This is a genomic window from Paenibacillus sp. FSL P2-0136 (assembly GCF_037975325.1).
GTDB classification, from domain to species: domain Bacteria; phylum Bacillota; class Bacilli; order Paenibacillales; family Paenibacillaceae; genus Paenibacillus_AQ; species Paenibacillus_AQ silagei.
In genome coordinates, this window is the sequence record NZ_CP150244.1 from 1440309 (window position 1) to 1497979 (window position 57671).

Consider the following 57671-nt stretch of genomic DNA (forward strand, 5'->3'; position numbering starts at 1 on the left):
TATATGCGGAGACCCGGAAGGTCAGCTCTTATATTGCCGGAGAGGATGCCGGGCTGATTACACTTGGCTACGACGATTATATGGGACTGATGGATATGAGCTGGGCCACCCGGCAGAATCTGCCCGGCCCGCTAACTCTTCCGGTGCTGCCGGACCATAAGGAGCAGCTGATTATTGAAGGCGATCAGGCTACAATTAAGCTGTGCAGCAGCGGCACACTCAGCCTGATTGATAACTATGGGCTGGAGACGGCGATTTCGGAGGATAACGGCCTTGATTTTGAAGAGAGCCATTACCGGCTGCAGTCGCATTTCATTGAATGCCTGGACACTGGCAGGGAATTCCAGACGAGCGGCGAAGATAATCTGAAGACGCTGGAGCTTGTATTCGGGACCTACCGAAGTGCGGAGGAGCATGAGGTCATTCATTTAGCTTAACTCCAAGGTGGCGGCGTGGATAATGGGCGAGTGTACAGGTACGTTCAAATATACGAAGAGCCGGAGAGCTGTTGTCCGGTTCTTCGCCATGCTTACCGGCAAGATTGGCTGATCGCCGGGGAATAGCGTACACTGGGTGGATAGAGTCATTACTGAACTTAAGCTGCGGGGTGAGAAGGATGGACAAGCTGCTGGAGCAGATCACGGGCGAGCTGCTGGGACAGGTTAGTATTGAGAGCGTGAATCCGCTGGAGCCGGTGAAGGTCAGCGGTGTACCAAAGCCCTGGAGTGTGCTCGGAACCGGAAATTATGCGGCTGTCTTCTGCCGGCAGGGAGCTGAGGAATTCGCAGTGAAGATCTACGCGCCGGGCAGGCCGGGCATTGAGGAAGAAGCAGAGGTATACCGCCGCCTCGGGCACCATCCGGCCTTCTCGGAGTGCTATTATGCCGGAGCGGATTTCCTGGTTCTCAAAAGGCTGGGCGGAGTCACCTTCTACGATTCCATGCAACGCGGCATTCTCATTACCGGACAGGCTATTGAAGACATTGACAACGCGCTTCAATATGCAAGGTCCCGCGGGTTGCGTCCGCATGATATCCATGCCAAGAATGTGATGCTCCGGGACGGGCGGGGACTGATTGTAGATGTCTCGGATTTCCTGAAAGATGACGACTGCAGCATGTGGGAGGATTACAAGCGGCTGTATTACCGGTTGTACCAGCCGGTGGCTTCCCGCCGGGTATTTCCGGTTCCCCGTCTGATTCTGGAGACGGTCCGCAGAGGGTACCGGTTATGGCGTCGGCGGAAGCAGAGGCGGAGCGGCTTCAATCATTTGAAAAGGTAACTATATAACATCTGTACGGAACTAAGCGCGGCCATGTCTGGATTTTGCTATTCCCGTGACTTGAAAGTGAAGGTTTGGCCGAGCGATTCCAGATATAATCGATATAGAACCTAGAATTCAATTGAAAATGGACAGGAGCGCGGCTTCATGCACTATACCAATCCCATCATATCCGGTTTCCATCCCGATCCCAGCATCTGCAGGGTAGGGGATGATTATTATCTGGTAACCAGCACATTCGAATATTATCCGGGAGTACCAGTCTTTCACAGCAGGGATCTTGTCCACTGGCGTCAGATTGGCCATTGCCTTACAACACCCAGCCAGTTGCCGCTGGAGAATTCGTGGAGCTCAGGCGGAATATTCGCGCCGACCCTCCGTTACCATAACGGCTGGTTCTATATGGTGACCACGAATGTAAGCGGGATGGGCAATTTCTTCGTCAAAACACAGCATCCGGAAGGCTCCTGGTCGGAGCCCTATCTGGTTGCGCAGAGCGGAATTGATCCTTCCCTGTACTTCGATGAGGACGGGCGCGTATATTTCCAGTCCGCCATGGACGGCGGACAGGGGAACGGGATCTACCAGTGCGAGATTGATATCGGGACCGGGGAAATGCTGACCGGGAGCGTGCTCATCTGGACAGGAACGGGCGGCGCTCATCCCGAGGCTCCGCATCTGTACCGGAAGAACGGCTGGTATTATCTGATGATCGCCGAAGGCGGAACGGAGTATGGGCATATGGAGACCATCGCCAGAAGCCGCCAGCCTTACGGCCCGTATGCTGCTTGTCCCCATAATCCGATTCTGTCCAACCGCAGTACGGCAATCAGCATACAAGCCACAGGCCATGCCGATCTGGTTGAGGCGCAGGACGGGAGCTGGTGGGCGGTGTGCTTAGGCATCCGTCCGGTCTCCTATCCGATGGGCCATCATCTGGGCAGAGAGAGCTTCCTGGCTCCCGTAACCTGGACATCCGAGGGTTGGCCGGTTATCGGGAACGGCGGCCACATCGAGCCGGTTATGGACTCGCCGCTGCTGCCGGAAGTCCGCTGGCCGGCGAAGCCCGTAAGAGACCATTTCGATGATACCCGGCTGGGGCTGGACTGGACTTTTCTGCGTAATCCGGCAGAAGGAAGCTGGTCGCTTGAAGAACGGCCGGGCCATCTCGTTCTGCATGGCCACGAGGCTACGCTGAATGAAGCCGCCGCACCTGCCTTTGCGGGCCGCCGCCTCAGCCACTTCACGGCCAATATAGCAGCAGAGCTGGATTATGAGCCGCAGCATGAAGGGGAAGAAGCCGGAATTGCAGTGTACAAGAACGAGAAGCATCATTATGAGCTGGTGATCCGCTCTGTCAGCGGGCGGAGAGCCGCCGTGTTCCGGCGGACGGTCGGTTCACTCCGGGTGGAGCATGTGGAGGAGTGTCCTGACGGGCCGGTCATCCTGAGAATCAAGGCGCTGCCCGGCAGCATAGAAGCCTCGGTTGAGGCACCGGATTGCGGGGTGATCGAGCTTGGGGCTGGAGAGACACATTATCTCAGCACCGAAATTTCAGGAGGGTTCACCGGGGTATTCGTTGCCATGTATGCAACGTCCGTGACGGGACATGGCGCTCCGGCAGCGTATGACTGGTTCGATTATGAGCCGCTGGATCAGCCGGCGGTATAAGTTGTGAGCAGCAGTTCCTTGGGACATGCTGCTTTTTTTTGCGTTAAACGACGTATGGACCTGGCTGCTGCACAACTACTGCTGATTGCGGTAGGCCTTCGGGGACTTGCCGTACGTTTTTTTGAAGAGACGGGCGAAGTAGTTACTGTCATTAAATCCGCACCTATAGGAGATGTCTGTAATAGGGTGTCTGGTGTGCTTGAGCAGTGAGCATGCATGTTCCAGCCGGAGACGCTGAATATAAGCAATCGGTGTAGTCAGATAATACGCCTGGAATATCCTGTTCAAATGACGGACGGAAATATCCGATTTGGCGGCAATGGCATCAAGAGTAACCGGTTCATGATAGTGATCCTCAATATAGGAGATCGCACTGGCGAGGTGCATCAGGCTGTTGTCCACGCCCTTCTCCTGAATGTCATAATGTCTGGACAGATACACGACCAGCTCCATGAATTTGGAGGCGAGCATGGTCTGATAGCCGTGCTGCTTCTGTTCATATTCGGTAATCATGCCGGCCACAAGCGATGAGACAGCCTCCAGGCTGACGATGGGGAGGTTCATTTTGCTTTTATAGGCGTTAATGCTGCGGTAAAAGGGTTCTAAGACAAACAGCGCCTGGTAGCCGTTCAGCGTTCTTAAGTCCGGTCCAGCCAGCTTAAGCATGCCTGATTTGTACATAATGTTGCAAATTCTGAAATCATAAGGGTCCTTATAGGCATGGGGAGTGCCGCCGTTAATCACGAATACATTGCCTTTCTTGATAAAAGCCTCTTCGTCGTTGACGATATGCGCAGCATGTCCGTTCAGCACAATGACAAGCTCGGAGAAGTCTGCATGCTGATGGAGGGAGGTGTCTTCTTCGTGCCCGCCATATTGGATAAAGAAAGGAAAATGCTCGTCAGTCGTGAACCAGTTCAAATATACATTGCTCACAAAGCTCCCACCTCAGAAATACGTATTTGTCTATATAATGCTAGTCTGCGACTTGAAAATCAAGGTTATCCGCCAAAGGTGACGCTAAAATATAACTGTAAACGCATTCAACCAAAGGGGATGAGACGGATGAAAAAACAAATGCCAAGAAGATTAGGGATGGGTCTGCTGGCAAGTATGCTGCTCATTTCGGCAGGCTGCAGCAACAGCAGCAGTGCCGGAAATAACACAAAGAATATAACGAACGGAAATAACAGCGCAAATGATACAGCTCCCGTAACGTTTACCTTCTTTGGCGCCGATGCCAGTCCGAATTGGAACAGGATGGAGGATGATATCGGCAAGGAGATTGTTGCCAAAACAGGTGTTACCCTGAACGCGGAATATGATGTGGGCAGCGGAGGGGGACAGGACAAAATCTCAATGATGGCAGCCAGCGGAGAGTATCCTGATATGATCTATGCCAAGGGAGAGCTGGGCAAGCTGGTGGATGCCGAAGCCATTATCGACCTGACCGAGCTGATTGATAAATATGCTCCGAATATAAAGAAAGTCATGGATGGGAACATGAACCGGATGAAATACAGCAAGGATAATCAGGCGATCTATTCGATCCCGACGAATGTCGGCATTGATCAACAGAGCTTCGATGCGACGAACGGATTTCAGATTCAGCACCGCGTATTGAAAGAGCTTGGATATCCCGAAGTCCGGACGGTGAAGGATTTCGAGAATGTCCTCAAGGCGTATGTGGCTAAGCATCCAACGACGGACGGGCAGCCGACCATACCGCTGACCGTCAATGCTGACGGCTGGAAGATCATGATTACGGTGACCAACCAGGGCGATATCACCACCGGAGGAACCAATGACGGCGAATATTATGTGAACCCTGAGACGTACGAGACGATGCTGCATTATAAGAAGCCTGAAGAGAAGGAGTACTTCCGCTGGCTGAACCATATGTACAATGAAGGGCTGCTCGACAAGGAATCCTTTGTTCAAAAGGATGACCAGTACAAATCCAAAATCTCCAGCGGCCGGGTGCTGGGGCTCACCTCAGTGGAATGGGAGTATCAGGATGCGGAGAACGCCCTGAAGGCTGCGGGCAAAGACGAATATACGTACGCCCACTTCCCGGTTACGCTGAGTGAGGAGTACAAGGATCACGCCATGCAGTCTGTCGGAGTAGACGGCTACGGGATCAGTATCACCACGGCTTGTAAAGATCCGGTCCGCGCGATTAAATTCCTGGACTGGCTCTCCTCGGAAGAAGGCCAGGTGCTGAGAAACTGGGGGATCGAAGGCAAGCATTATAATGTGGAGAACGGGAAGCGCGTCATCCCTGCCGACATTCTCGATCAGAAGGTCAACGATGCAGCAAGTTTCACCAAGGCGACAGGGGTGGGATTGTATTCCACGCTGGGAGTCCGTTACGGGGACGGTGTGAAGGATTCTACAGGTAATTACTATACAACGAACTTCCCGGAACAGATTCTGGCCGAATATTCGGGTGCGGAGAAGGAGAGTCTGGCTGCGTATAACGCAACAACCTGGAAAGACCTGTTCCCGGCGGAGGATGAATTCCCGGTCAAGGAATGGGGCGCGCTGTACAATATGCCGGTGCCGACAGATGGGGATTATCAGGTAATCTATCAAAAGACGCAGGATATCGTCCATAAAAGGATTCCCGAAGCCATCCTCTCCCGCACAGCCGATTTCGATAAAATCTACGACGATTTCATTGCGGAGCTGAATAAAGCGGGTGCAGAGAAAATGGAGAAGGAATATACGGAGCTGGTTAAAGCGAGAGTCTCGCTGTTTACCGGGAAGGAGATTGAATAGCAGAGCCGCTTAGCTTACGCGGCAGAGATATTCAGAGATATTCAAAAAGGGCATTTCTGCGGCTAAGAAATTAGCCTGGAAAGCCCTTTTCGTTCGAGTACAGATTTAGCCCTTCGGGATCTTCCGGTAGCTTGAAGGAGAGAACCCCGAAATCTTCTTGAACAGCCTGGAGAAGTAATAAGGGTCGTTGATCCCTATTGCGGAGCCGACCTCCTTAATGCTGAGCTCGGTGAGATCGAGCAGATGGCCTGCCCGCTGGATTTTGAGCCGCAGGAAATACCCGATCGGGGAGACCCCGGTCTCGGCGTTGAAGATATAGATCAGATGCTGCTTCGACACGCCGACCTGCTTAGCCAGCTCAGGCAGAGTGAGGTTGCTGCCCAGCCGTCCGTTCATATACTGGATCGCCTGTTCCAGATACGTCCCGCGTTTCTTCTCCTGCGCGGATGGGCCTGCCGTAATGCCGATGCCGGAGAGCAGCTGTCTGGCCGTCTGGGCGATGTGCACATGGGTAGCCAGGGCGTAGGTCCGCTCAGCCAGCAGCTCATAGGCAGGAACGAACCATTCGATGAGCCGGGCCTTGCCGCTCGGGGCCAGGGCGAGGGGAGCGCCCGACAATCCGAACAGCTTCACCAGCCGGTCCGCATGATTTCCTTTGAAATGGAACCAGTAAATGCTCCATGGCTCTTCCTGCATGGCCCCGTACCGGTGCGGGGTGTGTGGAGGAATAATGACCATGTCCCCCGGCTGCATGGTCATCTGCTCCCCATGATTCAGCTCCACCCAGCCCTCCCCCGCTTCACACAAGATCAAGATATGCGACGGGCTGCCCTCCAGGCGTTCCCTGAAATGATAACGGGCATTCGGGAAATAACCAATGTCCGTAATGAACAAGGAGGCGGTCAGCTCCTCCTGCTCCAATTCCTTCATCCAGTACTCCGGCAGCACATACAGCTTCTCCTCCACAAACCCTTCCGGCTTGCGGATATGGTCTTGATTCATGCCGCTTCCCCCTCCTGAATAGATCGTATATAAACCAAACGTTAGACACCCTGGCCCAACAACTAACTTTCCAATCTCTTCTCGTAGGCATCAGCGTATTCCTTCGAAGGCTTAGAACGGGATATCCCCTTCCAAAAGAAGTGCAATTGAGTTTTTTGGGAGCCGTAGAGACTGAATATAGGGAATGCGAGATGCTTGGGTGCTGGAATGCTAAGATGCTTCGGTGCTCGGTGCTCGGTGCTCGGTGCTCGGTGCTCAGTGCTGGGATGCTGAGATGATGAAAATGTTGCACATTTTGTAAGCGTGTTGATTTCCCAAAAAAAGGGACAAGAAAGGCCGCCATTTCGGGTAATGGTAAGTACGACCAAACCAAACCGAAATGAGGCGACCTCATGAATAATAATACCCCATTCCTGGCCGTGTTCAAACAAGTATTAACTCCGGAAGAAGTCGAAATGGTGACTGGGCAAACCAAGAACTACGAGGATACAGGAATCAAAATGACTGTCGGTGTGTTGTTCGACTACTTTATCCAAGCCTGCTACCACAAATGGGATGGCTTTCGTCAAAGTGCTCGGGTGGGCTCGAACTACGATTTGCCCAAGGTTCATTACTCCACTCTTTCGGGCAAAGCCGGTGAAGTGCCTTACGATATCTTCAAGCGTTTGTTTCAAATGCTCGTCCAGAAATGTAACCGGCAAACCCGGCGGCACCTGAATCTGCCTAAAGATCTTCTGCTTATTGACTCTACGACGGTTACGGCGGCAAACTCCCGTATGTCTTGGGCTCCGTATAAAAAATTCAGAGGAGGTATCAAGCTGCATGTGGCCTTCTCGCATGGACAGCATTCACCCGTGAAGGTGGTCGAATCGATTGCCCGGCGCAATGACGCTCCATTTGGAGAAGTCTTGGCCGATAAGGACTACCTTCTAGTCCAGGATCGGGCATATGGAAAAATCGGTCGATTGGATCAATATGTGCAGCAAGGTCAGTCCTTTGTGATTCGTTTGAAAGACAATCTCCACTTGGTGTTGCCGCGAAAACGTCAGCGACCGGCAGAGGGAGACAGCAAAATTGTACGCGATATCACCTGTTATATCGGTCAAGGGAAACACCGATCCGCCCAGCGCCACCGCGTCGTTGAATTTGAAAATGACCGGGGCGAAGTCGTACGGGTCGTCACTGATTTGAGAAAAGAGTCCGCTCACGTGATTGCTGAAATTTACAAAGCACGCTGGGAGATTGAAGTCTTTTTCCGCTGGGTGAAACAGCATTTGAATGTCCCTTGTCTGTTTGGAACCACCGAAAATGCAGTGTATAGCCAATTGTTTGTGGCCCTTACCGCGTATGTGCTTCTGAAATACATTTTTGATGAAATTCATCCGAAGGTACCGGTCTTTGCTAAGCTGACTCTATGGGAATTTATGCAGTACTGGCGTATATTTAATCTTCCGCTGGAGTGGCAGGTTCAGCTTAATCAGCTCAGGCGTAAAGAACATTTAGGTGTTTTTGTCATCCCATAATATGGGTAATCAACACGCCTGCACATTTTGCAATTTTGATTCTCTGGTACAGTGGTGGCAGGGCGGATTGTTGCACAAAATGCAGGGATTTCCCCGTTTGGCCTCAGGAAGGAGGGCAGATGTTGATTTTTGTGCAACAATTCCGGTTTAAGGCTGAATTCAGGAGCGGAATGTTGCATTATGGGCAGGATTTATCCCAACCCCAACCCCAACGGTTGGGAAAGCGTATGCTCATCGCAGTGACGCCCGAAATCTAAGCTTACACAGAATAAGAATATAATCCATCACTTCCCGCATTTCGTCAATTGGAAACTCCCCGGCCAGCGGCTAGAGTAGAACTATCAAGTCAAGGGAGGCAGTGAAGGGCATGCAGTATGCAGGTGGGGGCAAGATGCCGGAGGCAGCCGGGGACAACGCTGACTACGGTGGCAATGGGGACAATGCGGATAATGTGGACAATCCGGACAACACGTACAATGCGGGCAATGCAGACAACACGGACAATACGGACAGCGCGGACAGGGTGCAGGTACGGGAGACCAGTGTGATGATACCAACCTATGAGGCAGGTGCCGCTGATCCAAATCCTATGTTTCTGGAGAAAAGAGTCTATCAGGGAAGCTCGGGGCGGGTGTATCCGCATCCTGTGATTGAGAGCATCTCGAATGTGAAGCAGGATAGGGCGTACAAGCTGATTATTCTGGAGAATGAATATCTGCGCATAGAGATCATGCCGGAGCTTGGGGGGCGGATCTACCGGGCGCTCGACAAGACGAACAATTATGATTTTGTCTATTATAACCGTGTAATCAAGCCTGCGCTGGTCGGCCTTGCAGGTCCCTGGATCTCCGGGGGCATTGAGTTCAACTGGCCGCAGCATCACCGCCCCAATACGTTCGGCCCGGTTGAATATAAGCTTGAGGCTGCTGAGGATGGAAGCGCTACCGTATGGGTGAGCGAGATTGACCGGATGTACGGAACGAAGGTTACGGCTGCGTTCAGACTCTATCCCGGGAGAGGCTATCTGGAGGTCCATGCGCAGTGTTATAACCGGACGCCGCTGCCGCAGACCTTCCTCTGGTGGGCCAACCCGGCGGTTGCGGTGAATGATCAGACGCAGTCTGTTTTTCCGCCTGATGTCACAGCCGTCTTCGATCATGGCAAAAGGGATGTATCGCGGTTCCCTATTGCGACCGGTACCTACTACAAACAGGATTATTCGGAAGGCGTGGACATCTCCCGCTATAAGAATATTCCGGTTCCGACCTCCTATATGGCCTACAAGTCGGATTATAATTTCGTCGGTGGATATGATCACGGTGTCCAGGCGGGGCTGCTGCATGTGGCTGATCATCATATCTCACCGGGAAAGAAGCAATGGACCTGGGGGAACGGGGAGTTCGGCCAGGCCTGGGACCGCCAGCTGACCGATGAAGACGGACCTTATATTGAACTTATGACAGGTGTGTACACCGATAATCAGCCTGACTTCACCTGGCTGCAGCCGTATGAGGAGAAGAGCTTCACCCAGTATTTCATGCCGTACAAGGGCATCGGTCTGGTGAAAAATGCCTCGGTAGACGCTGCGGTCAATCTGGAGGTGGATGCGGCATTAGCTCAGGCGGTGGTGAAGGTATACGTGACCTCACGGCTGGAGCAGGCCGTGATCAGCTTAAGCGGAGCCGCAGGCGAATATCTGCGGGAGACTGCAGATCTGTCTCCCGCAGAGGCTATAGAGCGTACGGTTATGCTGGACCATGGAGAGCAGGAGCATGACCTCAAGCTGACGGTCCATAGCGGGGAGGGCAGGCTGCTGGTCGCCTATCAGCCGAAGCGTCCGGAGATTGGGCGTATCCCTGAGGCGGCGAAGCCGCTGGCCCCGCCGGAAGAGCTGCGCTCAGCAGAGGAGCTGTATCTGGCCGGCCTGCATCTGGAGCAGTACCGGCATGCCACCTTTGAGCCGGAGGCCTATTATCTGGAGGGGCTTAAACGGGACAGCGGGGATATCCGGCTGAATGTAGCGTATGGAACGCTGCTGCTCCGCCGCGGGCAATATGCGCAGAGTGAGCCTTTGCTCCGCCGCGCCATTGAACGTCTAACCTCGCGTAATCCTAACCCGTATGACAGCGAAGCCTATTATCAGCTGGGGGTTGCCCTGCGCGGTCAGAACCGCCTGGATGAGGCTTTTGCTGCTTATTACAAAGCGGTATGGTCGGCAGCCTGGCAGGATGCAGGGTATTACTCACTAGCTCAGATTGCCTGCCGGCAGGGCCGGTATGCCGAGGCGCTGGAGCTGGCGGAGCGTTCGCTGATCCGCAATGCGCGTAACTATAAGGCGAGGAACCTCAAGTCAGCTCTCCTGCGGAGGCTTGGCCGGCCGCAGCAGGCGAGGGGATTCGCAAGTGAGACTGTGCAGCTTGATCCTGCTGATTTTGGCGCATATAACGAACTGGCCCTGGCCCTTGCAGCACTGGGTGACCCTGCTGCGGCAGAAGAGGCGCTGACAGAATTGGAACGGCTTATGCGTGATGATGCACACAATTACCTTAATCTTATGGCAGATTATATGGGCTGCGGACTGTATGCGGAAGCTCTTGCTGTAGGGGAGAGGGCGGCCCAGCGGGGCAGACCCGGATCTGAAACCGGATTCAAATCTGAACCTGAATCCGTCTATCCGATGCTGCATTATGCCCTTGGCGAATGTTATGAGTGTACGGGACAAGATGAGCAGGCACGGGAGGCCCGCCGCCAGGGGCAAGCAGCCTCCCCGCTGCACTGCTTCCCGAACTCCCTGTCCGAGCTTGAATGGCTGTTAAGTGCCGTCCGGGCGAATCCCCTGGATGATAAAGCCTATTACTATCTCGGCAATCTCTATTATGACAAGAAGCGGCCGGAGGAAGCGGCGGCAAGCTGGGAACGTTCACGTGAACTGAGAGGGGATTTCGCCATCGTTCACCGCAATCTGGCCCTGGCCTATTACAACAAGCAGCACAATCCTGAGGCGGCGCTCGCTTCACTGGAGCAGGCCTTCGCCTGTGCGCCGCAGGATGCGCGGATTCTGTATGAGCTGGATCAGCTGCGCAAGAAGCTCGCGTGGTCCGCCGGGGAACGGCTGGAACATCTTGAATCACGGCGCAGCTTGGTGGAGCAGCGGGATGATCTGTATATCGAATATGTAACGATGCTTAACCAGCTTGAGCGCTATGACGAAGCGGTTAGGGCATTAAGCTCGCGTAACTTCCATCCCTGGGAGGGCGGAGAGGGGAAGGTGACCGGGCAATACCAATTCGCCCACAGCGGGCTTGGCAGACTGGCACTGGAGAACGGGCAGTATGAAGCGGCGCTTGAGCATTTCCGGCTGGCGCTGGCCTATCCGCATAATCTGGGCGAAGGGAGGCTGGAAGGGGCGCAGGAGAATAATATTCAATATGCTCTTGGCCGGGTATACGAAGGACTTGGGCAAGAAGAAGAGGCTGAGCGCTGCTACAGGGCGGCTTCACAAGGTCTGGCGGAGCCGGCAAGTGCGGTGTTCTACAATGACCAGCCGCCGGAGATGATTTTCTACCAGGGGCTGGCCTGGTTGAGGCTTCGGCAGCCGAAGGAGGCCAAGCGCCGCTTCAATCTCTTGATCGATTATGCCGAGCGTCATCTTTTCGATGATATCAAGCTGGACTATTTCGCCGTATCGCTGCCGGATTTCCTGGTGTTTGAGGATGACCTCAACCGGCGCAATGTCATTCATTGCCGCTACATGCGGGGGCTCGGGCTTCTCGGGCTGGGCCGGTATGAAGCAGCGGCAGCGGAGCTTAATTCCGCTCTTGCCCTGGACCCTAATCATCAAGGAGCTGGGGTTCACAGACGGATGGCCGATCATGTCCTGAACCGGGGACAACTCTAAGCAGAAGGAGGACAACAGATTATGCATACAACAGGACGGCATAGGATTAGCATGGACAGTATGGATGCAGTGCTGAACAGATTGCCCCGCAAGCTTACCCTTACCATGTGGGATTTCTCCTGGTACACCATGACCTTGCCGGGCGAGCCTTATCATGATCTGGCGGCAAGATGCAAGGAGGCAGCCGACAGAGGATACAACACCATCCGGATCTGCGCCATGCCGTTCCTGTTATTCACAGCGGAAGGCAAACGCCCCGGACCGCTGCACTTCGGCAGTCTGGGGGAAGTGGGCCAGCGTACCCGCTGGTACAACTGCCGCGGCGGTGCCGAGCTGGACGGGCATGCGCATCTGCTGGAGCTGTTCAGGCAGGCCAAGGCGCAGGGACTCTATATTATGCTGTCTTCCTGGGAATATCAGCAGAGCCCCAGCTTCCTGGCCTATCCCGCGCTGCGTGATGAGCTGGCTGCAGTTGCTCCCGCAGAGCGGTTCATGACCCTGGCCCGGTCGATGGACCAGCTCATCCGGTATATCAAGGGGGAAGGCTTCGCTGATCGAATTGTTTATGCCGAGCTGCATAATGAAGTGGAATTCGGGCAGCTTACCGCCGTGGGTACCGTGCAGGGAATCGGCGCAGCGGATACGCCTAGGCTGGTGGAGGCCATGCAGCCTTATATCGAGGAAGCGGTGGGTTATCTCCGGGGGCAGCATCCCGATGTTCTGATCACAGCCAGCTATACACTGAACGAAGCTTATCCGAAGGCATATGTAGCCCGTAATTTACAGGTGGCTCACTATCATCTCTATATCAAAGGCGTGCTGAATGAGCTTATGGACGCAGCGGGGTTGAATGATGAGGGGGTGCCTTTTCCGAATACCTTTGTCCGGTCTATGCTGAGGGAAGATGCCCCGCCCTTCGGGGAATGGAACCTGCCCGCAGGGCAGGAGTGGCGGATGGAGGGCAATCCGGTCGGGATGAAGCTGATCTATCTGCATGATTGGGCCGACCCTGATCTATGGGATCTCTACCTGTATGACCGCTATGGAGCCCATAAGCTGGCGATGCTGCAAAAAGCGGACATGCGCCTGGAAGAAGCGCAGGAATGGGCGGTACATTCGGGCCTGCCGGTGGTAATCGGCGAAGGCTATGTCGGCTATACCCCGCTTCTTGCAGGCTTCGAGGAAGGCCCGGTCGGGAAATTCATTGCCGAGTATGCGCTGCGTAAGGGGATGGCACTGGGCTTCTGGGGCATGACGCTGTGTTCCAACTGTGCGCCGCATCATCCGTTCTGGCAGGATGTAGCCTGGCAGCAGCGGTGGAACCGGTACATTCTTGAAGCGGAGTAGCAGAGTCAGGGCGGCGGCCCGCTGGCTTGTCATGCTGCGTTTCTTCTTAGCGGACAGCCGTTCCGAAGTAACACGAGAGAGCGCATTGTCTTGGCTGTATGTTTTATAGAGCTTAGGGGACAGAATAGCAGTATATGGAGCCCAAAAAGCTGGCCTTGTCTACAACGAGTAGTTCTGCCATGATATAATCAGTGTATATGATTGGAGTGATAATCGTGGAATTACTCGACGCTCGGAATGACTTTATCTTCAAGAAAATTTTCGGCAGTGAGAATAACAAGGATGTCCTGCTGGCCTTCCTCAACAGTACCTTCATGGAGGCAGGCGAACCCCCGCTGACAGAAATTATATTAATGAATCCGTACACAGATAAGGATGCTCCAGTGGAGAAACAGTCTATTCTGGATATCAAGGCCAAAACGGCTGAGGGCAAACGGATCAACATCGAAATGCAGCTGTTCAATCCATACAATATGGAGAAGCGGACGCTTTTCTACTGGAGCGAGATGTATTACCACCAAATTCAAAAAGGCGACGATTACAGTCAATTGAAGAAGTGTGTGACGATCAATATACTGAACTACTCCTGTCTGCCGAATGACCGTCATCATAATGTGTTTCATCTTCGGGAAGATCATACCGGGATATCTCTTAACAATGATCTTGAGATTCATGTGATGGAATTAACAAAGCTCGAGGAGCAGGCCGTTCCATTAACTGGTGGTCTGATCAACTGGTTATTATTCCTGAAGGGTGTTGAACAACCAAATTGGGAGGTGCTAACCATGAATGAACCGATGTTGAAAAAAGCAATGGATACGCTAGAGTTCCTGAGTCAGGATGCCGCTACACGTATGGAATATGATGCCCGGATGAAGTATTTACGTGATGAGGCGTCACGAATGAACGGAGCGAAAGCTGAAGGACGAGCAGAGGGACGAGCAGAGGGTGAACGAAAAAAGGCAGAGGAAATGGTGCGTGAACTTCTTGCTCTTGGAGTGGAAACCTCCATTATTGTTAGAGCCTCAGGCCTCCCAGAGCAAGAAGTTTTAAGCTTGAAATCACAAACGGGGAAACACTGACCATGAATGAACCGATGTTGAAAAAAAGCAATGGATACGCTCGAGTTCCTGAGTCAGGATGCCGCTACACGTATGGAATATGATGCCCGGATGAAGTATTTACGTGATGAGGCGTCACGAATGAATGGTGCTAAGGCTGAGGGGATTGCTGAGGGGATTGCTGAGGGTGCAATTCGAGAAAAAAGAGAAACTGCTCGAAAGCTCTTGGCAATGGGACATGATTTTGATTTTATAGTTAAACTCACCGAGCTTTCAGAACAGGAAGTTCAGAACCTGCGGAAGAATTAACACTCCATGGATAAACCGGTGAAACTCATATTTTTCAAAAGACTGCTCCAACTTGGGGCAGTTTTTTTGGAAATATAAGTAATTTATATGTTTCACTCGAAAGGAAGTGAGCGAATGGGCCATTCGTTATTTGAAATTACAGAGTCCGCGATTATACCCGCTGAGGTATCTGATAAAGTTCTGCGCAGAGAAGCCGGGGCGATTACCTTATTCATTGGGACGGTGCGTGAGTTCACACAAGGGAAGAAAACCTTGTATCTTGAATATGAAGCATACCCGTCCATGGCTGTAACGCAGCTGAAGCGCATCGGGCAGGAAGTGCTGGAGCGCTGGCCGGATACGAAGGTTGCAGTCACCCACCGGATAGGTAAGCTTGAGATTACCGACATTGCAGTGGTCATCGCAGTCTCCTCGCCCCACCGTAAGGCTGCCTATGAAGCGAATGAATACGTGATTGAGCGGATCAAGCAAATCGTCCCCATCTGGAAAAAAGAAACCGGCGAGGACGGCAAAGCGTGGATTGGCGACCAGCTGAATCAAAATGCCTACCCTGAGGGCCGTCCGCTGCTGCCAGATATTCCGGCGGAAGACGAGAGGTAGCTAAAAGGAGGAACGTTCAATGAATGCAGAACAAGTGATGCAGGAGCTTGAAGCGCTTGGCAAGGAACGGACCAAGAAGATGTATACCGCAAACGGCGCACGGGAGCCGCTCTTTGGTGTGGCTACCGGTGCAATGAAGCCGATCTTCAAGCAAACCAAGATCGATCAGGCGCTGGCTGAGGAGCTGTATGCTACAGGTAATTATGATGCGATGTATTTTGCCGGGATCATTGCCGACCCGAATGGGATGACAGAAGCGGACTATAACCGCTGGATGGACGGGGCTTATTTCTATATGCTGTCTGATTTCGTGGTGGCTGTAACCTTGGCTGAAGCAGATATTGCCCAGCAGGTGGCGGATGAGTGGATCAGGAGCGGAGAGGATCTCCGGATGTCGGCAGGCTGGAGCTGTTACTGCTGGCTGCTGGGAAGCCGCCCCGATCAGGAGTTCCAGCGCGACAAGCTGGCCGGGATGCTGGAGCTTGTGGGTAAGACCATTCATGACTCCCCGGAGCGTACCCGGTACTCTATGAACAATTTTATGTATACCGTAGCCGTGTCCTATTTACCGCTGCATGATCTGGCATGTGAGACGGCGGAGCGGGTGGGTCCGGTCGAGGTGGACAAGGACAAGCCGAAGAGCAAGCTCATCAGCGCTTACGATAATATTATGAAGGCTGTCGGCAAAGGACGGACCGGCTTCAAACGCAAACATGTACGCTGCTGATTTCCCGGTTTTCACCGGCATCCGGTAATGCTTCGCCGCTTCTGGTTAATAAATGCTATGCATTTGGATAACCTATTCCCTATCCCGGAAGAAAAGAGGCGGTTAAGATGTCAACTACACACCATAGTCACGAGGAAGCCGTTGAGACGGTCCGCAAGCTGATCAAGGGTATTGATATGGCTATGCTTACCACGATTTCGGAGGAAGGGCTGGTCTCCCGGCCTATGAAGACACAGGAGGTTGAATTCGACGGAGACTTGTGGTTCCTGACCAAGAAGGATACGAGCAAGTTCGGGGAGATACTGTATGACCCGCGCGTCAATGTCGTGTATGCCGACAAGTCCTATGTCTCCATCCGTGGAACGGCCGAGATTGTAACCGATGTAAGTAAGAAAAAAGAGTTTTGGAGTGCAGGGTACGAGGCGTTCCTGAAGACAAGCTATGATGACCCGAATGTCATTCTGATTAAAGTCCATGCCGAAGCGGCTGAATACTGGAAGAGCGGCAACCTGGCCGAGAAGGCGGTATACATGTTCAAACGGATGACCGGCCAGGACACTGACAAGCTGAATCTGAATCAGACGGTCGAGCTGGAGTAGAGTAGACAGACAGACAGACGGTTCTAGGAAGCCATAGGTTCATAGGTTCTGCAACGGAGAGATCAACAGAATTCATCTGTGGGTCTCTTTTTTTGCTGTGGAGCCGGGAAAAGATAATTGTCACATTACATACGGCTCAAGTGTTATATCTATATGATTTGCAGAAAGGAGATTATCGTGGACCCTATCGAAGAGAAAATTAGAAGGATACAAGACGGGGAAGGAGGCCTGTACTCGGATGTGATCAGGCTGTACCAGCAACGGATTTACCTCTATTGTTACCGCTTGCTGAATAACAAGGAAGATGCGGAAGATGCGGTACAGGACATCCTGATCAAGGCCTACCAGAATATCGGGCAGTACAAGCCTCAGGCAGATTTCACCTCATGGCTCTACAAAATTGCTTATCATCACTGCCTGAACCTGCTGCGGCGGCAGAAATTCCAGCAGCAGGTGCGGAAGCTGCTCCGGCAGGAGGTTACGGAGAAAAGTGCAGAGCAAATAGCCCAGAACCGCCTGTTCAGCGAGCCGGTCTCGGCTGCTCTGGGGAAGCTGGATGTGGAGGACCGGAATCTATTGATCCTGCGGATTTATGAAGATAAATCATTTGCGGAAATCAGTGAAATTCTGGGTGTGAGTACGGCTACCGTACGCAAAAGATATGAACGGACCAGGGAAAAACTTAAAAAAGCGATTGAGAGAAAGGAGAAACAATTATGGGCAAGCGTGAATTAACTCCAGAGGAGCAGTTTCTGAAGGAGGGAGACCGTTCAGCACATTGGAACACCGTTGATGTTCATGAACCAGTAATGAAGGCGCTCGGGCTTGAGGGGGCATTGACTGCTGAAGAAGACGAGACTCTGCTTCAGACCCTTCCGCCAAGCGGAGAGGCACCAAAAGTAATGCGCAGAATGGAAACAAGAACCGGGCGGAGACAGAAGCGGATGCCGGTGAAGGGCTGGGCGGCGGCGGTCCTGGCACTGGTCTTGCTGGGCGGCGGCTATACCCAATTCTCCGGCAAACTCCAGCAAGGAGCTGAAGCTCAGAGTTCGGGTGAAGTCCGGCAGGGGGCCGGAGCCCCGTATAAGGTGCTTCCGTATCAGCCGCTTCCGGCGACGGCTTCCGGCGGAATGCTGATTGAGAAGGCGAAAGAACCCTTGAAGCCTTATATCCCGGAAGCACAGCCGGGTATTGAGCATGAAGCCAACCAGAAGCTGAGTATTCTCTATAACCAGAAATATTCAAAGGGGGCAGCACTCATGAAGGAGTTGCTGCTTCCCGGAGAGTATGCCACCTATGTAATTACGCGTGAAGACGAGGAGGGAGAGGGGAGTATGAACATGTATCGCCCGCCCCTCACGTTCAAGGACTATACCGCCTATAAGACTAGTGTAGAGGAGCACAACGCTCCGGTCCTGGAGCAGCCGGCGTATCTGCCGGAAGGGTATGCCCTGGACGAGGCAATCATTAAGCCTTCTTTCTTAAAAGTTCCGGATGTGCAGGAGCTTAAAGGCGGAAACGAGAGAGACCTGGGAGACAACTTCCAGTTGGCCTGGAGAGTGGAGAAGGCGGAGAACATTGACTACCCGTATTCCTCACTGGTATACAAGAAGGGGGAGGTTCAGGTGAGAATCGGTGTCTCACGTGTGGATGACTACCAAAACCCGGCTGATAAGCTCTCGTGGAGTGAACATACAAAGATGGAGAATATAGAGATCAAAGGCAGACAAGCTATTTTTTCGGATGACTCCGGCAACAAGGAGCTTGACTTAGGGTTTAAGTACGAGTTAGTTTGGTCTGATCCGAGTGGAAAGGTTATCTATTCTGTGATCGCCGGCCAGGAGAATACGGAGCTAACGAAAGACGAGCTTATCGGCATTGCCGCCAGTATGATGAAATAAGTAACGCAGAGTTGACACTCAGGGCTGTTTCCCTATCTTAGGATAGCGGAGCAGCCTTTGAATGTTTTTGGACTGTCTGCAGGATGGCATATTCGTAAGATTTTATAAGAATTCGTGCATTGCTCTCCTATGAACTTCAATTCCATATTGTTACTATAGCAATGTAGCAAGAGAATACAGATGTATACAGGAGGGTTAAAGATGTTGAAATGGAAGCGTTCTCTTTCGGTCCTGGCGATGACAGCGATATTAGGTACACTGGCTGCCTGCGGCGGCGGAGGGAATAAAGTAAACAATGCAGGAGGGGCTACAGAAGCACCTGCCAGCACCAATGCTGCTGCGACGGCTGCTGCAACTGATGCACCAAGCACCAATGAGCCGGTCAAGCTGCGGATTATGTGGTGGGGCTCCCAGCCGCGTCACGAAGCTACCCTGGCGGCCCTGGAATTGTACACGAAGAATAATCCGAACGTAACCTTCGAGCCGGAGTATTCCGGTATGGACGGTTATCTGGACAAATTATCCACGCAGGCTGCGGCCAACAACGCACCTGATGTTGTTCAGCTTGACCCGGGCTGGATGCCGGACTGGATGGCCCGCCAGCAGCTGGCCGACCTGGCTCCTGAGGTGGATGTAAGCAAATTCGACGCGAAGCTGCTGTCAGGCGGCCAATTGGACGGCAAGCAGTATGCCGTTCCGCTCGGCTCGGTGGCCTTCGGTATGGTATATGATAAAGCCGCTATGGATAAGCTGGGCATTGCGAATCCGGCTAACGGCTGGACCTGGGATGAGTTCTTCGCCCTGGCGAAGGAATCCAAGTCCAAGCTGCCGAAGGGACAGTATTTCACCCTCGACTATGCAGGTAACTATTTCATGTACTCGGCGTATCAGTATGCCAGAGGCAAAGGGCAGGTCATCACAGATGACGGCCACTTCAACGTGGATGAAGCCACTTATCTGGACTGGACCCGCAAGTTCGAAGAGCTCCGCAAGGAAGGGCTTGTTCCTCCGGCGGATGTGAATGCCTCCGATAAGGAGAATGATCCGCAAATGGATCTGCTCGCAGCAGGCAAGGTGCTGTTCCGTTACAGCTTCTCCAACAATCTGGGAACCTGGGACAGCATTAAGCCGGGAGCCTACGCACTTGTAACCATGCCGCGTGCCGAAGAGGCCGGAGGCTGGCTGAAGCCGTCGATGTACATGGCGGTCTCCAAGAACTCCAAGCATGCTGAAGAAGCCAAGAAATTCATCAACTGGTTCGTGAATGATGCTGAGGCTGCCCAAATCACCAAGACCTTCCGTGGCCTCCCGGCCAACAAGGATAACGCCGCTCTGCTGGAAGCTAATATGAGCGATCTGGATAAGGTAGGCTTGGCTCTGCTCCGTGCTACGGAGCCGGATGGCCAGACCTGGTCGGCCGGAGCCGGCGGCTGGACGAACTTCGTGGATAAAGACTGGGTACTGGTCCGTGACCAGCTCAGCTTCGGTAAATCCACACCGGAAGAGGCGTTCAAGCAGCTGAAGGAAGCCTCGCTATCCTACGAGAAATAAGGTATGAACTGTAAGCCCGGGACAGCAATGTTCCGGGCTTTATCTTTTTAAAACATAAGAATGTACGAATTAATCGTTATATTTTGAAAGAATTCGAGCATTGCCCTCCTTTAGCCAAAGTGCGGGCCAATACTATACTTAAGCTATACAAATTGACCACAAGAGGTGACCACAGATGAACCGCTCCACAACCACTTTAGCCCAAGCCTCGCCAGCGCCGAAAAAAAGCTCCTATTTCAAAAGCCGGTGGAACGCTCCGCTTGCAGGCTATTTGTTTATTTCGCCCTGGCTGATCGGGTTCCTGGTACTGACGGCGTATCCGTTGTTCTTATCCCTGTATTATTCGTTTACCGACTACACCCTGATGCAGCCGATGAAATGGATCGGGTCCCGCAATTACGAACGGATTTTCACCGCAGACCCCAAATTCATTCAATCCGCCAAAGTCACAGTCATGTATGTGCTGGCCTCCGTGCCGCTTAAGCTGATTGCGGCCCTGCTCGTGGCCATGGTACTCAGCAGAGCGGTCAGAGGGATTAGCGTCTACCGCACAGCGATCTATTTCCCTTCTCTAATCGGAGGCAGTATCGGGGTATCGCTGCTCTGGCGTAACATCTTCGGGGTAGACGGGATTTTTAACAAGCTGATTGCCGTCTTTGGCATCGAAGGGAAAAGCTGGATTACCAACCCGGACACCGCGCTTAGCACACTGATTCTGCTCACGGTCTGGCAATTCGGCTCCACCATGGTTATCTTCCTGGCAGGGCTGAAGCAGATTCCCAATGACTTGTATGAAGCTTCCTCGGTAGACGGGGCGAACAGGTTCATTCAATTCTTCCGCATTACATTGCCTATGCTGTCGCCGATTCTCTACTTCAACCTGATTATGGCCGTGATCAACGCCTTCCAGATGTTCACCTCGGCCTTCGTGATTACGAATGGCGGACCGATGAACGCTACATATGTATATGCCATGTATTTGTACGAACGGGCCTTCAGCCGCTACGAGCTGGGCTACGCTTCTGCATTGGCCTGGATTATGCTGGTCGCCATTGTGGCCGCAACACTTCTGATCTCTTACACCTCGAAGTACTGGGTATTCTATGAGACTGACACTGGAGGGAAAAAACGCAAATGACAACTTTGAATTGGAAGCCTGCACTCCGGCATGTGTTCATGATTCTCTTCAGCTTCCTCATGGTCTATCCGATTGTCTGGTGGGTCGGAGCCTCGCTGAAGGACAGCACCGAGCTGAGTTCACCGGGAATCTTCCCGTCCGTTCCGCAATGGGAGAACTTCACCAAAGGCTGGAACTCGGTGCCCGGACATACATTCACTGATTTCTATCTTAACACCTTCTGGCTGGAAATTATGGTGCTGATCGCAACGCTTCTATCTACTACACTGGTTGCTTTCGGATTCGCCAGACTGGATTTTCCGCTGAAGAAATTCTGGTTCTCGATTCTGATGCTGACGCTGATGATGCCGGGCCAGGTGCTGATTATTCCCCAGTATGCCTTGTTCCATCAGCTGGGCTGGGTGAACACGTATTTGCCGTTTGTCGTTCCCCATTTGCTGGCGGGCGGGGCCGGCGGAAGCTTCTTCGTCTTCCTGCTGATCCAGTTCATCCGCGGCGTGCCCAAGGAGCTGGACGAATCGGCCAAAATCGACGGCTGCTCCTGGTTCGGGATTTTCTGGAGAGTGGTCATGCCGCTCGCCTTCCCGGCGGTCGTTACGGTGACGATCTTCTGCTTCCTGTGGAACTGGGATGACTTCCTGGGACACCTCCTGTACATCAACACGGTAGACAAATACACGGTGGGACTTGCGCTGCGCATGATTAATGACTCCCAGTCTGCAGCCGAGTGGGGCCAGCTTCTGGCCATGTCGCTTGTCTCTATTGTTCCGGCAACGCTTGTGTTCACCTTCCTGCAAAAGTATTTCGTGGACGGGATTGCGACAACAGGCATAAAGGGATAAGATGCAAGTGGAAACGACTTTGCCGTCCTTTTAAAGGGCGGTACCGTTTCAGCGAGAAATAGAAGGATAAGTTATTGTGTGAAACAGATAAATTCTTATATTTTTAAAAAACATCCGTCCGATAACGGTAAAGCGCCTGAGCCTTATTCGACGCTTTACCGTTTATTTCGTATGAAGCGGAGGCGAAGGAAGGGGATCGCTTGACCAATCCTTTTAAAAAGTACAGGATCGACCGTCTGTTTTTTCACAGCTTTGCCATTATAATTATTCTGGTGATAGCGGTAACGGCTTGGACCAGCTACAGCAACTCCTCCAAGGCCCTTGTACAGACCACCTCCCATTATCAGCAGCGGCTGCTGGATGAGTTGAACAATGAGATTACCACCCGGCTCGATATGATTGAGCAGATCTCACTATCCACCTCCCGGGACAACGAGCTGACGACCTTTCTCTTAAACAGGCAGGATGATTTCGAGCGGTACCGCAAGCGTGTAAGCGTTGAGAGTGCGCTTGGCAATTTGACCTATGCCATTCCGTTGATTCAAGGGATTGACCTGTATATGGATGAGCCGATGCCGAGCGACGGCCAGAGCTATATCCAATTCCGGAATATTCGCGATCTGGATAAACAGTCCTGGGCCAGGAATCTGGTGAAAAGCGATTTCGCCTGGTCGGGGGAACATTCCATTCCCAGTGTGCAGGGAGACATTCCGGTGCTTAGCTTCGCCCGGAAAATCATGAACGAGAACGACTATCTCGGTGTGCTTGTCGTTCATATTAAAGCCAGGGAAATCCGTGCGCTGCTGACCGGCAACTCCTCCGGGTCGAACCGGATCATGGCGGACAGCGCCGGCAAGCAGATTCTGAGCATCGGGGAGACGCTGGAGCAGAGCGAGTGGTCGAAATGGATCGACCTCAAGAGCAACAAATCCGGCTATGTCCACATTCCCGGCGATAAGGATACCGGCAATACGCTGCTGGTCTACTCCAGAATGGATAATTCCATCTGGACGCTGATTGAGTTCACCTCCTGGAAGCAGATTACGGCAAGCAGTCTGGAGCTGGCGGAATGGATCGGGCTGATCGGGATTGGAGCGATTCTGCTGGTCCTGCTATTGACGCATTATCTGAGCAGGCAATTCTCCAAGCCCATTAAGCAGCTTGTAAGCGCTATGAGAATATATTCAGTCGGCGGGCACAAGGAAGAGCTGCCAAGCGACTACGAGAATGAATTCGGTTATTTATTCTCCGGCTACCGCAAGCAGACCGAGCGTATCGAGGAGTTGTACCTGTCGCTGGAGCGGCGGTACGAGCAGCAGCGCAAAGCGGAGATTGAGGCCTTGCAGGCCAATATCAATCCCCATTTTCTCTACAATATGCTGGACCAGCTCAACTGGATGGCAATTGAGGCCGGACAGGATGAGCTGAGCCGGATTCTGGAGCTGATGGGCCAGATGTTCAGGATCGGCTTATCCAACGGGGCAAGCTTCATTATGGTATCGGAGGAATTGCAGCATATCCAGTGTTATCTCGAAATCCAGCAGCTCCGCTGGGGCGACGGTCTGGAGTACACGATCGAGGTGGAACCGGGGCTTCAGGAGGCTTATCTTCCCAAGCTCACCCTGCAGCCGTTCGTGGAGAATTCCATTGTGCACGGCTTCAATAAGCAGCGCAGCGGATATGTCTGGATCTCCTTAACTAAGGTAGAGGAGACGCTGCAGATTATAATTGATGATAACGGGGCAGGCCTGAAGCAGCCGGAGGCGCGGCCGCACAGGCGGCATACCGGCGGCTATGGCATACGGAATGTGAGAGAGCGGATTGCCGGATATTTCGGAAATGACTACGGGGTTACACTGAGTGAACGTGAAGAGGGAGGGACCCGGGTAGAGATTGTTCTGCCGCTGCTCACAGAGGCTCCGGCACAGATACTGACTGCTTCTCTCGCTGCGAAGGAAGGCTGAGGACAGCTGCTGCGGGCCAGAGAAGCTTAAGGAGGCAGACATGATGTGGAAGATCGCTATTATTGACGATGAGCGCCAAGTACTTCAGGGGATGAAACGGGCGATTCCATGGGAGGAGCTGGGTGCGGAATGGGCCGGTGAGGCGCTGAACGGGGAGGACGGTCTGGCGATGATCCGGGCAACCAGCCCGGACATTGTAATCACGGATATCTATATGCCGGTAATGAGCGGCCTGGAGATGATGGAGCAATTAAGGAACGAGGGCTTCAAGGGCAAAATCATTATTCTAAGCGGTTATTCAGACTTCGAGCATGCCAGACAAGCCCTCCGGCTTCAGGTCAGTGACTATGTCTCCAAGCCGATCAGTCTGCCTACGCTTAGAACGATCCTGCACAAGGTTATTGCAGAGCTGCTCAGAGAGCAGGAGAAGGTGATCAGACAAGGCGAGCTGGAGCTGAAAATGATGCTGTATGAGCCTTTTGTCGAGAAGGAATGGGTCCGGTCCGCTGCGGTCGGCACCCTGGAGCCTTCGTACCGGAACAATTCCCATCTTCCGCCTTCGTATCATTACTGGCTGGAAGGCAGGCATGCAAGCATAGGGATCGAGCTGATCCGTGATGACCGGGCCAGCTCCTTCTCGGTCTCGGACTGGAATCTGCTGCGCTTCGCAGTCAGTAACATTGCCTGTGAGGTTACGCGCAAGCATTACGCTAATATGGAATACACTGAGCTGAACAGCTACCGGGCCTTGCTGATTATTCACCCCGAGGCAGAATGCACACAGCAGCTGGAGGAGCTGGGGACCCGGCTGGTCGACAGCATCCACTCGTATCTCAGGCTGGTAGTCCGCATAGGGATTGGAGGACTGAAGGATACATGGACGAAGATTCCAGAATCGACGGAGGAGGCGTTCCGCGCCATGGATCACGGAGCCTTACGGATCAGTCCGGCCTATGAGGTGTACTGCTACCGGGAGAGCCACAGCAGCGGGCAGGACCGTGGGGTGCTCTTCCCGGTGAAGTTCTCTTACAAGCTGGCCGCCGCGATGAAGGCTTCACAGGAGGCGGAGGCGCAGCAGCTTGTATACGGATACATTACCGAGCTGCAAGCGCAGCAAGGGGTCTCCGCCAGCTATGTGCAGATGCTCGGCAGCGAGCTATGGGGCATTATCACCTACTCCCTGTATGAGTCCGGATTCGTGCTCGATGATCTGTTCACCAATGACCAGATTGCCCAGGAGATCGGCAACCTGGCCATACCCGACCAGCTGGCAAGCTGGTTGTCCGCCAAAATCACAGCCATCTGTGCCAGCCGTCAATGGAAGGGCAGCAGTAAGCACCGGCAGGTCGTTGATTTCATGACGAACTACATTCATGAGCATTATGCCGAGGAGCTTACGCTGGCTGATCTGTCGGATAAGGTGTTCATCTCCCGGAATCATTTGTCGATTATTTTCAAGAACATTACCGGGGAGACCTTCAACAATTACCTGACCCGGGTACGGATTGAGAAGGCCAGGGAGCTGCTCATGGAACGCAATATGCTGGTCTATGAAGTGGCGGAGCGGGTTGGCTACAAGAACATTCCTTATTTCAGTACTCTATTCAAGAAGATCACCGGCATGAATCCCACGGAGCTGATCAAATGATGACACATATAATCCGCTAGAGACAAGTATGATGATAGAAGCCGCGATGACAGAGCAGGGACTTGCGGCTGAGCTGCATCAACATCAATGTGTCATCAAGGAGGACAGGGGTATGCCCGTTAACTTCAGCATTATCGGCGGAGGAGGATTCCGCGCACAGTATTATTTACGAATTGCCCGGGTCTTGCCGGACCTGTTTCGGATCGGCGGCCTTGTAGTCAGGGACCGGGCCCAGGGACAGGAGATAGAAGCTGCGTGGGGTGTTCAGACATACCGTTCCCTTGACGAGCTGCTGCGGAATGAGGACCCGGATTTCGCAGTAGTCTCCGTCAGCGGCGGGGCGGCAATGAACTATTTGTACCAGCTGGCCGAGATTGGCCTTCCGGCGCTGACAGAGACACCGCCTGCCTCCAGTCTGGAAGAGCTGGAGCAGCTGCATAAGGAGCTGACTGTGCACGGGGCCTGGATACAAGTCGCAGAGCAGTACCCGTACCATCCGGTCCAGGAGGCGCGGCTGTCATTGATCCGCTCCGGCAGGCTGGGCAGAATCACCGAGACGACGGTCTCGGTATCCCATCTGTATCATGGGGCAGCCCTGATGCGCAGGATGCTCGGCATCGGGTTCGAGGAGGCGGTCATCCGGGGGATGCGGTTCGACTCCAGCTGGGTTGGCGGACCAACCCGCAGCGGCCCTCCGGCTGAAGACAAGCTGATTCCGCTGCAGAGGGATCTGGCCTGGCTGGATTTTGGAGACCGGCTGGGCCTTTACGATTTCACCAAGGACCAGCACCGCTCATGGACGCGCTCGAATCATCTTAGCGTGCGCGGAGAGCGCGGGGAGATCTTCGACAACCGGGTGCTGATCCAGCAGGAGAATCTGGTGCCACTGCAAATGGAGCTGAAGCGCATCAACCGTGGAGAACAGGAGAATGCCGAAGGCTATTACCTCCAAGGGATAATTTGCGGAGAGCAATGGCTGTATAACAACCCGTTCGCCCCGGCTCGGCTGTACGATGATGAGCTCGCCATTGCGTCCTGTCTGGACAAGATGGCCCTCTATGCGGCTGGCGGCCCCGGATTCTACGGACTGGAGGAAGCCTCGCAGGATGTATACCTCGGCAAGCTGATTGAGAAGGCCATTGAGTCCGGCGAAACCGTAAGAGCAGAGCGGATGTGCTGGGCGGAGGGGAAGTAGGGTTGCGGCGGGGAGTGTAGCTGCTGGTTATGCTGCTCACATTCTGGCCCGGCTTGAGCTATTGCTGTGGCTGAATGTGTGGAGTATGTTATTGACGGGGGGAGCAAGCCGGTACTATAATCTGAAAAACGGATGAAGCACATCCCGCACCCTGATTGATTGGGTGCGGGATTTTTTGTGCGTGAATATGCCTGTAACTTTAGGTTCTGACGCCCCCGGAAGTGAGTGGAGACAGGTGGGATGATCAAGCTCAGTTTGCGGGGGGAGAGTTGATTTTATAGAGGAGGAAAAGAGAAATGGGATTTGCTGAAGAGCATCAGAGATGGCTGGAATATCATAAGAAACGCAGGACGGGGGAACGTCTGGACCGGCTGGACCGGGGGCACCGGCATGGGGAGCAGATGTTTGTGGAGCGGGTATGGTGGCCGATTTTCGGGAAGTTGGATGATCTTCACCCGGAGTACGAGGTTGCCGATTGGCGGGGCAGGCCATATTTTGTGGATTTTGTGTGGAAGCCGGGACAGGTTAAGTTCGCTATTGAGATCAAAGGATATGGGCCGCATGTTCAGAATACGGACCGGACCCGCTACCGCCAGGAGCTGAACCGGGAGACGTATCTGCAGATTGCCGGATACCGCGTCATCGCCATCCCGTACGATGATCTGGAGTCTGCACCGGAGCAGACTATCTCCCTGCTGAAAGCTTTGCTAACCCCAAGTTTGTTGAAAACCAGTTCGGAGGGGTGCAGTCAATTTACGAGGATAGAGCGTGACATCTTGCGGATGGCGAGCCGGATGAATGGGATGATTCGGCCGGTGGATGTGGTGAAGGGGCTTGGAGTAAATCGGCGGACTGCGAGGAAATATATCAATATTCTATGTGAGAAAGGCAAATTTAAACCCGTTTTGGCGCAGGATAGTAGTCGAGTCTGCCGGTACGAGCTGATTCATAGTTTCATTGATTCAGAGATATGGTAGGCGGAGATGAGGGGCATTAATGCCCCTAAATCCGGCAAAGTTGGCGGCGCGGCGGAAATGAGGGGCATTAGTGCCCCTGAATCCGGTAAAGTCGGCGGCGCGGCGGAGATGAGGGGCGTTAGTGCCCCTGAATCCGGCAAAGCCGGCGGCGCGGCGGAGATGAGGGGCATTAGTGCCCCTGAATCCGGCAAAGCCGGCGGCGCGGCGGAAATGAGGGGCATTAGTGCCCCTGAATCCGACGAAAGCCGGCGGCAGGCGGAAATAAGGGGCATTAGTGCCCCTGAATCCGGCAAAGTTGGCGGCGCGGCGGAAATGAGGGGCATTAGTGCCCCTGAATCCGACGAAAGTCGGCGGCGAGCGGAAATGAGGGGCATTAGTGCCAATGTCATTAAGTTAAGATATAGAGCCAAAACAAGAAAAAGGCAGGTTATCGAAAAGATAGCCTGCTCTTTTTTTGCACAAAAAAAATCTTGACAATCCGTAGAAAACGTGTGGCGAAGCCCCTTGAAAAAACGAGGAGGTTACGCCAATGAATGCTTATGCAAATTCGCTGAAAGACAGACTGACTTCTCTTATCCGAGAGATGGCGGCTGCCCCCGCGCCTTACGTCAGAAACCCGGGAAAGGATTTTACCCGAACGAAAAAACTACCCTTTGAAACGGTTATGCAAACCCTGATCTTTATGGGCGGCAATAGCCTCTATAAGGAACTGTTGGAATCGCAGGGCTATGACGTTAACACCGCAACTTCTTCTGCTTTTGTTCAGCAAAGAAATAAAATTTTGCCGTCTGCGGTCGAATCTTTGTTTCACACCTTTACCGCGTCCCATACGGAATTCAAGGATTATCGAGGCTATCGATTATTGGCCATTGACGGTTCCGATCTGCATATTGCAACAGATCCTGCGGACCCGTTGACCTATTCTCAAAGTCAGCCCCACTCGAAAGGCTTTAACCTTCTGCACTTGAACGCTGCTTATGACCTCTGTAACCGGCTTTATGTGGATGCCATTGTTCAACCTCGAAAGTTCCGCAACGAAGGAAGGGCACTGGCCACAATGGTGGATCGCTCCCCCATTCAGGGTAACGTCCTTGTGACGGGGGATCGAGGATTTGAAAGCTATAATACGTTCGCACATCTGGAACGGAAAGGATGGAATTACGTCATACGCGTCAAGGATTTGCATTCGAATGGTATTCTTTCGGGTTTGCACTTGACCTTGGACGGAGCGTTTGATCAGGAGATTCACCTGACGCTGACTAAAAAACAAACAAAAGAGTTCAGGAATCGCCCCGAAATCTATAAAGTTCTTCCGGCTACCTCTAGCTTTGATTTTCTGGACATGCAAGAGAACTTGTTTTACCCCATTTCCTTTCGGGTGGTTCGTTTCCTCCTGCCCAGTGGCGATTATGAAACCGTCATTACCAATCTGTCTACTGCTGAATTCTCACCGGATGAACTCCGGGATCTGTATCATCTGCGATGGGGCATTGAGACCTCTTTCCGGGCTTTGAAATACACCATTGGTTTGACCCATTTTCACGCAAAAAAGCAAGAGTCCATTACCCAAGAGATATTCGCAAGAATGATCCTCTACAACTTCGCTGAAATGATTACCTCGCACGTAGTCATTTCCCAAAAGGATAAACGGCACCTCTACCAAGTCAACTTCACGGTAGCCGTTCACGTCTGTAGACATTTCCTGCGCTCCAAGGGCGATGGACCCCCGCCTGATGTGGAAGCTTTGATTCGCAAAAATATTTTGCCGATTCGTCTCACCCGTCCTGGGCAAAGGAATACACGCAGAATACGTAGCAAATCCGCCATTAGCTTCGTCTACAGAGTAGCATAATTCGGTTCGCATGAACATTTTTTTAAGTGGATCTTCCATCCGCTTTGTTTGCTATGCGCTTTTTTCCTTCCTTACACCAAAAACAAACGGCATAGGACGTTTCCCCATACCGTTTTGGATTCTCTTTATTAATTCCAAACTTATCTTTGAACTTATCTTAATGACATTGGCATTAGTGCCCCTGAATCCGGCAAAGTTGGCAGCGAGGCGGAAATGAGGGGCATTAGTGCCCCTGAATCCGGCAAAGTTGGCGGCGCGGCGGAAATGAGGGGCATTAGTGCCCCTGATCCCCCCGCAAACGGCCCCACGGCTAATGCCTCACCCCCCGCCCACCGGCAGCTTGATCGTGAACGCCGAGCCTTGGCCCGGCTCGCTGCGCACCTCAATGGTGCCTTTGCTCAGGCTGATGATGCGCGCGGCGAGCGGCAGGCCGAGGCCGTTGCCCCCGGCAGCGCGGGCGGGGTCGCCCTGGTAGAACTTCTCGAAGATGTGCTTGCGCACCTTCGGGGTCATGCCGATGCCGGTGTCCGCGATGACCACCGAGATCCAGGCCCCGTCCGAGTGGAGCGCGACCGAGATCGTTCCGCCCTCCGGCGTGAACTTGATCGCATTGCCGATCACATTAAGCCACACCTGCATCATCAGCTCCTCGTTGCCATAATACCGCTGCTCATCCAGCTCAATATCCAGATTGAGCTGCTTGGCGGACCAGAGGGATTCCAGCAGCAGCAGGGCCTGGCGGAGCTGCTCGTCCAGCGGATATTCGGCCAGCTCGGAGAGCATCTCCTGGTTCTCCAGCTTGGATATCTTAAGGATGTTACCGGACAGGTTGGAGAGCTGCCGTGAGCTCTCAATGATCATTCCGGTATATTCGTTATGCTCTTCCTTGCTCAGATTCTCTTCCTGCAGCAGCATGGCGTAACCTTCGATTGCTGCAATGGGCGTCTTGAATTCGTGAGACACATTCACGACGAAGTCATTACGGAGGGTCTCGATGCTGCGAAGCTCCTGAACCATAAGGTTGAAATGATGTGCCACCTCACTGATCTCATTGATCCGGTGGGACTCATTCAGATAGATATTGAAGTTGCCGTCTGCAATCTCTTTGGCTGCCTTGCTGAAGTCTGTAATCGGGGCCAGGATCTTCTTGCCCACCATAATAGTGATCGTGGTCCCGACGACCAGGCTGAACAGCATCATCGTCAGAACGGGCGGAAACGGATTGCCGTGCTCCCTGGTATGATTGCCCAGCCGGTAATACAGGAAGGCTATGACTCCCAGGATGAAGACAAAGAACAGAATGATCACGAACACCATTGAGACGAAATACCACCATAGCCCCCTGTCTCTTCCCCGAATCATCCCTGCTTCACCGCCTTATAGCCAAGCCCTCTGACCGTGACGATTTCAAAATCCGGATTGTCCCTGAAACGCTCCCGCAGCCGGTTAATGTGAACCACCACCGTATGCTCATTCGACTCGGAGTCCATCCCCCAGATTTCATCCATGAGCTGCTGCTTGGTGAAAATTTTATTCGGATAAGAGATCATTTTATAGAGGAGATAGAATTCCTTTTGCGGCAGCACGATGCGCTCAGGCCCCTGAATCACGGTTAACGCATCATAGTCCAGCACCGTTTCTCCCCATTCGATTTTGCGTTCGCTGATGATTTTGGCCCGGCGCAGCAGCGCCCCCACACGCAGGAGCATCTCATTCACATTGACCGGCTTGACCATATAATCATCAATGCCAACGAGGAAGCCCTGCTGCTTATCGGCAAAATTCTCCCGCGCCGTCACCATCAGGACCGGAAGCTGACTATTGTTGTCCCGGATCATCCGTGTCAGCTCGAAGCCGTCCATCACGGGCATCATAATATCGCAGATCATCAGATCGATATATTCCTTATCCAGCATCGCCAGCGCATCCTCGCCATTCACAGCCGGAACCGTGCGGTAGCCGTGTCTGGTCAGTACAGTACAGAAGAGCTGCCGCAGCTTGGCGTCATCCTCAACTACAAGAATAGTAAACATAGGTTCTCCTCCTGGAACGGTTCCATGTTATAGAACGTATAGCCTGTATATATGTTCTGTGGTTTTTTAAGTATACCTCATCAAGATCAACTTAATCTCAACCGGGAGTTTAGGTTTAGTTTATATTGGACGATTATACTGGGGAACAGCAGGACAGGAAGTGTGTCGCACCTACAGAGAATAAGAGTATAGGAATGGAAAGGGAGACTGGACAATGCTGCAATTAAAAAACATTACCAAGAGCTATAAGACCGGCGAATTCACTCAAGTTGCACTGGATAAAGTAAATCTCAATTTCAGAGAAAGTGAGTTCGTTGCGATTCTGGGCCAGAGCGGCTCGGGCAAGACCACGCTGCTTAATATCGTCGGCGGACTGGATCAGTATGACAGCGGAGAGCTGATCATTAACGGCCAATCGACGGAGCGCTTCAAGGACAGCGAGTGGGATGCGTACCGCAATAACAGTGTCGGCTTTATTTTTCAGAGTTATAATCTGATCTCGCACTTAAGCATCACAGACAACGTGGAGATGGGGATGACACTCAGCGGGGTATCTTCAGCCGAGAAGCACCGCAAGGCGCTGGAGGTACTGGAGAAGGTCGGACTTAAGGATCATGTGCACAAAAAGCCGAACCAGCTCTCAGGCGGACAGATGCAGCGTGTGGCGATTGCCCGTGCGCTCGCGAACAATCCGGATATTATCCTGGCCGATGAGCCTACCGGAGCCTTGGATTCGGAGACCAGTGAGCAGATCATGGAGCTGATCAAGTCGATTGCCGAGGATAAGCTCGTCATCATGGTTACCCATAATCCTGAGCTGGCAGAGAACTATGCAGACCGCGTAATCCGCTTCTCGGATGGTCATGCGATCTCGGACAGCAATCCGCTGCCTACACAGAAGACCTCAAGTGCGTATAAGCTGAAGCAGACAAGCATGAGCTTTTTCACAGCCCTCAAATTATCCGGCAAAAACATTGCCACCAAGAAATGGCGCACGGGGTTGACCGCTTTTGCCTCCAGTATCGGAATCATCGGTATTGCCCTGATCCTGTCCCTGTCCAATGGCTTCGACAAACAGATCAGCTCCTATGAAACCGGGGCCTTATCCAACTTCCCGATCTCCATCAACCAGACGGCAATGAATTTGCAGAATGCAGGTCCTCCAGGCCAGGAAACAACGGAGCTCCCCTCCTATCCGGCTGAGAAAAAGCTGTATCCATACGACCCTACGGTGAATTCAGCCATCCACACGAACGTGCTGACCAAGGAGTATATCGAGTACCTTGACGGAATCGATCCCAAGCTGATTGACGGCGTCTCTTACACCCGTACCGTGAATATGAACTGGCTGGTGAAGAATGGGGACAAAGCGTCGGTTCTGGATAAAAGCAAGATCACAGTAGCACCGTATCCAAGCAAACAGGGCAGTGCCTCGGGCAGCTATCTGGAGCAATACTATGATCTGCTGGAGGGGAAATTCCCGACAGAGAAGACGGATCTTGTGCTGATCGTGGATCAGTACAACCGTCTGACCGATGGAGCAGTGAATGCGCTTGGACTGGATTATGAAGCAAAGAGTATCAATCTGAGTGATCTGGTCGGAACTCCGCTTAAGCTGGTCATGAACAATGATTATTATAAGCAAAATGGTGAACAGTTTGTAGTCAATGCAACCGGAGGGAATCTGAATGACCTCTACAACAGCCCTAAGGCAGTAACACTTAATATTGTCGGTGTGCTGCGCGCACAGGAGGGGTCGACAATCTCAACGCTGTCGCCCGGCCTGGTCTACTCCGATGAGCTGGCGGCTTCCTTCATTGCAGATGCACAGAAATCGAAAATTGTACTCGCACAAGAGAAATCTGATATCAATGTATTGACGGGGCAAGCCCTGTCGGAGGGGGTCGCAGGCGGAGGCTCCGGTACCGGAATGGGCGAGATGCCGCTAGTGAACGCCGGGATGGCAGCGGCAGCCAGCATGTCGTCCATGACGAAGGAGAATGCCCTTGCAGCGCTGGGGGCCACGGATATTCCAAGCGCAGTCTCGCTGTATCCGATTGATTTCAGCGCCAAGGAATCTGTAACGGCTTATCTCGATAAGTGGAATGAAGGGAAGGCTGCCGAAGCTCAGGTACAGTACACCGACCTCGCAGCTATTGTCACCAACATTTCCGGCGGAATTATGGACGGGATTACGATGGTGCTGATTGCTTTTGCGGCGATTTCCCTGGTGGTCTCCCTGATCATGATTGCGATCATTACTTATATCTCCGTGATGGAACGTACGAAGGAGATCGGCGTACTGCGTGCACTGGGTGCCCGTAAGAAGGATATCACGCGGGTGTTCAATGCCGAGACCTTCATTATCGGAGCATGCTCGGGGATTCTGGGCATCGGCATCACTTATCTGCTGACCATCCCTGTCAATGCAGTCCTCTACAACCTGACGGAGCTGAAAAATGTCGCCCAGCTGAATCCGCTCCACGCGCTCGTTCTTGGTGTCATCAGCGTCCTGCTCACTATGCTGGGCGGAGCTATTCCGGCCAAGATGGCGGCGAAGAAGGACCCGGTGACTGCCCTGCGCAGTGAATAACCAGCCGTAGTCCAGATCAGCCAGACTGAAATAACGAAATGATGAAATGACGAAGAACCAAGGGAATCCGTTCCTTTGGTTCTTTCTGCATTTAATTTCCGCATGATAAATCGTCATAGATCACAGACATACAGGGATATTGTGGGATAAAATAACAGGAAATAGAGAGTTAATCATGTATCCAGGAGGGATTAAATGAAGACCAGAGGCAAGTTACAGGTCATTGCAGGTTTTCTTATGCTGGCGGCTATTATTACCTTGCACGATGTGCTGGAGAATCAGAATCTGAGAATCGTATTATCGATCACTGTAGCGGTAGCCGCTGCTTATTTTCTTTCCAAAACCAGTCTTCCGCAGCAGGTATCCGGCAGAACGATGACGGTAGCGTTAGTATCACTGCTGATATTCACTTGCGCATACCATATTCTTTTGTCCGTAGTTCTGGAGCAGAGTATATTCGCTAATGGCTTTTGGATGTTCTTATGCGTCATTTATTTGTTAGTCTGGATGCGTGACCGGCTAAGCCCCTCAAGATAAAAGCAGCCGCTTGCATTGGAGGTAGCCGGAGCAGCAGTCTGGGATTACTCCGCAGAAGGCAGCTGGGCGCGCAGCGTTTTCTTTTTGTTAATCTCCTTGGACAGCTCTAACTGCTGCTGGGAGATTTTTTTGAGCTCGGCCTGCAGCTTGGTGATACGGCTCATTTTACTGCTGAGGGAGCTTGGGGATGAGCTAAGCTTACAGTCTTTTTCCAGCTGGTTGATCTTGAGCTTGGTCTTGCGGGTCTTCTTCTGCAGCTCTGTAATACCGGCTTCCATCTCTGCGATCTCCTGGTTTAAACGATCCAGCACCGGTTTTGTGAAATTAATAGCCATTCGGGCACCTCTTACTTTTCTTGATATAATAAGCATTCAGGATATCATTGTACTATAAGCGCTACGTATATGCGAGGATGTAGAAGAAGACCCGTGGAGTGCGCTCCGCGGGTCTTCTTCTGTCAGCAGCCTATGGAATAGCACAGCAGGCAGGTGCTCTCCTCAGACCTCCTCGGCGACAACGGTCTGCTGCTTCAGGGCCGGTTCCTTGGCTTGACCCACCTGCTTAATGAAGAAGGAGAGTAAGAGCCCGATAATGCCGATGCCCACAATAACCAGATAGGAATCGTTGATGCCCTGGATGGAAGCCTCCATTACCATATGCTTCTGAGTCTCGCCGGCAGTTCCGCCGCTGGCTGCGAGTTCCTGGAAGTGAGTGGCGGTACGGCTGGTCATCACGGTGACCAGCAGAGAAGTGCCTACTGCGCCGGCAACCTGCCTTACGGTATTGGAGATCGCTGTACCATGTGAATTCAGCCTGGAGGGCAGCTGATTCAACCCGAGGGTCTGAATCGGCATCAGCAGCAAGGCCATGCCGATCCGGCGGCCGGTGGACATCAGCATCAAATAACCGTAGCTTGTCGAGTCTGTAAGATTCACGAAGCTGAGTGTAGTCAGAATCGTGATCGTCAGGCCGATAATGGCGAGCCATTTCGCTCCGAAGCGGTCGAACAGCTTGCCGGTGACCGGCATCAGCGCCCCCATAATCACCGCGCCGGGCAGCAGCAGCAGGCCGGATTCCATAGCGGTGAAGCCGCGGGCATTCTGCAGATAGAGCGGCAGCAGCATCATATCCGCATACATCACAATCGTAACCGCCACACTGATGACGGTGGTCAAGGAGAACATATTGTATTGGAAGGCCCGCAGATCCAGCAGCGGGCTCACGGAGGTGAGCTGCTTCCATATGAATAATCCTAGGGACACGGCGCCGGCGGCCAGCGACAATAGCACCTCTGCGCTGGACCAGCCAGCACTGGCTGCCCGGCTGAAGCCATAGAGCAGGGTGCCGAATCCGATGGTGGACAGGATCACGCTGGTAATATCGATTTTGGGAAAAGATCGCTCGGCCACATTTCTCAGATAAATAAAACCGCATACGATGACCATAACCGTGAGTGGAAGCATGCCGTAGAACATCATCTCCCAAGAATAACGTTCCATAATATATCCGGCCAGCGTAGGGCCGATAGCCGGGGCAAAGATAATGGCCAGCCCGACCATCCCCATGGCGGCTCCTCTTTTCTCACGCGGGAAGAGGGTCAAAATAACCTGGGTGAGCAGCGGCATGATAATGCCGGCACCGGCAGCCTGAATCATCCGTCCGGTAAGCAGCACCGGGAAGCTTCCCGCGAGCGCTGATACAAGGGTACCCGCAAAGAAAATAAACATCGAGGCCTGGAACAACTCCCGTGTAGTAAATCGCTGCATTAGATAGGCCGTAATGGGAATCAGCACACCGTTAACCAGCATATAGCCGGTAGTGAGCCACTGGGCCGTGGCCGCCGTAATATTGAAGTCATGCATCAGCTCCGGTGTAGCCACGCTCATAATGGTCTGATTCAGCGTAGCCAGAAAGGCACCGAGAATCATTACGAAAAGAATAGGTCCCTTGGAAATGGACTGGGCTTCTTTGCTTGCTGTCTTGTTACTCACTATTCTTCATCCTTTCAAACCGCCAACTCATGGACTAAATTTACAATGTGTCGTATAGTTTACAATGTATAAAGTAGATTATAAATGAAAATATCATGTAATCAAGCAACGATTTTCGGGAAAATGTAAATTAGTTTACACTTAGAGGATATGTGTAGTGTATGTGGTTGAAAAACGACACTTTAGACTGAAATTGTAGCCTGCTCTCGGGCGGGAGCAGATTGGAGCGAATAGATATGACTAATCTCAACGAGCGGACAGATCCGCGCGTCCTTCGTACACGCCAATTCCTCAAAGAGGCTCTGATTGAGCTGATGGAAGAGATGAGCATAGAGAAAATCACCGTCAACCGCCTTGCGCAGCGGGCCCAAATTAACCGAGTGACCTTCTATCTGCATTACCGGGATATCCCGGATATGCTGGAGAAAATGGCGGATGATATGGCTGAGGAGGTTCTGGAAGTGGTGAGAGAGGATACGGACTTTATGGGAGCTGCACCAGAAGAGAAGTGGCCGATGCTGGAGCACCTGCTTGTGCATATTGCAGAGAACGCCAAATTCTACAAAATCGTACTTACGTCGCGGAAGAGCACGATATTTACCGACCGGCTTTTTAAACTGATGGCAGACATTATTTCTGCACGGGTGGAGAGCAGGGTTACCGCGCATGACGCTTCCGAAGTAACGGTACAGAAGGACATCGCTGTGTGGTACGGCTCGGCGGCCCTCATTGGCACCATCATCGCCTGGCTTCGGGAGGATATGCCGTATACACCGCAGTATCTGGCCAAGCAGATCACTTCGCTACGGGCGAATTGATTGCCGGAGGCAGATCAGGATGGCTCCACAGGTCCAAGAGCAGCCAATTCCTCCCGCATATAAATAGTAGAGACTACTATGTATTCTGAAGCTATTTTTGATGAGGTGGGGTGGTGCGAGATGAAGAGACAGGCAAGACCGGCACGGAAGCGGGTGCTTCGCGCCAAGCGGCAGGCTGTACCCGGAGTGAAGCGCAGAATCAAGGCACAGACAGTTGAGTTTGCGGTGTTTGGTGACAGCCATGTGGGATATGGTAACAGCTTGAGCATCTTTAAGAGTCTTTTGCCTAAGGCAGTGAGCAGCGGGAACAAACGGTTTATCATCTTCGGGGGAGATAACACCCAGGCGGGGGCGGATCACGGGAATAACGCCGGGACGTACTATAAGGAATTCAAGGACACCGTTACCAGTACGCTGGGAAGCATCCCTTATAAGGCATCTATTGGAAATTGGGAGGCCAGCACACGGTCGTTGTTCACTCAATACTTGGGGGCGGTGTCCGGACAGATGAATTTTCCGGGAACGCAGGGCAAGGTGAGATATGTATGGCTGGATTGCGCACTGGGCCAGTTCACGCCGGCCAGCCTCAATCTGCTGCGTAATCTGGATGACAGGTATTTCTATATTATTGATTTCCACTGGCCGCTCCGGGTACAGGGCATTACGGTGGATTCCAGCCATGTGCTCAGTGCGGCCGAGACCTCCAAGTTCTTCACAGCCATTCCGGCAAAAGCCAGAGAGAAGGTGCTGGCGATCTTCACACATCATGGTCACAAATTCTACCGGAAGCTGAATAACATCTATCCGGGGTACACCAAGACCAAATTCTTCGTCACCGGCTGCTCCGGGGACTACAAATGCAAGCCCGGCGGGAATATGGGCTATTATAACGCCACATTAACCAGCAGCGGATCAGGCTATAAAGTCGAGGCTTTTATTGCCCACTAAGCTAATTAGACGGAGCATAACTGAGGAGAATGTCTTCAAGGACATTCTCTTTTGTCTTTTGCTGCCTTATGAGAACTTGACAGCCCTTTCACAGGTTGGGTATGGTTGTCTGGTCAGCAGATAAAGGAGGCAGAACAGAATGTCAGGATTACTTGGAAATCACTTCATGACACAGATTGGGATTCTGGTTCACGATATCGAGAAGGTGAGTCAGGCGTATGCAGACTTTTTCGGACTGGACAAGCCTCAGATCAGCATCACGGACACGGCAGACATTGCCCGGACGGAGTATAACGGCGGAGGGACAGGGTCGAGGGCGAAGCTGGCTTTTTTCGACATGGGTTCTCTGCAACTGGAACTGATTGAACCGGATCATGAACCGAGCACCTGGCGGGATTACCTGAATGAGCACGGGGAAGGGGTTCACCATATTGCGTTCGTGGTCGAAGGCATGAAGGACAAGATCATGCTGCTCGAAGGCAAGGGATTCCCGCTCCAGCAGAAGGGCGAGTATACCGGCGGACGGTATGCCTACTTGGATACGTTCAAGGAATTGAAGGTAGTGTTGGAACTGCTGGAGAATGACAACGATAACAGTAATAATAAGGATCAGTAATACAAATAGAATTCAGACGGGAGGAATTATACAATGAATATTCTGATTACAGGGGCGGGACGCGGACTGGGCCTTGAGCTGGCGGCGGCTGCGCTGGAGCGTGGACATGCTGTTATTGCCGGGGTACGGGATCTGACGCGCGGGCAGGCAGCCTTAGCTGATCTGGCGGCAGTACACGGGGATAAGCTGACTCTAGTAACGCTTGATGTGACGGACGAGGCCGGAATAGCAGCACTTGCCGCCAGCCTGACAGAGCAGGCCCGGACACTCGGCGTCATCATCAATAATGCCGCAGTGCTGAATGCCACGGACACCCCGCTTGAAGAGCTGGATATGGAAGAGATGCAGCATGCCATGGACATCAATCTGTACGGGCCGATGCGGGTGGTCAAGCACCTTCTACCTCTGCTGACAGGGCCGGATGCTTCAATCATTAATATCTCATCAGAGGCAGGCAGTATCACCAATGCTTACCCGGGCAGCTATCCGTATACGATCTCCAAGACCGCGCTCAATATGTTCACGCAGAAGCTCCATGTCACGCTGAAGGACCGCGGCATCCATGTGCTCAGCGTCCATCCCGGCTGGATGCCTACGGATATGGGCGGAGCTAAGGCACCGCTTCACCCGCGCACCAGTGCCGAAGGGATTCTGGACCTGATCGGGCAGAGAGCCGAGCCGTCCGGCCATTTCAGATTCGTGGATTACACAGGTAAGGATATGGATATCTAGCTGCCATGCCCGGCACTTCACCTGTCAAGAGGCGAGTGGAGTTGTAATGTTCTCGTCCGGAGAGCGGCGGGGCCAGAGCAGCAATCCCAGTGAGCAGACTACCAGCACTACGCAGAGCAGGTAGGAATGGCGGTATCCTAACCACTGGGCTGCGGCTCCTCCCGCCAGGCTTCCGGCCAGTCTGCCGATGGTTGTAGCATTGGTGTACAGCGTGGAGGCATAGCCGGGAAGGTCCGGCAGCAGATCCTGAATATAGCTGATGCCAATTGCAGAGATCACAGCGACAAAAAAAGCCAGCAGTACCTGTCCGGCGATGAGCTGCCACAGCTCACCTACTCCGATCACCAGCGCATAATAGATTCCCCCCATTGCCATTCCCCAGCCCAGCAGCGCCTTGCTTGTGTATTTGGCTGACAGCAGCCCCAGCACCAGCATGAACGGAATTTCCATTAACGCACAGATACTGGCCACCGAAGCTACATTCTGTGTAGTGCCTCCCAGCGTATTGACAATGAACAAGGAGATATTCAGATTATTGGCCCAGTGTCCGGTATAGAGCAGGGTCAGGATGAGAAAAGGAACCAGTACCCTGGCATTCCTTTGCACCCCGGCGGGCTGCCGGACACGCTGTTGAGGCTGCTGCTTAGCGGCTGAAGGCCGTACGAAGCTGAACACCAGAAGAGCATTGAGCAGGAAGATCAGAGTGGTCGACGAGAAGATCCCCTGAAATCCGAAGCGGCTCAGGAGGGCGGCTCCTACCAGCGGACCGCTGATGAAGCCAAGGGAGAACATCGAGCGCAGGGCCGAGTTAGCCAAGGCATGATCAGGAGAGCTGCTGGCGCTCACAGCTTCTCTGGCACTGGCGAATAATTGCGGCATCGCCGGGGCGCCGGCTGCGGTGAATATTGTCATATAGGCCAGCAGCGGGTAGAAGTCATGGATGAATATGTATCCGGCAAAAGCCACCGCGTTGAACATCATACAGATCACCATCAGCCTGCGGCGGTTCAGCCCGGCGTCGGAGCGTTTGGCAATGAACATGCTTAAGGCTACTCCGCTAAGCAGCGTCACCGCTGTAAATATTCCGAAGGTTCCGGCGGATACGCCGAGTTCTTCTGTGAAGTAGACCGCCAGGAATGGAGCGCTGATCGAGATGGCCATTCCCTGGAACAGCATGCAGAGCAGGAATATAGGATAGGTTGGAATGAGGAGCAGAGCATAGGTTCTTTTGAGCATAGAGTGTGTGAACTTCCTTTCAGCATTGTTTAGTCTTAACTTCGATTTATCTATAGTATAACGTCAATAGTATGTGATGTATCTGATTAACGTCTTTACAGTACGGAATCCCTAATAATGAACTGATTTTTGGGCCAATTGTTCAGGTGTTATTGTCAGGAAGGATCTTTTAAGATGGAGGAGGATAGGACAGCCGGGCTGTGCGGAGGAAAGAGGACGCTGGTTTGGCTGGAGATGAAACCGTTATCATGAAGAATGAAGGAGAGATTACATTTGGACGCTGCTGCATATCCTTTTAGACAAACGGAATTGCCATTAGATGAACGTGTTCAGGATCTGCTCTCCCGGCTGACGCTTGCGGAGAAAGTCAGTCTGATGCCGCAATATCAGGCTGCCATTGAACGGCTGAGTGTAGGCGGTTACAAGCATGGAACGGAGGGAGCGCACGGGATTTCATGGCTGGGCAAAGCCACCTCCTACCCGCAGCCAAGCGGCCTCGCCTGTACCTGGAATCCGGCGCTGCTGCAGAGAATCGGCTCGGCGATCGGGGATGAGGCCAGAGCCTTTTACCGCAAGAATCCCACTATTAACGGCTTGACTCTCTGGGCACCGACTGTGGATATGGAACGGGACCCGCGCTGGGGGAGAACAGAGGAAGCCTACGGGGAAGACCCTGAGCTGACAGGCCGGCTGAGTACAGCGCTCGTCCAGGGAATTCAGGGGGATCATCCGGTGTATCTGAAAGCGGTAGCGACCCTGAAGCATTTCCTCGGGAACAATAATGAGATCGACCGGGGCGTGGCTTCGTCCAGCATTGACCCGCGCAATATGCGCGAATATTATCTGGAAGCGTTCAAGCCTGCCTTCAAGGAAGGCGGCGCACAATCCATGATGACCGCCTACAATTCGGTGAACGGCGTGCCGGTTATCCTCCATCCGGCGGTGATGGAGATTGTGAAGGGCGAATGGGAGATGGACGGCTTCATTGTCAGCGATGCCGGAGATCTGTTCGGGATTGTGAAGGACCATAAATATTATGAGTCCTTCGCCCAGTCCATGGCGGAATCCATCAAGAATGGTATTGACAGTGTGACCGAAGAGACAGAGGAGACCATTAAGGTTATTCACGAGGCGATCCGTGAAGGGCTGCTGACCGAGGCGGATCTGGACCGCGCGCTGGCGAACACCTTCCGCGTCCGCTTCCGGCTCGGTGAGTTCGATCCGGAGGAAGGTAATCCGTATACGAAGATAGACGACTCGGCCATTCTCAGCAAAGCGCATGGCGAGCTGTCACTCGAAGCTGCGAAGGAATCCATAGTGCTGCTGAAGAACGATAATGCCCTTCCGCTGAATGCAGCCACGTTGTCCAAGGTCGCTGTGATCGGCACGCTGGGGGACGAAGCGTTCAGAGACTGGTATTCCGGTACGCTGCCATATGCGGTGACCCCTTTGCAGGGAATCATCAAGAAGCTGGCAGGTAAGCAGGTCACCTTCGAGAGCGGAGATGACCGGATCATTCTGACCTCCGCTGCCAGCGGACAAGCAGTGGGCATCACGGGCGAGGACGGACGGCTCGCAGTGCTGCATGATCAGCCGGAGCGGGGAGAGATGTTCCGCCATACGGCGTGGGGCTGGACCGCTCATACCCTTGAATCTGCCAGCAGGGGACAATATGTTACCCTGACAGATGCCGGCACACTGACCGCTTCCGCTGATGAAATCTATGGCTGGTATGTGAAGGAATCGCTGAATCTGGTCCCGGAGGGGGAAGGCACCGTCAGCTTGCGGACCTGGAACAATCAGCCGCTCGTTATCAGTGCTGAGGACGGAACTATTCGCGCTGCTGAAGAACAAACGTCTGCCGAAGCAGCCCAATTCCATAAGAAAGTTGTCGTGAACGGCGTAGAAGCAGCGGCGGAAGCGGCCCGGGCCGCTGAGGTTGCCGTTGTATTCGTCGGTAACCATCCGCTCTTGAACGGCAAGGAGGAGATTGACCGGCCGGATATCGTACTGCCCGCAGAGCAGGAGAATCTGGTCAAGGCTGTCTATGCCGCCAACCCGAACACCGTCGTGGTGATCGTCGGCAGCTATCCGATTTCCTCCACCTGGATCGACGAGCATATTCCGGCCGTGCTGTACACCTCGCACAGCGGACAGGAGCTGGGCCATGCAGTCGCAGATGTCCTGTTCGGCGATTACAGCCCGTCCGGCAAGCTGAATATGACCTGGTACCGAAGCGTCAGCCAGCTGCCTGAATTCATGGACTACGATATTATCAAAGGCAAGAGAACCTATATGTACTTTGACGGTGAGCCGCTCTATCCGTTCGGTCACGGTCTGAGCTATGCGCAGGTGAATTATAACAAGCTATCACTGGCAGCGGAGGAAGTACAGCAGGATGGTATTATCAGTCTGAACGTAGAGCTTGAGAACAGCGGGAGTGTAGACGGTGACGAGGTAGTTCAGCTGTATGTCCAGTGCTTGTCTACCCGGATCAGGCGTCCGCTTAAGCAATTGAAGAGGTTTGACAAAACCCGGCTGGCTGCCGGACAGAAGCAGACGGTCACCTTCACCTTACCGGCCGCTGAACTTTCCTTCTGGGACGTCAGCCGCGAACAGTACTGTGTGGAGGATGGGGAATACATGCTGATGGCAGGCCGTTCCTCGGGAGATATCCGGCTGTCAGCCACAATCAGGTTGCATGGCGAGACCGTTCCGCCGCGTGATCTGTATACGCCGGTTAAGGCTGAGAATTACGATGATTACGAAGCGGTTTTCCTTGATGAATGCAAGGCTGGCGGCGCTGCGGTGCATCCGGTGAAGGAAGGGGCATGGATCGCCTTCCATAATGTCCGGTTTGCAGAGGGGGCGGCAGGCGTCGAGATACTGGTATCCTCCGCCTTGGGAGGCGTAGTTGAAGTGCGGACCGGCAGCCCGTCCGGCAAGCTGGCGGCTACACTTGCGGTTTCGTCCGGCGGCGTCCAGCAGTGGCACAACCAGTCCGCTATAGCGGATGTGGATGCCGGAACCACAGATGTGTATCTTGTCATGCAGGGTGAGGTTCTGCTCAGCCGCGTTCAGTTTATGGTGTAGCAAGAAGCTAACAGAGCAGCGTTTCTCCTGTAACGGGAGAAGCGCTGCTTTGCTGTGTATCCGGTCCCCGGATAAGTCTAGCTTAATTCATCCGTCACATCTGACCAGGCGGAATAAGCAGGCAGCTTCTGCAAGCCCCAATAATCCAGCAGCATCCGGATCACGCTATCTCTGTCCGTCATCTCCCTGGAGAAATGCCTGAAGGACCCGTCGGGATAGCCAAGGCGTAATTCAACAACGATACTGCGGGGAGTATGGCGGACAGGGGCGGCCTGCATATACAGACTTCCCTCTACCGGCATACTGGGATCAATGACGATGAAATCATCCGGATCTTCGGCGAAGCCGTTAACGATATCGGTGATAAGGGAGGCTTCAATCGCGTAGTTTGCATAGGTTTCATATTGGGTGCTGATTGTATACGTGACACCGCCGCTGTTATCTTTGCTGGAGTTTAGCGTTTCCATGTTCCATTTTCCTCCTCGATATTTAATTCAATACGAACTCAAAGACGAAGCCCCGCCAGACGCCCCCTGCGCCTTGCGGAACGCGGACGGAGACATGCCGCTCTGCTTATTGAAGATACGGTTGAACTGTGAGAAGCTGTTGAAGCCGCATTGTCCGGCGATGTCGGAGATCTTGTGCCGGGTATGGAGCAGGAGCTGCTGGGCTTTGCGGACGCGGGTCATCTGGATGTACTCGGTCAAGGTGAAGCCGGTGACGGTTCTGAACTGGTGCGATAAATAATAAGGGCTGATATAGAATTCCTTGGAGATGGAGTCCAGGGACAACTCACTGCCATAATGGCTGTGAATGTGGGCGGTGATTGAATAGATTTTTTGCATCATGGCATTGCCGATCTCTTCCAGCACGTACGCATTCTTGTCATTCTGCTGGGACAGACTGCACAGAAACTGCTGGAACAGACTGTGAATCAGCACAGGGTTCAGCGGTGAAGCGCTGCGGGAACAGTTAAAAATAGCATTGAGCGGCTCGAACACGGCACTGCGCGGGCCTCCGGTGAACCGGTAGATCGGAACCTCCTCGGAGAATGGCTGCAGCATTGCATTGTAAGCGGTCTCAAATCCGGGTATATTCCTGGGCAGGTTGAAGTTGATAATCAGCCGCTTATGCGGCGGGCCTGCGGGATACTGGGTCATATGCAGCCGGTACGGAGCAAGCAGAACAATGTCATATTGCTGCAGGGCATGTACATTACCTTCAATAATATGAGTAGCGCTGGAATCCAGCAGAATATGAATCTCATAAAAGTCATGATCGTGCTGAAACTCCATATTGATGTCGTGAGAGCGCTGATCGTAGTCGAAATAGTAAAAGAGCGGATCAGCCGGAGTATTGATACGTATGCTATATCCTTGGTCATATAACAGGTCGCTGTCAAGCATAGCCTCTCTCCTCACCGTTGCCGTTTACTATAGAAGTCCAAGCCGTTTCCACCTGTATATTATAGGCTCAAAAAAGCAAAATATGCAATGAATCGGTCGGAATACAGCAAGAGTTGGGTAGTTTTTGGAGTGAAAGGTTTGCTATAGTGACCATATGAAAGCGGATACAGGGAGTGATAGAGATGTTATTCACAGAAGAAAAGCTGATCAAACGCCAGGCCGAAGTGGAAAAGTATAGATATCTTAAGGTTCAGGAGCTTACTGAGTTCGCGTTCGCTGAAGATGAGGAAGGGGCTAACGGTGTGTACCCGGAGTCGGTGGCCTTTGATGGCATCATCAGGCTTCAGGAGCATTGGCGCGGGCGGGACCGTTACATCTGGCTGCGCACAGAGATCGTGCTGCCGCCTAGTCAGGCAGGCTTCAAAATTGCCGGCAGATTTGATTTTGGCAAAACAGGGGACTTCAATAACTCCGGCTTCGAATCGCTGCTGTTCGTGAACGGGTCGCCTTATCAGGGCGTAGATAACAACCATAGAGAGGTAATCTTCGGTGATGAATGGGGCGGACAGACGGTAGAGCTGGCCTTCCGGCTGTGGTCGGGACTTGAGGGCGGCGGAGTGCCCAGAATTCAGGAGCACCGGCTCAGCGAAGCATTCATCGGCTATCTGGACGAGAGCATTGATGATCTGTTCTATATGTCGAAGGCAGCGCTCGACACCTTCCGTTACCTGGGCAGAGACCAGCCGGAGAAGCAGTGGCTGCTTAGAGCGCTGAACGAAGCCTTCCGTCTGATCGACTGGTCGGAGCCGGGCTCGCCAGAGCATACTGCTTCGCTGTATCAGGCAGGCGCCAGTCTGAATCAGGCGATAGAGGCGATGCCGCAGACTTTTGACGTAACGCTTACGGCTGTGGGTCATACCCATATTGATGTTGCCTGGCTGTGGAGGCTGAAGCATACCCGTGAAAAGACAGCCCGTTCCTTCTCCACCGTACTGCGGCTGATGGAGGAGTTCCCTGAGTACCAGTTCCTTCAGACACAGCCTCAACTGTACGCTTATCTGGAGCAGGATTATCCGGAGCTGTTCGGGCGGATCACCGAGAAGGTGAAGGAAGGGCGCTGGGAAGCGGAAGGGGCGATGTGGCTGGAGTCGGATTGTAATATCCCGTCCGGCGAGTCGCTGGTCCGCCAGATTATGCTGGGCAAACGCTATCTCCGTGAACAATTCGGCGTAGAGAGTAAGTACCTGTGGCTGCCGGACGTCTTTGGATACAGCTGGGCGTTGCCGCAGATTCTGCGCAAATCGGGCATCGACACGTTCATGACGACCAAAATCAGCTGGAATCAGTTCAACCGGATGCCGCATGACACCTTCTGGTGGCGGGGGATGGACGGCTCAGAGGTGCTGACGCATTTCATCACGACCTCCGAGAAGGATGGAGCTGAATACACATATAACGGACGGATGACGGCAGGGCTGCTGCGCGGAATCTGGAATTCCTATCAGGATAAGAAGATCAACGATCACCTGATGTTTGCATACGGCTGGGGTGACGGAGGCGGCGGGCCGACGCGGGAGATGCTGGAGCTTCGCCGGCGCTTCGACAAGCTTCCGGGCATTCCGAAGATTGAGATGGGCAGTGCCGGGGAGTATTTCACCGGACTGCATGAACGGATCGGGAAGACGGAGGCGTTCGTACACACCTGGAACGGTGAGCTGTATTTCGAATGCCACCGGGGCACGTATACCTCACAAGCCCGCAACAAGAAATATAACCGCCGCCTGGAGCTACTGCTGCGCGATGCCGAGTGGCTGCATACGCTGATGGGTGTAAGACAGGGGAATCTTGAAACCGCTTATCCTGCGGCTGAACTGACCGGGATCTGGGAGATTCTGCTGCGCAACCAGTTCCATGACATCATTCCCGGTTCGTCGATCGCTGAGGTCTATGAGGACAGTGATGCTGAATATGCAGAAGGAGAAGCCCGCTCACTAGCTCTGATTAACGGTGTAGTCCAGGAAAAGGATGACAGCAGGCTCACGCTGATGAACAGCTCGAACTGGAACCGTCCGCGTTATGCACTGCTTGCTGTAGGTGCCGCAGATTCTGCACAGGTTCATGACGCTGACGGGAACCGGCTGTGGCAGCAGCGGACGGCAGACGGACAAGTGCTGGTCTATGTTCCGTCTGTGCCTGCACTGGGCACGGCGGTGCTGAAGGTAGTACACGGACAAGCAGCTGAGGCCTCCGGGAAGTCACAGGTTCAGCCGCTTGCAGCCGTATCCGGCAACACGCTGAGCACACCGCTTGTGGAAGTGGTGTGGAATGAGCAGGGGCACTTCACTTCAATAATCGACCGGAAGAGCGGCCGTGAGCTGCTGGCGCCAGGACAGCGCGGGAATGTACTTCAGGTGTTCGAGGATAAGCCGCTGGATTTTGAAGCGTGGGATATCGATATTTTCTACCAGGAAAAGATGACAGAGATCACTCAGCTGACCGGATGTGAGCTGACCGAGAACGGCCCGCTTCGGGCAGTGCTGCGTATGACCTGGACTTATCACCGCACAGCGGTTACCCAGGATATCATCTTCTACCGGGATACCGCGCGGATTGACTTCCGCACAGAGATGGACTGGCACGGGCATAACCAGCTGCTGAAGGTGGCTTTCCCGGTGGATATTCATGCGCTGGAGGCTACGTATGACATTCAGTTCGGTAACGTGAAGCGTCCTACACACTGGAATACGAGCTGGGATTACGCCCGCTTCGAAACGGTGGGCCATCAGTGGGCGGATATCAGCGAGAAGGGCTATGGGATAGCGCTGCTCAACGACTGCAAATACGGCTATGACATCAAGGACAGCGTGCTAAGGTTGACGCTGCTGAAATCGGCGGTTCATCCCGATCCGCAGCAGGATCAGGGGCATCATGAATTTACGTATGCCCTGTACCCGCATACCGGTGATTTCGTCGAAGGCAGGGTGGTCCAGGAGGCGTGGGAGCTGAATAATCCGCTTCGCAGTGTGGCAGGTGAGCTGGAAGGGCCCCCGCTGCTCTATATTGATGGCGCACATGTGACAGTGGATGCTATCAAACGTTCGGAGGACGGCAAGGATGTGGTGCTGCGGCTGCATGAGTACGCCGGTTCCCGGACACAGATTACTGTAGATAGCGCCTATTCTATGGCTTCCTGGCAGGAATGCAATCTGATGGAGGAGCCGCTGGGAGACTGGCAGGAAGCAGAGGAGCTGAGCTTCCAGGTGAAGCCGTATGAGATCAGGACGTTCAGAATCAAGCTGCGCGGGGCGCAGAGCTGAGAGGAGAGAGGCTAGGATGGGAGCAGGAGAGAAGCAAGCGGTGCCGGTTAGCTGTGTGAGCAAGGAAGAGGTTATGCAGAAGCTGGACCTGGTCACGAATAAGCTGCTGAAGCTGGGCCGGCCGGATAATGAAGCGGAATTGCAGAACCTGGGGGAAGACGCGGGACGCCGGGGGTATTTTGCCAGGGACTTCGGGATGGAAGAGTGGGATTGGCCGCAGGGAGTGGGGCTGTATGGCCTGCAAAAGCTTGACCGGCATTTCGGGGACGGCCGTTATGCGGAATATACCAAGCCGTGGATGGCCCGGCAGCTTACGAAGGGACTACCCAGCCGGAATATTAATACGACTGCCCCGCTGCTCTCGCTGATGGAACTGGAAGAGGCCGGAGAGCTGAGTCTCGAATGGATAGAATGGTTAATGCACGGCCTGCCCCGGACGCTGGAGCAAGGCTATCAGCATGTGACTACGGGGACTCAGAAGCATGAGGTCTCGCTCCATGAGAACGAGATCTGGATTGATACGCTGTTCATGGCGATTCTGTTCACTGCCAAAATGGGTGTGAAGTACGACAACCCGCAGTGGCGCGAGACCTCGCTGCATCAGCTGCTGCTGCATATTAAATATCTGTATGACAAAAAAACCGGCTTCTTCTTCCATGGCTGGCATTTTGCAGAGCGCCATAACTTCAGTGAAGCCTTCTGGTGCCGCGGCAACGGCTGGTTCGCTCTCGGCCTGCCGGAATATCTGGAGCTGATGCGGCCCTATCTGGCAGACGGAGTCTTCAGCTATCTCCAGCAGACGCTACAGGCCCAGGCCGAAGCCTTGCTCGCTTGTCAGAGCGGGGACGGACTATGGCATACCCTGCTGGATGACCCCGGCAGCTATACCGAGACTTCGGGTTCGGCTGCGATTGCCGCTGGTATTCTGAACAGTGTGCGCCGGGGGCTGCTCCCGGAGGCCTATAGCGAACCGGCTCTGCGGGCAATCCGCGCCATCCTGGACAGAATTGACGGCGAAGGCACAGTGCTCGGCGTGTCCGGCGGTACTCCCATCGGCGCAGCCAAGGAGGACTACAAAGGGATCATCATTGCCCCGATGGCCTACGGCCAGGCGATGGCGCTGGTCGCGCTGGGTGAAGCGCTGCATTATTGCTGAGGCGGAAACTCTGCTTAGTCGAGAAGAGTCGGAACAGGAAGTGGGCAGGTGACAGAAGCCAGCGGATCAGACAAGCGGCGGCCAAGGACGAATCGTCCTCGGCTGCCGCTTTTTTTGCATAGGAAGCTATCGTTTCCTCCTGCAGTGGATAAGGTGTGTGGAAATTTGTGGATAAGAGTTCTTAGAGTGATTCGTAGAGTAACTGTGTTGCTGAAGGTATGCGAAAAACCGAATGCAATCGGCTGGTACAGCAGCGCCGCATAGCCCGAATGTATGTGGAAAACAGCATACGTTGTGCTCACATACCGCCGCATGGCCCGAATGTATGTGGAAAACAGCATACATTGTGCTCACATGCAGGCGTATGTCCTGAATGTATGCGAAAAACAGCATACATTGTGTTCGCAAGCAGGCATATGGCCCGAATGTATGCGAAAAACAGCATACATTGTGCAGGCACGGAGAAAATAGGTATGATTGCGTCAAGTATCCAAACCGTGGTCCTCATCAATACACCAATGGAATTCGTCAACAATGGCCATCGCCAGAGCGGTTATGGCATGTTCGAGCTGCTTATCCATCATCACCGGCAGAATGACCTCGACCAGATTCACCTCTTCAATCCCTTCCAGGGTGTAGTAAGCATAACTGCCATCCGAATTTGCGGAGATTCCCTTTACCCCGATATGTGCTCCATGGAGCGCCTTGGAGAAAGATAGAGGACCGATTTTTTCAAACCTCATCGTACTAATAAAAAACCGCTCCAGCACCTCCGTTCTTACAGTCTTGGCGTAGCCCGCAGAATGAATACTGATATAGTCATACACTTCACTCACCTCACGTATGCATATACTCAATCTTGCTTCTGTACAGATTCAGAATCCGCACCTGCTCCTCGCTGAGCTCCTCGAAGTTCCAATACATATGCATCAGGTTGTACTCAAACAGCTCCTTCAGTCTCAGGAACAGCGGCAGCTGTCTGGACATCTCGGCGGAGAGGGGATGCTCTTCCTTATATCCGTCCGTGATTGCTTTGGTAATCGCGCGTTTATAATCTATGAGGTTTTGCCCGCCCGTGAACGAGAATTCTAGTGCAGAATAGATGGGCACCGCCAGATCATAGACGTAATAATGCCGCTCGCAATCCTGCCAGTCAATCATCGTCAGCGCAGAGTCACTGTCCACAAGCGTATTGTTCAGCCACAGGTCGCCGTGAATGATGCCGTAGTTCGCCTCATCTTTGGGCAGTCTTCGGACCTGCTTGAGCACATCCTTCGCAATGTCCCGTATGGCCCGCTCTTCTGCAGGAATGTATTTGAGAAAATCATATTCATCGTTATCATACCAATGTGGAATCGGCTGTGCCGCTTCAGAGTGCTGGTATTCTTTGCTCACCTGATGCATTCTGCCTATCTGTTGTCCAAGGGTTCTGAATATGGTTTTGTCCCATTTGGCCCGGGGCAGGTGGATTCCGGCTGCCGCCTGGAACAAGACTACGGACTTCTCTTCTTCATTCAGCAGCAGGGTGCTGACAAGCGAATCCTGTATTGTAGGTACAACCTCAGGCACCCGTACGCCCCGATTGAACAGATAAGTAGTCCAGTTCACTTCAGCTAATTGTTCTTCATAGGTCTTATAATTCGTGATTCGGGCGAAGAATGTCCCCTTATCCGAGTGACAACGGTACATTTCGTTGGTGACCGCCTCCACACTGGAGAGTTGAACCGGATAGGTGGTATTAAGGAATTGCAATATCTGTGTTTCCATAAGATGCGCTAACCTCCCGCAGTAATTTCTGCACGGCATTAACATTGGTGAAGCTGTTCCGCAGCCCTGATTGACTTAGAGATCCTTTGACAGGCGTATCATATCTATAACCTGCATCCCGTTCTCATAGATTTCTTCACTATAATGTCTGATGAAAAAGTCCCTGTCGATCCCGGTGATCCGGAAGCCGCATTTCTGATACAACGCAAGCTGGCCGATACTAGAGTTGCCTGTGCCGATCTCCAGCGTTTTGAATCTGAGCCGCTTAGCCTCCTGAATCGCGTGATTCACCAGTTGCTTCCCGATTCCCTGCCCCTGGAACTCCTCATTCACTGCAATATTGACCAGCTCGGCAGTCTCCGGTCTTGTAGGCAGTAACACATAGACTCCGACCACTTGTTGATCCGCCTCAGCAACGAAGCATTGCCCTCTTGCCACATAGTCTTCAACCAGCTTCGGGGAAGGGTCCGCCAATAAAAGCAATTCGGTTGGGGGCGGTTCACCCGTATGTAATGCTCTGATCTCCATTTTTGGTATTCGCTCCTTGTTCATTAACAAGTCAGATGTAACCAGTCCACGATATGAAAGCTACCCGTTGCATTACATTCGTGAAGCCCTGTTAGAGTCGCGCGAAGGTGATGTAATCAACGGGGAAAGGCTCTGCCGATTCCATCCGAAGGGCCCGGTTGATCTGTCCCCGGTGATATTGCCCATGTAACAGCACCTGCAGCAGGATGTCCCCGATGGAGGTCTGGAACGAACGTCCATTCTGGCTGTTGTAGCTGATCATCTGATCCAGCGCAGATTCTTCCAGCTTGCCGGTATAGCTGCGGTATTCCTTAGCGTTAGCTTCGAACATTCGCCGAATCTCCGGCAGGTTTTCTGCTTCCTCCCATAACCAATATTGTACGTTGCCCTTTCCCTGCAAGCGCGACAGCCAGACCTGCTCCGCCACCGCCACATGCCGCACCAGCTTCAGAAGCTCCGCGTCCTTCGTGTGACTCGCTTCAAGTGCATCCAAAATTCGTCCGTCCGCCCAGTACAGGTGGTCCATCATGCGCAGGATTGTCTTCATTGGAGTTCCTCCTTAGAGTTTTTTAGCTTATTTCCACTCATTCAGCCTATACAGAAAAGCTATTTAGGTAAGCTCCATGAATGAATTAGGGTCCCGTTCTTTTCCAATTGGCTGTACCGTATGGCATTCCTGTTCTTGAGTTCATCAAACAACTGATAATAGTCCCGTTCCAAGGCTTCCCAATCGCTATAATGTCCATTCCCCGCCGATTCTCCGCTTGGACAGCTGACATTGGTCTCATTGTACAGGATGCCATGGGAAGTTTGCCATTCAGGCAGGATGTCCTTCCATTCTCCATATACATGCCCCCGCCACTGCTCCCCTAAAGCCGACCGTAACAGATTCTTATTCACAGGATCAACTCCCCTGAACATCTCCAGTCCGGCAGGACCAAGATCCATGAAGAGGTTCCCGCAATTGGAGCACTGGTAAGCGGATTTGAACAGTCTAGTGATTAAGGATCTAATCCTCATAGCAGCTTCTTCCTTATCCCGCGGCGTCGGACCCGATTTCTCAATAGCATCGTCAATCTCATCCATAAGATCATCCTGATCCTGGTCCGCAAGGAAGTATCCTTTATAGGGCAAATAATCCGTATTGTCGTGGATTCGGTGTCCGCATTCACATCTGAAATTCATCGGCTCACCTCGCATCAGAACGCAGGCTTGCGTACCAGGAAAGCGCCCGTTGTTCCATAGTAATCACAAATGATTTTTTGGCCCGGCCGTACTGGTTGGTATCCTCGAAGCGATCCGCTAATTCTTGTTTGAACTGACTGTATCTTGCCGCTTCCGACGGATGGGCTCTTAAATAATCTCTGAACACGAGATGCCGTTCAATCTGAGGGTTGTCTGCCTGATAACAATGAATATGATGCGTCCTTGCCTCTCCGCCTTTGCGGAATAGCCTTCTGCCGGGAATCCCCCAATCTCCAGCTACATCATATCCGAGCAGTGTCATCTTATCGTTGTACGGGTCGATTTTGCCTATGTCTTTTACAATACACATCATATCAATGACGGGTTTAGCTTTTAAACCGGGCACTGAGGTGCTGCCAAAATGCTCAAAACGTACGATTTCATCCGCAAATATTGTAGTTAAAAACGAAGCTTCCTCTTGGTAACGGTTAACCCAGTCCAGATTATAATCGCTTAGTCTAACTTTCATGAAAACCCTCCTACGATACAGTTACTACAGGATCACCCTCTGAATTGATTGGAACAACGGTTTCGCTAGGCTGTAATGCTACATTTCGAGACACAGCACCCTTATGAAAAACGGCTTCCACGAATGCGGCTGCAGCTTCTGCGGTAACGGCATGAATTGGAGCTGAATGGTTATCACCATAATGAAGCGGGATGTCAGAAAAAGACATATGCTGAGCACTTTTTATCCGATAGAAATGCGCACTCTTCAAGGATGTAAAGGCATGGCGTTGACCTGTTAATAATTCTAATTACTCCCGCGTTATCCTACTCATCGAGTATAGTGGCTAGAGTGACCGCCAGGATTATTGGAATTAACATTGCAATTGTGCTGATTATTATAGCGATTAAGGATTTCTTTCTATCAGCCTTCATTTGTTGCAAACTCAAAGCTATACTAATGATTCCAAAGACAACACCAATCAGCGACGAGATGAACATGCCTCCAGTTAAGGCAATGAAACTAAGAATAAGTGCTATATTCCTTTTAGCTTTCATAAGTAATCTATCCTTCTCTTAGATGCTTCCGGAAACACCTTTAATTTCCAATCTGCTTTTCCCAATTGAATAGACGTATGCTTGCCTAGGGGGGGGCGGTAGTCTAAGCGCTGGCTAACGAATTAACTGTTTTGAGAGAGTTCTTTTTTCAAATAATAATGAGTATGGCTGCCGGCATTATGTATCGTTCCGAAAACTTCAAACCCTTGCTTTAAGTAAAAATCCAATGCCTGAAAGCTTAGGGTATCTAATTTGATAAAATCACATTTTTTTTCTTTAGCCATTTTTTCGGCTTCGAGCAGCAGTTTCTTTCCATATCCGAATTTCCTGTAGTCCTCGTCAACGTATAGATACTGTACCTCTAACCAGTTCCAGCATATTTCACCAGTTAGTCCGCCGTATACATTTCCATCGCTATCCTTCAAAAGAAGGTTGACGGCTTGATATCTGCCCTTCAATTCGTCAGGGAAATGCTTGAGATTGAATTCAATCATTTTGTTTGTAACATAAGATGTATCGTTTGTGCCGGGCACCTTCACTATTTGTAATTGCATTTGGAACACTCCTTCTAGCAAGAGTTATGATAGCTTAAGTGTATCATTGAGTACCCGTTATTTAGCTGTAAAGAACATTTAAAATTAAGCAATACTGTCCCTGCAACTACGTTTATCAATTCATGCTAAGTTCCTACAGGTTCACCCTCTGCGTTGATGGGAACGACGGTTTCTCCAGGCTGTAAAGCGAAATTTCGGCCCGACTCACCCTTACAAAAGATCGCCTCCATGAATGCGGTTGCAGCTTCTGCGGTAACGGCATGAACGGGAACTGCGTGTTGATCACCGTAATGAAGCGGAATATCCGAAAACGACATGTGCTGAGCCCCTTTTACCCGATAGAAATGGGCATTGTTCAGAGAGTTGAAGGCATAGCGCTGCCCATCGATGTAATCGTATGCAATGGTCTCATTCATAGATGCTGCCATCTCCCGGTACGCCGAAGCTTCTTGCCGCAGCAGCAGAACTGGAACAGAAGAGGGTACCTCTTCGCGGCGAATGAGGTGAAAACTGGGATCGAGCAGGACAGCCGCCTTGATCCGGTGATCCTGCTTGGCGGCCTCCAGGGAGGCGGCACCTCCGAGCGAATGTCCCATGACAGCAACCTTATCCAGGTCGAACAGCCCGGCGAGCTCAGCATCATCGGAGCAGTTAAGCGTCTCAAGAACGTCCATAACTGCGTTTATGTATTGAACCCGGTTGAGGAGCAGACGGGACCAACTGGTGTAGTCACTGCTTGCCAGCTCCGCCATTTCTGGTGCCTGCTTGAGATAACTGCCATCTGGAAATACGGTGAACACGGACTCATGCGGAGCGCTGATCGTAACTACCACGTAGTTTTTGGAGACTAGCTTGGAGATCAATCCAAGATACATATCGCGTTCTACACCGAAACCAGGGGAGAAGAGGACGACGGGATACCCTTCTTTTCTGGGAGCTAATGCTCCGTTGGTTGTTACACTGGCAATATTCAGCTTGTCCAGATCAACGCCCATCTCTGTCAAAAGCTTAGCCGCCTCCGCCTGACAAGGGGCATACAGATCTATACCCTTCACCGGTTCTCCCCCGATGGCTGGATGAAAAATACTAATAACCAGTCTGGAACTTCCTTCCACAACCCTTGTGAATCTCCCAATCATGCTAGCTCACCTTTCTTAATGGATATATATTCCTACTAAATAGACGCCTGCTTGTCTGTTTGGTTGCGGTGATTATCTCTTAATAGACTCAGTACCGAATCTACGACAGCTTGCGGTTTATACAGTTGAATAGAATGCCAGCTGTCCTCTATCACGATCTGCCGGGTTTTTGCGGTTAACTGGAGGAGCTTCTTCTGTGCTTGCTGCCAATCCTCATTCTGCCTTCCGGCAGATAATACGATGATTGGTAATTCCGGAACTAAAGGCTCTGACTCTATTAATTGGAGGGCACTTTCTATAGTGCAGAGAGATTCCAGATATGCCGCTTTATACGCATTATTTCGATATCCGAGTGTATTCACTGTATGTTGAACTGGTGGAGGCAGCCGTTTGGCACCAATAGGTTGTTTTAATAGACGGGGCAACCCAATAGGGGATAAAAGATAACCCATTCTTAGCCGTCTCAGGTGCCGCAGCCGTTCTTCATATCTGATTTGATTAAAAGTGGATTCTATGAATCTTTGCTCATGTGTGGAGTCCACAAGAATAATCCCGGAGACCTCTTCAGGATACTTAGAAGCAAACAGCCGCATGATCATTCCGCCATAGGAGTGCCCTACAAGAATGTATGGGGGTTCTAATTCAAGCTGCGTCAATAATTCCCGCAAATCACGAACATAGCCTTCGCAAGTCGGCTGACTGATAGGTGTAGTGCTCCAACCGAAACCGGCCCGGTCATAGGAGAGGACCTTGGTATGCTTGGCTAATGCGGGCTGAACCAATGACCAATCCAGAGCACAACCGCCCATTCCTGCTTCTAATAGAATCGTCGGAAGATTACTTGTGTTGCTGCCGGTAACCATCGCATGGAGATGATGTGAGCCAACGGAAATCTTTTCTCCTGGAGCTTTATATTTATACAGAAGGTATCTGGAAAGAGCCGCTTGAATCCATGTGAATGGAAGTCCGATCAGAGAAATAATGACACGAAGCAGGCTTTCGGTAAAATTAATTTTGCTCATAAGTCACCTCATTTGCTGTTCTAGCTTAGATAATATAGGAATTCATGGGGTGTTAAAGAGAAATCTT

General features: G+C 52.5%; 49 protein-coding genes (1 of these 49 only partly in view). 31 read left to right on the plus strand and 18 right to left on the minus strand.

The genetic code is table 11. The annotated features are described in order from the left end of the window. The 3 genes from NYE26_RS06005 to NYE26_RS06015 all read left to right on the plus strand — a co-directional run. Positions 1-437: the end of a Gfo/Idh/MocA family oxidoreductase gene (locus NYE26_RS06005; protein ID WP_339254617.1), read on the plus strand. Its footprint begins 601 nt before the window's first position; only the last 437 of its 1038 coding nucleotides appear in the window; its start codon lies off the left edge, out of view; the stop codon is at positions 435-437. Between the two features lie 179 nt (positions 438-616). Continuing rightward, on the plus strand, positions 617-1282 hold the full coding sequence (locus NYE26_RS06010) for a serine/threonine-protein kinase (protein ID WP_339254619.1): 666 nt from the start codon (positions 617-619) through the stop codon (positions 1280-1282). Positions 1283-1429: 147 nt separating this feature from the next. Then, on the plus strand, positions 1430-2953 hold the full coding sequence (locus NYE26_RS06015) for a glycoside hydrolase family 43 protein (protein WP_339254621.1): 1524 nt from the start codon (positions 1430-1432) through the stop codon (positions 2951-2953). Between the two features lie 75 nt (positions 2954-3028). On the opposite strand, the gene NYE26_RS06020 is transcribed toward NYE26_RS06015, so the two are convergent. Next, positions 3029-3889 carry a helix-turn-helix domain-containing protein gene (locus tag NYE26_RS06020; protein ID WP_339254623.1) on the minus strand — a complete coding sequence of 287 codons (861 nt, stop codon included), beginning with the start codon at positions 3887-3889 and terminating at the stop codon, positions 3029-3031. A 129-nt stretch (positions 3890-4018) separates the two neighbouring features. Here NYE26_RS06020 and NYE26_RS06025 point away from each other — a divergent pair, with 129 nt between their 5' ends. Beyond that, entirely contained in the window at positions 4019-5734 is a 1716-nt protein-coding gene (locus NYE26_RS06025) for an ABC transporter substrate-binding protein (RefSeq protein WP_339254625.1), read from the plus strand. Positions 5735-5839: 105 nt separating this feature from the next. Here the strand turns inward: NYE26_RS06025 and NYE26_RS06030 are convergent, their stop codons facing one another. Continuing rightward, entirely contained in the window at positions 5840-6736 is an 897-nt protein-coding gene (locus tag NYE26_RS06030) for an AraC family transcriptional regulator (RefSeq protein WP_339254627.1), read from the minus strand. A gap of 392 nt (positions 6737-7128) precedes the next feature. Between NYE26_RS06030 and NYE26_RS06035 the strand changes: the two genes are divergently transcribed. From NYE26_RS06035 to NYE26_RS06120, 18 genes are all read left to right on the plus strand, one after another. Next, complete coding sequence (locus NYE26_RS06035; RefSeq protein ID WP_339250465.1) at positions 7129-8259, plus strand: IS4 family transposase; 1131 nt, start codon at positions 7129-7131, stop codon at positions 8257-8259. Positions 8260-8806: 547 nt separating this feature from the next. After that, on the plus strand, positions 8807-12157 hold the full coding sequence (locus NYE26_RS06040; RefSeq protein WP_339257345.1) for a DUF5107 domain-containing protein: 3351 nt from the start codon (positions 8807-8809) through the stop codon (positions 12155-12157). A gap of 60 nt (positions 12158-12217) precedes the next feature. Then, entirely contained in the window at positions 12218-13504 is a 1287-nt protein-coding gene (locus NYE26_RS06045) for a cellulase-like family protein (protein ID WP_339257347.1), read from the plus strand. A gap of 212 nt (positions 13505-13716) precedes the next feature. After that, positions 13717-14586, plus strand: coding sequence for an Rpn family recombination-promoting nuclease/putative transposase (locus tag NYE26_RS06050; RefSeq protein WP_339257349.1), 870 nt, complete (start codon positions 13717-13719; stop codon positions 14584-14586). Between the two features lie 72 nt (positions 14587-14658). Continuing rightward, positions 14659-14874: a hypothetical protein gene (locus NYE26_RS06055; RefSeq protein ID WP_339254629.1), complete on the plus strand. Its 216-nt coding sequence runs from the start codon at positions 14659-14661 to the stop codon at positions 14872-14874. Between the two features lie 114 nt (positions 14875-14988). Further along, positions 14989-15474, plus strand: coding sequence for a molybdenum cofactor biosynthesis protein MoaE (locus tag NYE26_RS06060; protein WP_036725835.1), 486 nt, complete (start codon positions 14989-14991; stop codon positions 15472-15474). 19 nt (positions 15475-15493) lie between these two features. Beyond that, positions 15494-16201 (plus strand): DNA alkylation repair protein, encoded by a 708-nt coding sequence (locus NYE26_RS06065; RefSeq protein WP_036725834.1) that lies wholly within the window; start codon positions 15494-15496, stop codon positions 16199-16201. A gap of 107 nt (positions 16202-16308) precedes the next feature. Then, positions 16309-16800: a pyridoxamine 5'-phosphate oxidase family protein gene (locus NYE26_RS06070; RefSeq protein WP_036725832.1), complete on the plus strand. Its 492-nt coding sequence runs from the start codon at positions 16309-16311 to the stop codon at positions 16798-16800. A 153-nt stretch (positions 16801-16953) separates the two neighbouring features. Further along, the gene (locus tag NYE26_RS06075) at positions 16954-17535 is read left to right on the plus strand and encodes an RNA polymerase sigma factor (protein ID WP_245368292.1); all 582 of its coding nucleotides are present in this window, start codon (positions 16954-16956) and stop codon (positions 17533-17535) included. Continuing rightward, a complete protein-coding gene (locus NYE26_RS06080; protein ID WP_339254633.1) occupies positions 17517-18701 on the plus strand; it encodes a hypothetical protein in 1185 nt (394 codons plus the stop codon). The genes NYE26_RS06075 and NYE26_RS06080 overlap by 19 nt, the downstream gene beginning before the upstream one ends. A gap of 201 nt (positions 18702-18902) precedes the next feature. Further along, a complete protein-coding gene (locus NYE26_RS06085; RefSeq protein WP_036725829.1) occupies positions 18903-20252 on the plus strand; it encodes an extracellular solute-binding protein in 1350 nt (449 codons plus the stop codon). A 175-nt stretch (positions 20253-20427) separates the two neighbouring features. Further along, on the plus strand, positions 20428-21390 hold the full coding sequence (locus NYE26_RS06090) for a sugar ABC transporter permease (protein WP_036725828.1): 963 nt from the start codon (positions 20428-20430) through the stop codon (positions 21388-21390). Continuing rightward, positions 21387-22232, plus strand: coding sequence for a carbohydrate ABC transporter permease (locus tag NYE26_RS06095; RefSeq protein ID WP_339254636.1), 846 nt, complete (start codon positions 21387-21389; stop codon positions 22230-22232). The genes NYE26_RS06090 and NYE26_RS06095 overlap by 4 nt, the downstream gene beginning before the upstream one ends. A 200-nt stretch (positions 22233-22432) precedes the next feature. Then, on the plus strand, positions 22433-24196 hold the full coding sequence (locus NYE26_RS06100) for a sensor histidine kinase (RefSeq protein ID WP_339254638.1): 1764 nt from the start codon (positions 22433-22435) through the stop codon (positions 24194-24196). A gap of 43 nt (positions 24197-24239) precedes the next feature. Further along, positions 24240-25844: a response regulator transcription factor gene (locus NYE26_RS06105; protein ID WP_036725823.1), complete on the plus strand. Its 1605-nt coding sequence runs from the start codon at positions 24240-24242 to the stop codon at positions 25842-25844. 28 nt (positions 25845-25872) lie between these two features. After that, positions 25873-27039, plus strand: a complete 1167-nt coding sequence (locus tag NYE26_RS06110; RefSeq protein ID WP_339254640.1) for a Gfo/Idh/MocA family oxidoreductase — start codon at positions 25873-25875, stop codon at positions 27037-27039. A gap of 296 nt (positions 27040-27335) precedes the next feature. Next, entirely contained in the window at positions 27336-28016 is a 681-nt protein-coding gene (locus NYE26_RS06115) for a hypothetical protein (RefSeq protein WP_339254642.1), read from the plus strand. Positions 28017-28545: 529 nt separating this feature from the next. Next, a complete protein-coding gene (locus NYE26_RS06120) occupies positions 28546-29868 on the plus strand; it encodes an IS4 family transposase (RefSeq protein WP_339249709.1) in 1323 nt (440 codons plus the stop codon). A gap of 318 nt (positions 29869-30186) precedes the next feature. Here the strand turns inward: NYE26_RS06120 and NYE26_RS06125 are convergent, their stop codons facing one another. Together NYE26_RS06125 and NYE26_RS06130 are read right to left on the minus strand one after the other, a co-directional pair. Further along, complete coding sequence (locus NYE26_RS06125; protein WP_339254644.1) at positions 30187-31230, minus strand: HAMP domain-containing sensor histidine kinase; 1044 nt, start codon at positions 31228-31230, stop codon at positions 30187-30189. Continuing rightward, positions 31227-31901, minus strand: a complete 675-nt coding sequence (locus NYE26_RS06130) for a response regulator transcription factor (protein WP_339254646.1) — start codon at positions 31899-31901, stop codon at positions 31227-31229. Before NYE26_RS06130 ends, NYE26_RS06125 begins: the two co-directional genes overlap by 4 nt. Before the next feature lie 214 nt (positions 31902-32115). On the opposite strand from NYE26_RS06130, the gene NYE26_RS06135 reads away from it, so the two are divergent. Both NYE26_RS06135 and NYE26_RS06140 read left to right on the plus strand, forming a co-directional pair. Continuing rightward, a complete protein-coding gene (locus NYE26_RS06135; RefSeq protein ID WP_339254648.1) occupies positions 32116-34494 on the plus strand; it encodes an ABC transporter ATP-binding protein/permease in 2379 nt (792 codons plus the stop codon). A 195-nt stretch (positions 34495-34689) separates the two neighbouring features. Then, on the plus strand, positions 34690-35031 hold the full coding sequence (locus NYE26_RS06140) for a hypothetical protein (RefSeq protein ID WP_339254650.1): 342 nt from the start codon (positions 34690-34692) through the stop codon (positions 35029-35031). Between the two features lie 44 nt (positions 35032-35075). Here NYE26_RS06140 and NYE26_RS06145 read toward each other — a convergent pair whose 3' ends face one another. Further along, positions 35076-35366, minus strand: coding sequence for a hypothetical protein (locus NYE26_RS06145; protein ID WP_036725809.1), 291 nt, complete (start codon positions 35364-35366; stop codon positions 35076-35078). 162 nt (positions 35367-35528) lie between these two features. Beyond that, entirely contained in the window at positions 35529-36959 is a 1431-nt protein-coding gene (locus tag NYE26_RS06150) for a DHA2 family efflux MFS transporter permease subunit (RefSeq protein WP_339257351.1), read from the minus strand. 299 nt (positions 36960-37258) lie between these two features. Between NYE26_RS06150 and NYE26_RS06155 the strand changes: the two genes are divergently transcribed. The 4 genes from NYE26_RS06155 to NYE26_RS06170 all read left to right on the plus strand — a co-directional run bounded on the left by NYE26_RS06155 (position 37259) and on the right by NYE26_RS06170 (position 40136). Further along, entirely contained in the window at positions 37259-37840 is a 582-nt protein-coding gene (locus NYE26_RS06155) for a TetR-like C-terminal domain-containing protein (RefSeq protein WP_339254652.1), read from the plus strand. Positions 37841-37960: 120 nt separating this feature from the next. After that, positions 37961-38788, plus strand: a complete 828-nt coding sequence (locus NYE26_RS06160) for a metallophosphoesterase (protein ID WP_339254654.1) — start codon at positions 37961-37963, stop codon at positions 38786-38788. Positions 38789-38927: 139 nt separating this feature from the next. Further along, positions 38928-39404, plus strand: coding sequence for a VOC family protein (locus NYE26_RS06165; protein WP_339254656.1), 477 nt, complete (start codon positions 38928-38930; stop codon positions 39402-39404). A gap of 33 nt (positions 39405-39437) precedes the next feature. Further along, on the plus strand, positions 39438-40136 hold the full coding sequence (locus tag NYE26_RS06170; RefSeq protein WP_076076464.1) for an SDR family NAD(P)-dependent oxidoreductase: 699 nt from the start codon (positions 39438-39440) through the stop codon (positions 40134-40136). A gap of 24 nt (positions 40137-40160) precedes the next feature. Here the strand turns inward: NYE26_RS06170 and NYE26_RS06175 are convergent, their stop codons facing one another. After that, positions 40161-41372: a sugar efflux transporter gene (locus NYE26_RS06175; protein ID WP_339254659.1), complete on the minus strand. Its 1212-nt coding sequence runs from the start codon at positions 41370-41372 to the stop codon at positions 40161-40163. Between the two features lie 255 nt (positions 41373-41627). Here NYE26_RS06175 and NYE26_RS06180 point away from each other — a divergent pair, with 255 nt between their 5' ends. Then, positions 41628-44465 carry a glycoside hydrolase family 3 C-terminal domain-containing protein gene (locus NYE26_RS06180; RefSeq protein ID WP_339254661.1) on the plus strand — a complete coding sequence of 946 codons (2838 nt, stop codon included), beginning with the start codon at positions 41628-41630 and terminating at the stop codon, positions 44463-44465. A gap of 77 nt (positions 44466-44542) precedes the next feature. Here the strand turns inward: NYE26_RS06180 and NYE26_RS06185 are convergent, their stop codons facing one another. Together NYE26_RS06185 and NYE26_RS06190 are read right to left on the minus strand one after the other, a co-directional pair. Further along, a complete protein-coding gene (locus NYE26_RS06185; RefSeq protein ID WP_339254663.1) occupies positions 44543-44932 on the minus strand; it encodes a hypothetical protein in 390 nt (129 codons plus the stop codon). A gap of 27 nt (positions 44933-44959) precedes the next feature. Then, on the minus strand, positions 44960-45871 hold the full coding sequence (locus NYE26_RS06190; protein WP_339254665.1) for an AraC family transcriptional regulator: 912 nt from the start codon (positions 45869-45871) through the stop codon (positions 44960-44962). A gap of 182 nt (positions 45872-46053) precedes the next feature. On the opposite strand from NYE26_RS06190, the gene NYE26_RS06195 reads away from it, so the two are divergent. Both NYE26_RS06195 and NYE26_RS06200 read left to right on the plus strand, forming a co-directional pair. After that, on the plus strand, positions 46054-49188 hold the full coding sequence (locus NYE26_RS06195) for an alpha-mannosidase (RefSeq protein ID WP_339254667.1): 3135 nt from the start codon (positions 46054-46056) through the stop codon (positions 49186-49188). Positions 49189-49204: 16 nt separating this feature from the next. Beyond that, positions 49205-50344, plus strand: a complete 1140-nt coding sequence (locus NYE26_RS06200) for a glycoside hydrolase family 88 protein (RefSeq protein WP_339254669.1) — start codon at positions 49205-49207, stop codon at positions 50342-50344. A 482-nt stretch (positions 50345-50826) separates the two neighbouring features. Here NYE26_RS06200 and NYE26_RS06205 read toward each other — a convergent pair whose 3' ends face one another. From NYE26_RS06205 to NYE26_RS06245, 9 genes are all read right to left on the minus strand, one after another. After that, entirely contained in the window at positions 50827-51201 is a 375-nt protein-coding gene (locus NYE26_RS06205) for a hypothetical protein (RefSeq protein WP_339254671.1), read from the minus strand. Then, complete coding sequence (locus tag NYE26_RS06210) at positions 51182-52111, minus strand: phosphotransferase (protein ID WP_339254673.1); 930 nt, start codon at positions 52109-52111, stop codon at positions 51182-51184. Before NYE26_RS06210 ends, NYE26_RS06205 begins: the two co-directional genes overlap by 20 nt. Positions 52112-52186: 75 nt before the next feature. After that, a complete protein-coding gene (locus tag NYE26_RS06215; protein WP_339254675.1) occupies positions 52187-52639 on the minus strand; it encodes a GNAT family N-acetyltransferase in 453 nt (150 codons plus the stop codon). A gap of 91 nt (positions 52640-52730) precedes the next feature. Continuing rightward, positions 52731-53186 carry a DinB family protein gene (locus NYE26_RS06220; RefSeq protein WP_339254677.1) on the minus strand — a complete coding sequence of 152 codons (456 nt, stop codon included), beginning with the start codon at positions 53184-53186 and terminating at the stop codon, positions 52731-52733. 59 nt (positions 53187-53245) lie between these two features. After that, positions 53246-53824, minus strand: a complete 579-nt coding sequence (locus tag NYE26_RS06225) for a hypothetical protein (protein WP_209875179.1) — start codon at positions 53822-53824, stop codon at positions 53246-53248. A gap of 4 nt (positions 53825-53828) precedes the next feature. Then, positions 53829-54353: a GrpB family protein gene (locus tag NYE26_RS06230; protein WP_339254680.1), complete on the minus strand. Its 525-nt coding sequence runs from the start codon at positions 54351-54353 to the stop codon at positions 53829-53831. A gap of 658 nt (positions 54354-55011) precedes the next feature. Beyond that, entirely contained in the window at positions 55012-55443 is a 432-nt protein-coding gene (locus NYE26_RS06235) for a GNAT family N-acetyltransferase (protein WP_339254682.1), read from the minus strand. 125 nt (positions 55444-55568) lie between these two features. Further along, complete coding sequence (locus NYE26_RS06240; protein WP_339254684.1) at positions 55569-56498, minus strand: alpha/beta fold hydrolase; 930 nt, start codon at positions 56496-56498, stop codon at positions 55569-55571. Between the two features lie 119 nt (positions 56499-56617). Beyond that, the gene (locus NYE26_RS06245) at positions 56618-57604 is read right to left on the minus strand and encodes an alpha/beta hydrolase (RefSeq protein ID WP_339254686.1); all 987 of its coding nucleotides are present in this window, start codon (positions 57602-57604) and stop codon (positions 56618-56620) included. Positions 57605-57671 lie beyond the last annotated feature (67 nt).

What these genes read in the sequence shown, in the direction of transcription:
- NYE26_RS06010 (WP_339254619.1), top strand. Translation starts at nt 617, where the DNA reads ATGGACAAGCTGCTGGAGCAGATCACGGGCGAGCTGCTGGGACAGGTT.
- NYE26_RS06015 (WP_339254621.1), top strand. Translation starts at nt 1,430, where the DNA reads ATGCACTATACCAATCCCATCATATCCGGTTTCCATCCCGATCCCAGC.
- NYE26_RS06025 (WP_339254625.1), top strand. Translation starts at nt 4,019, where the DNA reads ATGAAAAAACAAATGCCAAGAAGATTAGGGATGGGTCTGCTGGCAAGT.
- NYE26_RS06030 (WP_339254627.1), bottom strand. Translation starts at nt 6,736, where the DNA reads ATGAATCAAGACCATATCCGCAAGCCGGAAGGGTTTGTGGAGGAGAAG.
- NYE26_RS06035 (WP_339250465.1), top strand. Translation starts at nt 7,129, where the DNA reads ATGAATAATAATACCCCATTCCTGGCCGTGTTCAAACAAGTATTAACT.
- NYE26_RS06040 (WP_339257345.1), top strand. Translation starts at nt 8,807, where the DNA reads ATGATACCAACCTATGAGGCAGGTGCCGCTGATCCAAATCCTATGTTT.
- NYE26_RS06045 (WP_339257347.1), top strand. Translation starts at nt 12,218, where the DNA reads ATGGATGCAGTGCTGAACAGATTGCCCCGCAAGCTTACCCTTACCATG.
- NYE26_RS06055 (WP_339254629.1), top strand. Translation starts at nt 14,659, where the DNA reads ATGGAATATGATGCCCGGATGAAGTATTTACGTGATGAGGCGTCACGA.
- NYE26_RS06060 (WP_036725835.1), top strand. Translation starts at nt 14,989, where the DNA reads ATGGGCCATTCGTTATTTGAAATTACAGAGTCCGCGATTATACCCGCT.
- NYE26_RS06065 (WP_036725834.1), top strand. Translation starts at nt 15,494, where the DNA reads ATGAATGCAGAACAAGTGATGCAGGAGCTTGAAGCGCTTGGCAAGGAA.
- NYE26_RS06070 (WP_036725832.1), top strand. Translation starts at nt 16,309, where the DNA reads ATGTCAACTACACACCATAGTCACGAGGAAGCCGTTGAGACGGTCCGC.
- NYE26_RS06075 (WP_245368292.1), top strand. Translation starts at nt 16,954, where the DNA reads ATGATTTGCAGAAAGGAGATTATCGTGGACCCTATCGAAGAGAAAATT.
- NYE26_RS06080 (WP_339254633.1), top strand. Translation starts at nt 17,517, where the DNA reads ATGGGCAAGCGTGAATTAACTCCAGAGGAGCAGTTTCTGAAGGAGGGA.
- NYE26_RS06085 (WP_036725829.1), top strand. Translation starts at nt 18,903, where the DNA reads ATGTTGAAATGGAAGCGTTCTCTTTCGGTCCTGGCGATGACAGCGATA.
- NYE26_RS06090 (WP_036725828.1), top strand. Translation starts at nt 20,428, where the DNA reads ATGAACCGCTCCACAACCACTTTAGCCCAAGCCTCGCCAGCGCCGAAA.
- NYE26_RS06095 (WP_339254636.1), top strand. Translation starts at nt 21,387, where the DNA reads ATGACAACTTTGAATTGGAAGCCTGCACTCCGGCATGTGTTCATGATT.
- NYE26_RS06105 (WP_036725823.1), top strand. Translation starts at nt 24,240, where the DNA reads ATGTGGAAGATCGCTATTATTGACGATGAGCGCCAAGTACTTCAGGGG.
- NYE26_RS06110 (WP_339254640.1), top strand. Translation starts at nt 25,873, where the DNA reads ATGATGATAGAAGCCGCGATGACAGAGCAGGGACTTGCGGCTGAGCTG.
- NYE26_RS06115 (WP_339254642.1), top strand. Translation starts at nt 27,336, where the DNA reads ATGGGATTTGCTGAAGAGCATCAGAGATGGCTGGAATATCATAAGAAA.
- NYE26_RS06120 (WP_339249709.1), top strand. Translation starts at nt 28,546, where the DNA reads ATGAATGCTTATGCAAATTCGCTGAAAGACAGACTGACTTCTCTTATC.
- NYE26_RS06125 (WP_339254644.1), bottom strand. Translation starts at nt 31,230, where the DNA reads ATGATTCGGGGAAGAGACAGGGGGCTATGGTGGTATTTCGTCTCAATG.
- NYE26_RS06130 (WP_339254646.1), bottom strand. Translation starts at nt 31,901, where the DNA reads ATGTTTACTATTCTTGTAGTTGAGGATGACGCCAAGCTGCGGCAGCTC.
- NYE26_RS06135 (WP_339254648.1), top strand. Translation starts at nt 32,116, where the DNA reads ATGCTGCAATTAAAAAACATTACCAAGAGCTATAAGACCGGCGAATTC.
- NYE26_RS06140 (WP_339254650.1), top strand. Translation starts at nt 34,690, where the DNA reads ATGAAGACCAGAGGCAAGTTACAGGTCATTGCAGGTTTTCTTATGCTG.
- NYE26_RS06145 (WP_036725809.1), bottom strand. Translation starts at nt 35,366, where the DNA reads ATGGCTATTAATTTCACAAAACCGGTGCTGGATCGTTTAAACCAGGAG.
- NYE26_RS06150 (WP_339257351.1), bottom strand. Translation starts at nt 36,959, where the DNA reads ATGATTCTCGGTGCCTTTCTGGCTACGCTGAATCAGACCATTATGAGC.
- NYE26_RS06155 (WP_339254652.1), top strand. Translation starts at nt 37,259, where the DNA reads ATGACTAATCTCAACGAGCGGACAGATCCGCGCGTCCTTCGTACACGC.
- NYE26_RS06160 (WP_339254654.1), top strand. Translation starts at nt 37,961, where the DNA reads ATGAAGAGACAGGCAAGACCGGCACGGAAGCGGGTGCTTCGCGCCAAG.
- NYE26_RS06165 (WP_339254656.1), top strand. Translation starts at nt 38,928, where the DNA reads ATGTCAGGATTACTTGGAAATCACTTCATGACACAGATTGGGATTCTG.
- NYE26_RS06170 (WP_076076464.1), top strand. Translation starts at nt 39,438, where the DNA reads ATGAATATTCTGATTACAGGGGCGGGACGCGGACTGGGCCTTGAGCTG.
- NYE26_RS06175 (WP_339254659.1), bottom strand. Translation starts at nt 41,372, where the DNA reads ATGCTCAAAAGAACCTATGCTCTGCTCCTCATTCCAACCTATCCTATA.
- NYE26_RS06180 (WP_339254661.1), top strand. Translation starts at nt 41,628, where the DNA reads ATGAAGGAGAGATTACATTTGGACGCTGCTGCATATCCTTTTAGACAA.
- NYE26_RS06185 (WP_339254663.1), bottom strand. Translation starts at nt 44,932, where the DNA reads ATGGAAACGCTAAACTCCAGCAAAGATAACAGCGGCGGTGTCACGTAT.
- NYE26_RS06190 (WP_339254665.1), bottom strand. Translation starts at nt 45,871, where the DNA reads ATGCTTGACAGCGACCTGTTATATGACCAAGGATATAGCATACGTATC.
- NYE26_RS06195 (WP_339254667.1), top strand. Translation starts at nt 46,054, where the DNA reads ATGTTATTCACAGAAGAAAAGCTGATCAAACGCCAGGCCGAAGTGGAA.
- NYE26_RS06200 (WP_339254669.1), top strand. Translation starts at nt 49,205, where the DNA reads ATGGGAGCAGGAGAGAAGCAAGCGGTGCCGGTTAGCTGTGTGAGCAAG.
- NYE26_RS06210 (WP_339254673.1), bottom strand. Translation starts at nt 52,111, where the DNA reads ATGGAAACACAGATATTGCAATTCCTTAATACCACCTATCCGGTTCAA.
- NYE26_RS06215 (WP_339254675.1), bottom strand. Translation starts at nt 52,639, where the DNA reads ATGGAGATCAGAGCATTACATACGGGTGAACCGCCCCCAACCGAATTG.
- NYE26_RS06220 (WP_339254677.1), bottom strand. Translation starts at nt 53,186, where the DNA reads ATGAAGACAATCCTGCGCATGATGGACCACCTGTACTGGGCGGACGGA.
- NYE26_RS06225 (WP_209875179.1), bottom strand. Translation starts at nt 53,824, where the DNA reads ATGAATTTCAGATGTGAATGCGGACACCGAATCCACGACAATACGGAT.
- NYE26_RS06230 (WP_339254680.1), bottom strand. Translation starts at nt 54,353, where the DNA reads ATGAAAGTTAGACTAAGCGATTATAATCTGGACTGGGTTAACCGTTAC.
- NYE26_RS06235 (WP_339254682.1), bottom strand. Translation starts at nt 55,443, where the DNA reads ATGCAATTACAAATAGTGAAGGTGCCCGGCACAAACGATACATCTTAT.
- NYE26_RS06245 (WP_339254686.1), bottom strand. Translation starts at nt 57,604, where the DNA reads ATGAGCAAAATTAATTTTACCGAAAGCCTGCTTCGTGTCATTATTTCT.